Below are 54,595 nucleotides of genomic sequence, written 5' to 3'. Positions count from 1 at the left end.
ACAAACTCCGTCTTCTGATCGCTCACGGTAACAGCACTCCAAGGCATGGAACTCTCCCGGGCATCTAGTCCGGAAAAGTGTCACCCATGTCCTCGTACACCTGTTACCTATCTGTCCGGTCCATACAAAAGCGCCCCCTCGGGGGGCAGCAAGCCGAAGGCGCAGCGTGGGGGCCCGCCCGCCGCCGAGCCGCCTCAAGGCGGGCGCGCCCCCTCGGGGGGCAGCAAGCCGAAGGCGCAGCGTGGGGGCATTTTTTGACATTAATTTGACGGCTTGCCGGTATGCTTGCGCGTCCCTGAAACGGGCGCTGGTATCGGCCGCTTGAGCCACCCCCCATCGGCGCCACTCCCGGAGCCGCTTTTGCGCCGTCTTACCGTTCGCTTTGTCATCTCCGTGCTGGTCATGCTCACCCTGAGCCGGCTGGCGCTGTCGTTCTGGCTTTGGGAGCGTGTGCAGGACGCCGGCGGACTCTGGCCCATCCTCATGGGGGGCTGGCGTATCGACCTCTGCCTGATCGCCATGGTGATCGGGCTGCCGGCGGCGCTGTCGCCGTGGTTCGGTCATCGCCCGCTCGCCGCCCGGCTGACGGCCTGGTGGTATCGCATCTGGTGGATGCTGTTCGTGCTGCTCGAGGTGTCCACGCCCCAGTTCATCTCCGAGTACGACACGCGGCCGAACCGGCTCTACTTCGAGTACCTGGTGCATCCGCGCGAAGTGGCGGCCATGCTTTGGGAGGGCTACAAGGGCGTGCTGTTCGCCTCGGCGGTCTTGCTGCTGGCGGCGGCGTGGCTGGGGTTCCGGCTTTTCCCGGTGGGCCGCGCCGATGGCTTCATGCGCTGGTGGAAACGACCCTTGGTCACGCTGGCCGTCATTGCCGTCTGCGTGCTGGCCGGGCGCGGCACGCTGCAGCACCGGCCGATCAATCCGTCGGTGGTCGCGTTCTCCAGCGACGCCATGGTCAACACGCTGCCGCTGAACTCGCTCTATAACGTCTTCGATGCGGCCTACCGCATGCGCGACGAACGCTCATCGGCCGCGCTGTATCCGCTGATGGAGACCGACCGCATGAACGCGCTGGTGCGCGAGGCCGCCGGCCTCACCGGCCCGGCGCTGGATCCGGCCTATCCGAGCGAACACGTGCAGCGTGCCACGGTACGCCGCGACAAGCCGCTCAATCTGGTGATCATCCTGCAGGAGAGCCTCGGCGCCCAATACGTGGGCAGCCTGGGCGGACGCGACCTGACGCCGAATATCGACGCGCTCGGTCAGCAGGGCTGGATGTTCGGCCGCGCCTATGCCACCGGCACGCGCTCGGTGCGGGGCATCGAGGCCGTGACGGCGGGCTTCCTGCCCACGGTCGCCGAAGCGGTGGTGAAGCTGCCGCGCTCGCAGAGCAACTTCTTCACGCTGGCTGGCGTGCTGGGCGCGCATGGCTACCGTTCCCGCTTCGTGTACGGCGGCGAATCGCACTTCGACAACATGCGCGGATTTTTCCTGGGCAACGGCTTCAACGAGATCGTCGATCGCAAGGCGTTTGTCGATCCGGTGTTCGTGGGCTCGTGGGGCGCCTCCGACGAAGACATGTTCAATCAGGTCGACCGGCTGCTGCGCGCCGATGGCGACAAGCCCGTGTTCACGCTGGCGTTTTCGGTGACCAATCACTCGCCGTGGGAGTACCCGGCGGGCCGGATCGAACCGCAGGGCGATCCCGCCACGGTCGAGAACACCGTGCGCTACGCGGACTGGGCGTTGGGCAAGTTCTTCGAGCGCGCCCGCCAGGCGCCGTACTGGGACAACACGGTGTTCCTGGTGATCGCCGACCATGATTCGCGCGTGTATGGCGCAAACCTCGTGCCGGTGCGGCATTTCCAGATCCCGGCGCTGATCCTGGGGGGCAGCATCGCGCCGCGCCGCGATGACCGCATCGTGAGCCAGATCGACATGGCGCCCACGCTGCTCTCGCTCATGGGCCTGGACAACGTCAATCCGCTGCTGGGCGCCGACCTGACGCAGCGCGATCCGAACCGCGCCATCATGCAGTACGGCGACAACTTCGCTTATCTCAAGGGCGACACGCTGGCCGTGATCGAGCCGCGCAAGCCGGTCCATATCTACAACTACCGCCGCGCGCCGCTCTCGGACGAAGAAGGCTACGACGAGCTGCCGGCCAATCCGGCGCTGGCCGACGAGGCGCTGGCGCATGCGCTGTGGCCGAGCTGGGCCTATCGCGAGGAACGCTATCGCCTGCCGCCTCAGGACGCCGCGCGGCGCTGAGCCCAGGCGAGGACCGAGAGTAAAGCCCCCACGCCGCGCCTTCGGCTTGCTGCCCCCCGGGGGGGCTTTTTTGTCTTGGGGCGGCCCAAGACAAAAAAGCCCCTGGCGACGCGCCTTCGCAAGGCGCGCCACCCGGGGCTTTGTCATGCCTGACCGGTCGGGATCAGATGCGTGCCGGCAACACCGTGCCCGCGGCCTGCCCGAAGGCGATGCGCGGGTAGCCGGGTTTTTCGCAGTGCGCGCGGATGATGATCTCGTCGCCGTCCTGCAGGAAGGTGCGCGACTCGCCCCAGGGCAGCGCGACCGCGGTCTTGCCGCCGTTGCTCAATTCCATCAGCGAGCCGGCCTCGTCGGGCTGCGGACCCGACAGCGTGCCGGTGCCGAGCAGGTCGCCGGGTTGCAGATTGCAGCCGTTGACCGTGTGATGCGCGACCAGCTGCGCGACGTTCCAGTAGGCATCGCGGAAGTTGCTCGACGACAGCTTGGCCGGCGCCTGCTTCGCGCCACGCGATTGCTCGGTGGTGAGCAGCACTTCCATCTGCACGTCGATGGCGCCCTCGGCGCGGTTCGCGTCGGAGCTCAGGTAGGGCAGCGGCTGCGGATCGGCGGCGTCGCGGCTGTAGGCGACGCGGAAGGGCGCGAGCGCCTCGAGCGTGACGATCCAGGGCGAAATGGTCGAGGCGAAGTTCTTCGACAGGAAGGGGCCGAGCGGCTGGTATTCCCAGGCCTGCAGATCGCGGGCCGACCAGTCGTTCAGAATGCACATGCCGAACACATGCGACTCCGCCTGATCCAGCGGCACACGCTCGCCCAGCGGGTTGGCGCTGCCGAGGAACACGCCGAGCTCGAGCTCGTAGTCCAGGCGCTTGCACGGACCGAACTGCGGCGCCTCGCCTTCGGCGGCCGGGCGTTGCTGGCCCACCGGACGCGGGAATTGCTGGTTCACGCCGATGCTGGAGGCCCGGCCGTGGTAGCCGATCGGCACCCACTTGTAGTTGGGCAGCAGCGGATTGTCGGGCCGGAACTGCCTGCCGATCGCGGTAGCGTGGTGCACCGAGATATAGAAGTCGGTGTAGTCGCCGATCTGGGCGGGCGTGGTGAACTCGGCGTCGGCCTGCGGCACCAGCAGCGGCTCGATCAGGCCCTGCAGCGGCGAACCGGTGCGCAGCGCGCGCGAGAGCGCCAGGCGCAGCGCCTGCCAGGCCGGCTGGCCCAGCGCCATCAGCGCATTGACGCGCGTTTCGCGACCGGCCTGCAGCGCGGCCCGGGCGTCGCCATCGAACGGTGCGCCCGGATTCGCGTCCGCCAGCGCGGCCAGATCGACGATGGCGTCGCCGATCGCGACACCGACGCGGAAGGCTTCCTGCGTGCCCTTGCGGCGGAACGCGGCGTAGGGCAGGTTCTGCAGCGGAAAGCCGTTGGCCGGGGTGTTGGCGCTGCTGACCCAGCTGGTCAGGGCGGGATCGTGGGTTTCGTTCAGGGTAGTCATGGGTCGCGGTGTCTCGGTTCCAGGAGGAGGGAGGGGGTCGTGCGCGCTGCCAATGACAACGCGGCAATGGCGCACCATTGCCGCGCAGCCATCGGGCGCGGGCCGGCGGCGAGGCCGGCGCTTATGCCCGTTCGGGATTGAAATGCTTCTTCAGGCCTTGCCAGCACTGGTAGTAGTCGCCCTGCAACTGCGGCGATGCCAGCGCGTGCGCGGTCGGGCGGATCACCCGGCGCGTCTCGAACATGAAGGCCATGGTATCGCGGATGTAATGCGGCTTGCTGGTGTCGGCCACGCTCGCCTTCTCGAAGGTGTCGGCGTCGGGACCATGGCCGCTCATGCAGTTGTGCAGGCTGGCGCCACCCGGCGCGAAGCCCTCGGCCTTGGCGTCGTACACGCCCTGCACCAGGCCCATGAATTCGCTGGCCACGTTGCGGTGGAACCAGGGCGGACGGAAGGTGTTTTCCATGGCGAGGATGCGCGGCGGGAAAATCGCGAAATCCAGATTGGCCGTGCCCGGGGTGTCCGACGGCGAGGTCAGCACCGTGAAGATCGAGGGATCCGGGTGGTCGTAGCTGATCGAGCCCACCGTGTTGAACAGGCGCAGATCATACTTGTAGGGGGCGTGCGTGCCGTGCCAGGCCACGACGTTCAGCGGCGAATGCGTGAGCGGCGCGCGCCAGAAGCCACCGGTGAATTTGGCGATGAGTTCGAAGTCGCCTTCGATGTCTTCGTACCAGGCGACCGGCGCCAGGAAGTCGCGTGCGTTGGCCAAGCCGTTGGAGCCGATCGGGCCCAGTTCCGGCAGGCGCAGCGGCGCGCCGAAGTTTTCGAGCAGATATCCGCGCGCCTGGCCGTCGAGCAGCTCCACGCGCAGGCGCACGCCGCGCGGGATCACGGCGATCTCGCAGGGCTCGAGCTCGATCAGGCCGAGCTCGGTGGCCAGGCGCAGGCGGCCGAGCTGCGGCACGATCAGCATCTCGGCATCGGCGTTATAGAAGAAGCGGCCGTCCATCGAGCGATTGGCGGCATACAGATGAATGCCCACGCCCGCCTGTTCGTCGGGGCTGCCGTTGCCGCCCCAGGTCTGCACGCCGGCCACGAAATCGGTCGGCGCGTCGGGGATCGGCAACGGGCTCCAGCGCAGCTGATTGGGCGTGACGGGGCCTTCGCCGAACGTCGAGCGCCACTGCGGCGCGCCCTCGAACGGCGCGAAGGGCTTGTGCACCACGCCCGGACGGATGCGATACAGCCAGGAGCGGCGATTCTCGGCGCGCGGCGCGGTGAAGGCCGAGCCCGACAACTGTTCGGCGTAAAGGCCGTAAGGACACTGCTGTGGCGAGTTGCGGCCGTGCGGCAGCGCGCCGGGCAGCGCCTCGGTGGCGCAGGCATTGCCGAAGCCGGACTGGTATTGCAGGGGCATGGTTGTCTCCTGGCGGCGCCGCGCGAGGGGGGCGGGCCGGGGTTGTTATGAGGTGGCCGGACGTGGCGCCGGACCATGCGTCATTCTGCGCAAATTCCCCATCGTTGGATACGGGAATGTATAAATACAGATTATTCACATCATGAATAGTGGCCCCGTGACCGACCTGCGCGCGCTCGATCTCAATCTGCTCGTGATCCTGCAGCATCTGCTGCAGGAGCGCAGCATCTCCGCCGTGGCGCGCCGCCTCGATCTGTCGCAGCCCGCCGTGAGCAACGCGCTGCGGCGTTTGCGCACGGCTTTCGGCGACGAGCTCTTCGTGCGTACCGGACAGGGCATGCAGCCCACCCCGCGCGCCGAACGCATGGCGGGACCGGTGAGTGAGGCGCTCGATCTGCTCTCGCATATGGTCGACGAGTCCGACGAGGCTTTCGATCCCGCGCACAGCACGCGGCGCTTTCGCATCGCCATGACCGACGTGGGCGAGATTCATTTCATGCCCTCGCTGATGGAAGCGTGCGCGCGCGTCGCGCCGGAGGTCCGCATCGACTCGCTGCGGCTGCAGGGCGCGGATCTGCAGCGCGAACTCGACGCGGGGCGCGTCGATCTGGCCGTGGGGGCCTTCGCGGAGCTGGCGGGCGGCGTGGTGCAACGCATGCTGTTCCGTCAGGGCTACGCGACCCTGTTCCGTGCTGGTCATCCGAGCGCGCGCGCCGGCATGAGCCTGAAGGCCTTTCGCGCCGAGCGCCATCTGGTGGTGTCGCGGGCCGCGCCCTACGGGCAGGTGAATCAGTCGCTCGAGCGCGCAGGCGTGCGGCTCGAGGCGCACTTCAGCGTGCCGCACTTCGCGGCGGTGCCCTACATCGTCAGCACCACCGATCTGCTCGCCACCGTGCCGCAGAAGCTGGCCGCCAGCGCGGCGCCACACTTCGGCTTGCAGATCCTGACGCCGCCGATCCGCGTGCCGGCGCTACAGACCAATCTGTACTGGCACCGCCGCTTTCAGCGCGACGGCGGCAATCAATGGCTGCGCGGATTGATCGTCGAGACCTTCGCCGATCGAGTCTGAATGGTGGCCGGCGGCTGGGCCGCGCATCGGCGCCCGACGCATCGGCGCCCGACGCATCGGCCGACGCGACGGCGCCCGGCGCCGCCGCGCCCGGCATTCATTTCGACGTCGCGGCCAGGCTGGCTGGCGCCGCGGCATGCCCGACGGTCACGGCAAGGTCCGGGGTGTAGACCATCAGGCCGCGCGCCTGCCGCAGTTCGAGATACTGACGCAACACATGACGCCAGCGCGGCTCGGCGACCACGTCGCGCCACACGGCATCCAGTTCACGCGGGTCGGCGTCGAGCCCGGCATCGAGCCGCTGGGCGTAAGCCACCGTCGCGGGCGCCGACAGCAATTGCATGCGGCTCGCCGCCGTCAGCAGCCGCACCGCCGGCTCGGGCGGCGAGTCGCAGCAGTACAGAATGGGCGGCGCGGGGCTGTCGGTCTGCGCCGACAGCGCGGCCAGCGACGCGCCGCTCAGGCGCACGGGGCCGTCGGCACTCTGGAACGCATAGTCGAGGCTCGTATCGGCCGCGGCGAGCAGATTCAGGCCGCGCAGCAGCCGAAAGAGGTCGGTGGCCGCCGCGTCGGGCGAGGCCTTGACCTCCACCACCAGGCATACCTCCCATGCGGTATCCGGGCCGGCGTCCGCGGCTTGCCGCAGCACCAGCACGTCCCACTCGCCCTTGGCGCGATCGGTGCTGGCCACCAGCGAGCCGGGCATGCGTGCCGATCGCACGGTGCGATACACGTGCGTGGCGGTGGCCGCGGTCAGACCGCGCGCGAGCGTGGCGAGCGCGTCGGCGGCGGCGGCTTCGGCCACATTGCCACGGCGGCGCGATGCGGCGCCCTGTGCATAGGCGTCGGCGCTGCCGGATTGCGGACCGTGTTGGGCGCACAGCGCCAGATAGGCCTGAACCCGCGGATGGGCGGCCAGCGCGGCGTAGCGGCGCAAGCGGGCAAACGCGGCGTCTTGCGGCAGGTTTTGCAGCGCGGTCAACGCCGGCGCGCTCGCTTCGCTGGCCGGCATCGCGAGCACGGCCGCCAGCGCGTGATGCAGCGCGGGCCAGTCTTCTGCGCTGGCTGCCGCGTGCAGGCGGGAGAGCGCCGCGCGGCCCGCGTCGTCGGCCATGCGCTGCAGCCGCGCCGGATGGGCCGCGGCGTTCACGATGGCTCGCACGGTGCGCCGGTCCTGTTTGACGCCACCCGCGAGGCTCACGTATTCGGCCACTTCCGCGGAACGCTGTCGCAACAGAAGCGCCTGGAACACCGAGTCCTGTTGCCATGCCTCGTCCACGACGCGGGCCAGCGCGCCGACGAAGGCGCGTTCTTCTTCCGGCCCCGGTGCCATGCCCGCGTCGACGCAGGCCCGCGTGCGCTCCAGCGCCAGGGCGAGCGCCGTCTCGGCGGTGTCGTCGTCCGCCAGTGCGGCCGGGGTGGCTGGCACCGCATAAGGGCGTGGCACACCGCGCAGCAGATCGTGCAGCAGGGGGCAGGAACTCATGCGCCCCATTGTAGGGGCGCATGTCCGCTTTTGGTCCGCCGGGCGACGGGCCCGGCGGGGCAGCGCGGTCGTCTCAGGCGGAAGCCGACCCGGTGGCGACCGAGGCGCGTGCGTGGGCCAGGGCTTCGGCAATCACGCTCATGTCGCCGATGTGATTGGCCAGCAGCAGGATCAGCGCGGCGTTGAGTTCGCGGCTCTGCGCATCGCTGAGGTCGCGGTGGGTCTCGATCAGGGCCTCGTAGAAACCGTCGGCCGAAGGCAGGTTGGGCGTGGTGATGAGCGGCATGGCGGTCCTCAGTGCGTGCAGGTGGCGCGTGCCAGCGCCTGGTCGAGCGCGGCGTCGAGCGTGGCGGCATCGTGGCCACGCCAGCGCGCGGCGATGTGCTGGTCGGGGCGGATCAGGTAGCAGGTGCCCGGTTGCGCGTCGTAGCGGCGGGCCAGCAATCCCTCGGTGTCCTCCACGCGCAGCACGCCGGGTGGCGCCGTCCACGTCGCGCCCGCCGGGGCGACCACGATCGCGCGCACCGGCACGGGCCGGTCGGTCTGGCGTTGCAAGGTCTGCACGAGCTCGGAAGAGGGCGCCTCGGCGCCGCCGAACAGCACCACATTGAACGCGGTATCGAGCTGACCCAGCCACCAGGGCTGGCCATTGCCGCCCGCGACCGGCGCATCGGCGGCAACGGCGCCGGGCGCCATCGTGCCGGCGAACGCGTCGGCGTCCGGCGTGTTGAGCGGCGAGTCGCGATAGGTGGCCGGCAAGGACAGACGGCCGCTGTTGACGAGCGTGCGCGCGAAGGCGTGATCGCGCGCCAGATTCAGCACCGCGTTGCGGAACGTCCGGCTCACCTCGCTCTTGGGCGTGATGAAGTCGGTAGAGCGCGACGAGTTGAGAATGTTCTCGTCGGCGGCGTACTCGCGTTCGGTCGCATAGGTGTCGAGCAGGGCCTCGGGCGCATGCCCGGCCAGCACGAGTCGCAGCTTCCAGGCGAGGTTTTCGGCATCCTGCACGCCGCTGTTGGCGCCGCGGGCGCCGAACGGCGAGACACGGTGCGCCGCGTCGCCGGCGAACAGCACGCGGCCGTGGCGGAACGTGTCCATGCGTTCGCAGGCAAACGTGTACACGCTGACCCATTCCAGCTCGAATTCGGTATCGGCGCCGAGCAGCGCGCGGATGCGCGGCAGCACGTTCTCGGGCTTGACCGCCTCCACGGGGTCGGCATTCCAGCCCAGCTGGAAATCGATGCGCCAGACATTGTCGGGCTGCATGTGCAGCAGCACCGATTGGTTGGGATGAAACGGCGGATCGAACCAGAACCAGCGTTCGGCCGGGAAGGGCGCGCTCATCTTCACGTCCGCGATCAGGAAGCGGTCTTTGAAGATGCGGCCATGGGCCTCCTGGCCCAGCAGCTTGCGCACCGGCGAGCGGGCGCCGTCGCACGCGATCACCCATTGCGCCGCCAGCGTATAGGGACCATCCGGCGTTTCGACGGTGACGAGCGTGTGGTCGTCCTGGGGCTCGATGCCGGTCACGCGGTTTTTCCAGCGCAGCTCGATGTTGGGCTCGGCGCAGGCCTGCTCGTGCAGATAGCCTTCGGCGTAATACTGCTGCAGATTGATGAAGGCCGGGCGGCGATGCCCCGACTCGGGCAGCAGATCGAAGCGCCACACTTCCTGGTCGCGGAAGAACACCTTGCCCACGTTCCACGACACGCCCTTGTCGACCATGCGCTGGCCGATGCCCAGGCGGTCCCAGATTTCGAGGGTGCGTTTGGCAAAACAGATCGCGCGCGAACCGGTCGACAGCCGGAAGTCGTCGTCGAGCACCAGCACGGGTACGCCCTGGCGCGCCAGGTCGATCGCGGTGGTCAGCCCGACAGGGCCCGCGCCCACGATGACCACGGGGTGCGTGGCCGGCGCGGTATCACGGACGTGCGCATGGTAGGCGAACTCCAGCGCCTGGTAATCGATGTCTCCCACGAGTGTCTCCTGCGTGGTGTGTTTGTCTTGGGCCGGAGCTGGCGCATCGCGCGCGGCCGCGGCCGGACGGCAGTCATCCCGGCGCGCCCGGTGGGGCCGCCTGCGGACTGCTCATATAGGTATCGGTCAAACAAGACGCCGCGCAGAGCGCGGCGCCAGCATGCATCAGCCTTCGAGCTGCTTCCACATTTCGATGTCGCGCTTGTCGGTCCAGATGCGCGGATCGTCGTGGCCGGTGGCCTCGTCGTAGGCGCGCGACACGTTGAACGGCATGCAGTGATCGAAGATCACCCAGTCGCTGTAGCGCGGCTTCATGAAGTCGTAGGCCTGGCGATAGATGGTCTTGAGGTCGAGGCCTTCGGCCACGCCGCGGTTGACCACGGCGTACAGGTCGGTCAGAAACGCGCGCGTACCGGCCAGACCCTGGCGCACTTCGGTGGCGCTCTTGAGCGCCGGACCCCGGCCCGGCACCATCTTCTCGGCGCCGAAGGCGGCCAGCGCGTCGAGCGTGACCGGCCATTGACGGAAGTAGGCGTCGCCGCAATACGGCGTGGACTGGTACTCGACCAGATCGCCCGCGAACAGGATCTTCTGCTCGGGCAGCCAGGCGATGGTGTCGCCCTTGGTGTGGCCGCGGCCGATCTGCAGCAGCTTGACCTCGAGGTTGCCGAGGTTGACCGTCATCTCGCCCTTGAAGGTCATGGTCGGCCAGACCAGGCCGGCCGGAATCGACTCGGCGTTGCGGAACAGGCGGGGGAAGCGGCCGATCTCGCTGGCCTTGTCCTGCTCGCCGCGCTCGGCGATCAGGTCATAGGTGTCGCGGCTGGCGAGGATTTCCTGGGCGTTGTAGGCCGAGGCGCCGAACACGCGCACGGCGTGATAGTGCGACAGCAGGATGTACTTGATCGGCTTGTCGGTCACTTCGCGCACGCGAGCGATCACGTCTTGCGCCATGACCGGCGTGGCCTGGGTGTCGACCACCATCACGGCGTCGTCGCCGATGATGATGCCGGTGTTGGGATCGCCTTCGGCCGTATAGGCATAGGCGTTGTCGGACAGCTTTTCGAACGAAACGACTTTGTCCTGCAGGTCGCCGTGCGACGCGAATTGCTTGCTCATGGAGTCTCCTGCCACATTGTTCTGGGTGTGGAGGCAATATATCCCGGCGTTAGTCTTTGTGCAATACGTTCGCTATAAACGAATTCCCTAGGGTTCCGACCCCTCACCGCTTCTGACAACGCGGGCAGAAATAGGTGGCCCGCTGCCCCTGGACGATGCGGCGGATCGGCGTGCCGCACAGGCGGCAGGGCAGCCCGGCCCGCTCATAGACGGCCGCGTGAATGGTGAAGTAGGCGCCCGGCTCGCCGCTCGCACCCACGTAGTCGCGCAGGGTGCTGCCGCCCGAGTCGAGGGCGTCGGTCAGGGTGAGGCGGATGGCCGCCGCGAGCTTGTCGCAGCGCGGGCGGGACACTTTGCCGGCCGCCAGGCGCGGGTCGATGCCGGCCCGGAACAGGCTCTCGGAGGCGTAGATATTGCCCACGCCCACCACGGCGCTGCCGGCCAGCAGGGCCTGCTTGACCGCCATGGCCCGGCCGCGGAACTGGTCATGCAGCCACTTGCCGTCGAAACGCGGATCGAACGGTTCGATGCCGAGCGTGGTCAAAAGCGGATGGGTGTCGATCGGGCCTGCCTCGGCGGGATGCCACAGCACCGCACCAAAACGGCGCGGATCGTGCAGGCGCAGGATGGCGTGGTCGAACACCCAGTCGACGTGATCGTGCTTGCGCGGCGCTTCGTCTTGAGGCACCCGGCGCAGCGATCCGGACATGCCGAGATGCACCAGTTGCACACCGTGCTCGAAACGCAGCAGCAGATATTTGCCCCGGCGGGCGCATTCGAGCACCACGCGGTCGGTGAGCAGGGCGGGGAGGTCGGGCGGAACAGGCCAGCGCATGCGGGGTTCGCGGACCACGAGGCGGCGCAGCGTCTGGCCGGTGATGACCGCGTCGATTCCCCGACGCGTGGTTTCTACTTCAGGCAGTTCCGGCATGAGCCAGTGTAAGATGATCAATTACGTGTACGAAGATTGTGCCACCAACCGGACGGGCCGCGTGAAGTTGTCGCTCAAACACATTAATCTCCGATTGGCCTCGCTGGCCTTGGTGCTGGCAGGTATCCAGGCGGTCCCCGCCCTCGCCGCCGAAGTGCGTCCCAAAGACGCCACCGGGCCGCGCCTCGTACCCCAGCAGCGTGCGCCCGAAACCGAAGTGATCCACCTGCGGCCGGGCCAACTGCCGCTGGTGAGCCTCACCGGTGACATTTTCTATCGCGTGCTGGCCGCCGAAATCGCCGCGCAGCGTGGCATGTACGGCAGCGCCGCCACCACGCTCGTCAATCTGTCGCGCGAAACCAGCGATCCGCGCCTGGCGCGCCGCGGGCTCGAGTTCCAGCTCGCCGGCGGCAACCTGCCGGGCGCGCTCGAGGCGGCCCGCACCTGGTCGCGCCTCGCCCCGAACGACATCGAAGCCAGCTCCACCGAGCTGGCCCTGGCCGCGGCCAATGGTCAGACCAAGGGTCTGGCCGAGGCCCTGCGCAAGCGTATCGACGCCACGCCCGACAAGGCCGGCGCCATTGCCCAGGCCATGGGCGTGCTCAGCCGCCTGAACGACCGTCGTCTCGCGCTGCGCATCCTCGACGAAGCCCTCTCCGACAGCGTGCGCAAGCAGCCGGTCGCGCGTCTGGCCCTGGCCGACGTGGCCCAGGCGGCCGGCGACTATGGCCGCGCCTTCACCGAAGCGCGCGCCGCGCTCGCCGCCGACCCGCGTTCCGAGCCGGCTGCCCAGCGTGTGCTCGAGTATGGCGAAAAGGTCGACCCGCAGCGCGCCGAAGAGCAGGCCCGCGCCTATATCGCCCGCAATCCCAACGCCCGCAAGGTGCGTCTGATGCTGGCCGGCCAATTGGCCGAGCGCGGCGATTACGACGCGGCCCAGGCCGAGTTGCAGGCCATGTCGCGCCGCTCGCCCGAAGATTTCGATCTGCTGTTCATGCAGGCGCAGCTCGCCTACAAGGCAGGCCACCTGGATCAGGCGCGCACGCTGCTGCAGCAGTATCTGGACGTGCAGAACCAGCGCCAGCAGGCCACCGTGCCGGGCGCCACCGATGCGGGCGCCGCCGCGGCCGATGCGCGCGTGATGCTCTCTCGCATCGCCGAGGATCAAGGCCGCTTCGACGACGCGATCGCCGAGCTCGGCCGTATCGACGACCCCTCCATGCGGTTCTCGGCGCACATGCGCCAGGCCTCGCTGCGGGCGCGTCAGGGCCGTGTCGACGACGCGCTGGCCTTGATCAACGCCGCCGGTCCGCAAGACGAAGAAGAGCAGGTGCTGGGCATCCTCACCAAGGCGCAGATCCTGCGCGACGCCGATCGCGTCGATCAGGCCATCGCGATGCTGGCCAAGGCCGATCAGCAGATGCCCGATACCGTCGAGATCAAATACGAGCTCGCGATGCTGTACGAGCGCGTCGGCAAGATCGATCAGCTCGAACGCCTGCTGCGTCAGGTGATCGCGCTCGATCCCGAGCATGCCCACGCCTACAACGCGCTGGGTTATACGCTCGCCGATCGCGGCCAGCGCCTGCCCGAAGCGCTCGATCTGATCACGCAGGCGCTCGACCTCGCGCCCGATGATCCCTTCATTCTCGACAGCATGGGCTGGGTCAAGTACCGCATGGGCGAGCTGCCCGCGGCGGCCGAGTACCTCAAGCGCGCCTACGCGCAGCGGCCCGAGGCCGACATCGCGGCCCACCTGGCCGAGGTGCTCTGGAAGCAGGGTCAGCGCGAGCGCGCCATGGAGCTGCTGCGCACGGGCTACAAAAAAGATCCCAAAAACCGCACGGTCCTCGAAACCTTCGAGCGCCTCGGAGTCCAGCCGTGATGGCGGTGTTCGCGCGCATGCGCGGTGCCGTCGCCGTCCTGGCCCTGGGCGTGATCGCAGGGTGTACCTCGCTGCCCGAAGTCAAAGCCCCGGCGGGCGATGCCTTCTCGCGCAATGGCCGCTTTGCGATCACCGCCACCGAGTCCGACGGCAAGCAACAGGCCGTGCAGGGCGGGTTTACATGGCGTGATACGGGTCGTGAGTACGTGCTCGACCTGACCAATCCGCTGGGCTCCATCGAGGCGCGTGTCGAGGGCGGCCCCGGCGTCGCCACGCTCACGCGCGCCAACGGCACCACGCTGCAGGCGCCCAATCCGGATGCGCTGGCCGAAGACGCCCTCGGCAGCCCCGTGCCGGTGTCCGGTCTGCGCAGTTGGCTGCGCGGCCAGCTCGCCAGCGATACCGACACCGCCCAAAACGTCCAGCGCGACGATCTCGGCCGTCCGGCCTCGTTCGAGCAAAACGGCTGGAACGCGCGGCTCTCGCGCTACGACACGCTCGGCCCGCAATTGCTGGTGCTCGAGCGCCAGGAGCCGGGCCGCCGCATCATCGTGCGGCTGGTGGTCAATCAGCCCTGATACGCTCGTGACGCTCTACGACGTACCGGCGCCCGCCAAGATCAATCTGTTCCTGCACGTCGTCGGCCGTCGCGCCGACGGCTATCACCTGCTCCAGACGGCGTTCCGCTTCATCGACATCGCCGACACGCTTCACTTCGAGGCGCGTCCGGATGGCGTGATCGAGCGCGCCTACGAGCTGCCGGGCGTGCCGCCCGAGCAAGACCTGATCGTGCGTGCGGCCCGCGCCTTGCAGCAGGCCACCGGCGCGCGGCAGGGCGCCCGCATCGGGCTCGAAAAGCGCATTCCGCAAGGGGGCGGGCTGGGCGGCGGCTCGAGTGATGCCGCCACCACGCTGATCGCGCTCAATCGTCTCTGGAACACCGGTCTGTCGCGTGAAGCCCTGATGGCATTGGCCTTGCCGCTGGGCGCCGACGTGCCGGTGTTCGTGTTCGGCCAGTCGGCATTCGCCGAGGGCGTGGGCGAGGCCTTGCGCCCGATCAGCCTGCCGCCGGCGAGCTATCTGATCGCCCAACCCGACGCGAGCGTGCCCACTCCCGCAATTTTTTCGGCACCCGATTTGACAAGGGATTCCGAACACGTCACAATAACGGACTTTCTTGCTTCGCCTACTTCTTTCTTCGGAAAGAACGATCTGGAGCCGGTGGTCTTTCGGCAGTTTCCTCAGGTTTTCGAGGCTGTCCGATGGCTGGCAAACCTGGGAATCCGGGTTCGCATGTCAGGGTCTGGTGCGTGTCTTTACGCCGAATACCCAGGTCCCGGTACCGAATCAGAAGCTGTCGAATCGGTAAACGAATCGGCGATTTTGGCAGAAAAGAAAATTACCGCTACAATGCGCGGCGCTGATAAAACAATCAGCCAAACGCATCCCGGGTTTCGGTTGGTGAAGGCTTCGGCCGGATTAACAGAGCACCCGTTGCGGCACTGGATTGAAAGCTAGTTGGGGAGTCGCCAAGCTGGTTAAGGCACCGGATTTTGATTCCGGCATGCGAAGGTTCGAATCCTTCCTCCCCAGCCAAACCAATACATAAAAAAGCTGTTGAACGTGAGCCCGTCAGACACCGGCACCAGTTCAGCGGCTTTTTTGTTTTTCGGGGTCTGCGCAAGCGGGACGGGCGAATGCCACCCCTGGCCTTGTGCCTCGTTGTTTCAAAACGACCATCACCTGCATCATGGCAAACGATAGCTTCATGATTTTCACGGGCACGGCGAACACCCGCCTGGCCGTGGACGTAGTCAACCATCTCGATATGTCGCTCGGCAAGATGACCGTCGGCCGCTTCTCGGATGGTGAGGTGATGGTCGAGATCAACGAAAACGTCCGCGGCAAAGACGTCTTCGTGCTCCAGCCCACGTGCGCGCCGACCAACGACAACCTGATGGAAATCATGGTGATGGTCGATGCCCTGCGCCGTGCCTCGGCTGGCCGCATCACCGCCGCGATTCCGTATTTCGGCTACGCCCGCCAGGATCGCCGCCCGCGCTCGGCGCGCGTGTCGATCTCGGCCAAGGTCGTGGCCAACATGCTGCAAGTGGCCGGCGTCGATCGCGTCCTCACGATGGACCTCCACGCCGACCAGATCCAGGGTTTCTTCGACATCCCGGTCGACAACATCTACGCAGGTCCGATCTTGCTGGGCGACATCTGGCGCCGCAATTTCTCGAACCTGGTCGTGGTGTCGCCCGACATCGGTGGCGTGGTTCGCGCCCGTGCGCTGGCCAAGCAGCTCGAAGCCGACCTGGCCATCATCGACAAGCGCCGCCCGCGCGCCAACGTCTCCGAAGTGATGAACATCATCGGTGAGGTCGACGGACGCACCTGTATCATCATGGACGACATGGTGGATACGGCAGGCACGCTGTGCAAGGCGGCCCAGGCCCTCAAGGAACGCGGCGCCGGCGCCGTGTACGCCTACTGCACGCACCCCGTGCTGTCGGGTGGTGCCATCGAACGCATCGAAGCTTCGTCGCTCGACGAGCTCGTGGTGACCGACACGATTCCGCTCTCGTCCGAGGGCCAGGCTTGCGGCAAGATCCGCCAGCTGTCGTGCGCGGCGCTGCTGGGCGAGACCATTCTGCGTATTTCCAACGCCGAGTCGGTCAGCTCGCTGTTTGCCGACTGAGGCAGACACCCCCAGGCCGGCGTGCCTCGCTGAGCGGATCGCCTGATCCGATCGCGGTCTCCGGCCTCATTACCCCATTTGCCTGTTGCTGGTCGCGGCAGCAGGCGGATCACACGCCGCGCATGTTGCGCGGCGTGAAATCGACCGGCGGATTTTTTTCGCCAGATTGTTTGGAGTTTTTCCATGAAATTCAATGCCACTTCGCGTAGCGTCCAGGGTACGAGTGCGAGCCGCCGCCTGCGCCGCGCGGGCCGCGTTCCCGCCATCGTTTACGGCGGTACGGCTGCCCCCCTGAACATCGAGCTCGACCACAACGAAATCTTCCACGCCCTGCGCAAGGAAGAGTTCCACGCTTCGATCCTGACCATGGCGATCGAAGGCGGCAAGAACGAACAAGTTCTGCTGCGCTCGGTTCAATGGCACGCCTACAAGCAACAAGTCCTGCACATCGACTTCCAGCGCGTGGATGCCAACCAGGCTCTGCACACCAAGGTGCCCCTGCACTACATCAACGCTGAAGGTTCGCCGGCTGTGAAGCTGTCGGGCAACATCATTTCGCACATCGTGACCGAAGTCGAAGTGACCTGCCTGCCGAAGAACCTGCCCCAGTTCATCGAAGTGGATCTGAAGGATCTGCTGGGTGGCGGCGTGGTGCACCTGTCGGAAGTCAAGCTGCCGCTGGGCGTGACCTTCGCTGTGCACGGTTCGGATGACCCCGTCATCGCTTCGGCTGTCGCTCCCAAGGGCGCTGCTGCCGACGAAGGCGACGCCGAGGCGCCGGCCGCCTAAGGCTCTCCCGGACTCGTTCCAGGCACGCGGGGTCGCGCCCCGCACAGACCCTGCGCCTGCGTTTGCATGCGCAGGGTTTTTTGTGTTCTAAACACACGCATCATGTCCGCACCCATACGTTTGATCGTCGGGCTGGGAAATCCTGGCCCCGAGTACGAAGCCACCCGTCACAACGCCGGATTCTGGCTGGCCGACCATCTGGCCGACGACCTGCGCGCCACCTTCAATCTCGAGAAAGGTTTCTCCGGATTCGTGGCGAAGGCGCGCGTTGACGGCGAGAACGTGCTGCTGCTCAAACCCATCACCTACATGAACCGCTCCGGCCAGGCCGTGGGCGCGCTCGCGCGTTTCTACAAGGTCACGCCCGAAGAAGTGCTGGTGCTGCATGACGAGCTCGATTTGCTGCCGGGCCAGGCCAAGCTCAAGCAGGGCGGCGGACACGCGGGGCATAACGGCCTCAAAGACATTCAGGCCGCGCTGGGCAGCCCCAATTTCTGGCGGCTGCGCATCGGCATCGGCCATCCGCGCACGCTCAACCTGCAGCAGCAGGTCGCGGATTTCGTGCTGCATCCGCCGCGCCGCGAAGAGCAGGGCGGCATCGACGACGTCATCACCCGTTCGCGTGCGGTCGTGCCCGCGATGTTGCGCGGCGATTTTGCGCAGGCCACGCGCCAGCTGCACGGCGGTAATCCGGCGTGACGCGCCGCGCGCCGCTGCCGGCTCCCGGCCCGCTCACGCTGCGTGAGGAGATCGCCGACTGGTGGCGCTTCCTGCGTGCGCCCACCCTGCGTGGCCGCATCGGTCCGCGCAGCCAGGGCAGTGGTCTCGAGCGCGACATCTGGCCGAGCGTGCGGCCCGGCCGCGTGCTGGCCTGGGCGGCGCTGCTGTGGGTCATCAATCTGTTCGTGCTGGGGCCGATCGCGGTCGCGGCTGCCGGGGCGGGCGGCGCGATGCACCGCCTCGATCCGAGCAATCTACCGTGGCTCGCCGCGGTGGTCTGGGCTCCGCTGGTCGAAGAGATGCTGTTCCGCTACGGCCTGCGGCGTCCGCTGCAGGCGCTGTGGCTCGTGCCGCTGATGGTGGCGGTGGTGATCAACGGTCCCAAGACCTGGGTGATCGCCACGGCGACCGCGCTGGTGTTGCTTGCCGGCTGGGGCCTGCGCGACGCGCCGGCTCGTCTGCGTGGCTGGAACACGCGCTGGCGCCGTTTCTATATCCGGCATTTTTTCTGGGTGTTCCACATCAGCGCGCTGAGTTTCGCCGCGGTACACCTGAGCAATTTCAAGTTCAGCGCCATGCCCTGGTGGCTGATGCCCGCGCTGGTCTTGCCGCAGTATCTGACCGGCCTGGTGCTGGGCTGGATGCGCGTGCGCCGCGGCATCGGCGCGGCGGTCTTGCTGCACGCCATGTTCAATGCCGGCCCGATCCTGCTGATCTGGGCCCTGATGCGCTGGCTGCCCGAGGCAGCCACCTGATTTGCCCGCCGCTGGCCGGGCAGGCCGCGCCGGTTCGACCGGCCGGCCGGCGGATGCCGCCACGCCACCACGACCCGGGTACAGGCGGTAAACTGCACCCTGAATCGCGCAACAGCGCGCAAATATCGTACTGACACAGGATTTCCATGGCTCTGCAATGCGGCATCGTTGGCCTGCCCAACGTGGGCAAATCGACGCTCTTCAACGCTCTGACCCGCGCCGGTATCGCGGCCGAGAACTACCCGTTCTGCACCATCGAGCCCAACGTGGGCGTGGTCGAGGTGCCGGATCCGCGCCTGGCCAAGCTGGCCGAGATCGTGAAGCCCGAGCGCATCCTGCCGGCCACGGTCGAGTTCGTCGACATCGCCGGTCTGGTGGCGGGCGCGAGCCAGGGCGAAGGCCTGGGTAACCAGTTCCTCTCGCACATCCGCGAAACCAACGCCATCGTGAACGTGGTGCGCTGCTTCGAAGATCCCAACGTGATCCACGTGGCCGGCAAGGTCGACCCGATCGCCGACATCGAAGTGATCGAGACCGAGCTCGCGCTGGCCGATCTGCAAACGGCCGAGAAGGCCCTGCACCGCCACAACAAGACCGCGCGCTCCGGCGACAAGGAAGCGCAACGTCTGGTCGGCGTGCTCGAGACCTGCATCGCGCACCTGAACCAGGCCAAGCCGATCCGTTCGCTGGGCCTGTCGCCCGAAGACCTCGCCGTGATCCAGCAGCTGTGCTTCATCACCGCCAAGCCCGCGATGTACGTGGGCAACGTGAGCGACGACGGCTTCACCGACAACCCGCTGCTCGACCGCCTGACCGCATTCGCCAACGAGCGCGGCGCCCCGGTCGTGGCCATCTGCGCCTCGATCGAATCCGAGATCGTCGATCTGCCCGACGAAGACCGCCAGGCCTTCCTGGCCGACATGGGCATGGAAGAGCCGGGCCTGAACCGCCTGATCCGCGCCGCCTTCAAGCTGCTGGGTCTGCAGACCTACTTCACGGCAGGCGTGAAGGAAGTCCGCGCCTGGACCATCCCGATCGGCGCCACCGGCCCGCAAGCCGCCGGCGTGATCCACACCGACTTCGAACGCGGCTTCATCCGCGCGCAAACGATCTCCTACGACGACTACATCGCCTGCAAGGGCGAGCAGGGCGCCAAGGAAGCCGGCAAGATGCGCGCCGAAGGCAAGGAATACGTCGTGCAGGATGGCGACGTGATGAACTTCCTGTTCAACGTCTGACGCAACGCAGCCGCCCGATCACCGGGCGGCTGCGCACAAGATCGAAGGCCTGGTTCCGGTACCGCACCGGACCCAGGCCTTCGTCATTCAACGCACGCCATCACGCGCGAGCGGAATTTCTGCTTCGTCGGACGCAGCACGATTTCGTCGATGTCCGCGTGGGCGGGCTGTTGGATCGACGTGCTAGGCGGGGTTCAGCAGATCGGTGCCGTACGAATTGTCGACGGTGCAGCGCCACTGTCCGTCCGGATCATGACGGAACACATAGGTCGCGCGCCGCGTGATCTGCTGCATGGTGTCGCCGGCGGGAATGTCCAGGTGCGTTTCCATGATGACCAACGCGGTGCCGGCCCCTTCGATCACCTGCATCTCACCCTGCGTGACCACGAGCTTGTGGTCGAAGTGGGCGGCGATCGCGGCGAAGGCCTGGCGGATGCGGTCCTTGCCGCGCACGATCTGGCCGGGCCGGATGACGAGCGCGGCGTCGTCGGCGTAGTGGTGCATCAGGCTGTCGTAGTCCCGCGCGGTGATGGCGCGGTCGCAGGCTTCGATGATGTGACGCAGGGGGTGATCGGTCATGCTGGCTCCAGGTGAAAACAGCCAGAAGCACGAATGAAAAACCCGCCTTCTGGCGGGTTGGTCTTGCACACGCACCCACCACTCAGAGAATGGTGCGAATAATTCGGGCGGTGTGACGTGGCGTGCGCATGCCCACACTATACGCGTGGGCGGCGGCGCGCCACAACGCCTCGTTCAATCCCAAACCGGCGCCAGCCCTTCCGGGTTGGCCTGGCGTTCGCCCCGATCGAGCGCGGCGATGGCGGCCATGTCGTCCTCGTCCAGCTTCAGGTCGACCGCCTTCAGATTGCTGGCGAGGTTCTCGCGCTTGGTGGACGACGGGATGACGGCGTAGCCGAGCTGCAGTGCCCAGGCCAGTGCCACCTGTGCCGGCGTGGCGCCGTGTTTGCGTGCGATCTCCACGAGAACCGGGTCGGCCAACACCTTGCCGTACGCCAGCGTCATGTAAGAGGTCAGGTGCAGGCCCGTCTCGCGGGCGTACGCGGCCAGCTTGCGGTTCTGCAGGTAGGGGCTGATCTCGACCTGGTTGGTGGCGATTGCGTCGCCACCGGCAAGCTCGCGGGCCTGACGGCTCAGCGCGATCGTGAAGTTCGAAATCCCGATCGCGCGCGTCAGCCCCTGTTGGCGGGCTTCGGCCAGGGCTTGCAGGCTTTCGGCGAGCGGCACGGCGCCGCCGGGCGAGGGCCAGTGGATCAGCGTGAGGTCGACGTGATCGGTGCGCAGGCGCGTCAGGCTGTCTTTCAAGCTGTCGATAAGCTTGTCGCCGGCGAGGTTGTCGGTCCAGATTTTGGTCGTGAGCGTGAGTTCGCCGCGTGCGATTCCGCTGGCGCCGATGGCCTCGCCGATGTCGGCTTCGTTGCCGTAGATCTGCGCGGTGTCAATCGCGCGGTAGCCGACGTCGAGCGCGTTGCGCACCGAGTCGATGACGGGTTGGCCCTGCAGTCGGAAGGTGCCCAGGCCGATGGCGGGAAGATTCATGAAACGCTCCTTGATTCGATTGGCGGCCAGTATGCGGGCTTTACATTTGCGGAAACAGTCGTCTATAAGCCAAATACATTTGCCACGGAGTCAACAATGAAGACCACGCTGGACGAACTCATGACGTTCATCGCCGTGGTGGACGCGGGGTCGATCTCGAAAGCGGCCGAGCAGCTGGGCCAGACCGTCTCGGGTGCGAGCCGCACGCTGTCGCGTCTCGAAGAGAAGCTGCGCACCACGCTGCTGCGGCGGACCACGCGCCGTCTCGAGCTCACGGGCGAGGGCGCGGCCTTTCTGGAGCAGGCGCGCGAAATCGTGAACCTGGTGGAAGGGGCGGAAGAACAGATGGCGGCGCGCCGCGAGCGACCCGCCGGTCGGTTGCGGGTGGACGCGGCCTCTCCGTTCATGCTGCATGTGGTGGCGCCGCTCGTGAACGGCTACCGCGAGCGCCACCCGGAAGTCGAACTGGAGCTGGTCAGCAGCGAAGGGGTGATCGATCTCATCGAACGGCGCACCGACGTGGCCATCCGTATCGGCCGCCTCAAGGATTCCACGCTGCACGCGCGTTTGATCAGCGGCAGCCGCATCCGCGTGCTGGCCAGCCCTGCCTATCTCGAGCGCGCCGGCAAGCCTCGTCGTGTCGAGGAGCTGGCGGGCCACAACCTGCTGGGCTTCACGCAGCCCGAATCCCTGAACGAATGGCCGTTGCGCGACGCGGATGCCGGGCAGCTGCACATCAAGCCCACCATCCGCGCATCCAGCGGCGAGACCCTGCGCCACCTCGCGCTCGAGGGCGCGGGCATCGTCTGTCTGTCAGATTTCATGACACGGGCGGACCGTCAATCGGGGCGTCTGGTGCCCATCCTGACGCGCCAGACGCTCGATGTGCGGCAGCCGATCAACGCGGTCTACTATCGCAACACGGCCCTCTCGTCGCGGATTGCGTCGTTTGTGGACTATCTGGCCGAACAGATCGGCCCCGGCGCTTTCGATGAGTGACGATGCCGCGCTCGCGCTGGCCTTCGCAACGTTCGTGATGCATGCTGTTGCGACTCATACGCCAATCGGGGCACACCGGGCGCCTTCGATTGCCACTGATTTGTTACGATAGCGCTATCTCGGGCCGGTTTGCCCGGTTCGTCAATGCACGGACGCTCCCAACTTTTATTCGCAACGCTGGCGCCAGGGCTTGCGGCCTTCGTCGGCAAGGCAGCCTCGCGCCGCCCGCGTAGCGTCTCGGTGTTCAGCGCCGATCCCGCCTGCCAGGCGCCGCCGGCAGGGTTTATAGGTTCTATCCAAGTCGAGGTATCGACGGGGCAGCAATGAAGACGTGGTTCAAGCGCATATTGATCGGCTTGGTGGTACTGGTGGTGGCGGCTGTCGTCGGCCTGGCCATCTTCCTGCTGACGTTCGACCCCAACGCCTACAAGTACAAGCTTGAGGAGATCGTTCAGGAGCGCTACCAGCGCACGCTGAGCATCGACGGTGAAATCGAGCTGTCGCTCTTTCCTCGCATCGGTCTGGCCGTGCAGGGCGTGTCGCTGTCCGAGCCGGACAGCACCGACGTCTTTGCCTCCATCGACAGCATGCGGCTGGCCGTCGCGGTCTGGCCGTTGCTGTCCAACAGCTTCGTGGTCGATCACGTCACGATCAATGGCTTCAAGGCGCGCGTGATGCGCCACAAAGACGGCCATTTCAACTTCGAAGACCTCGTGGGCGGCTCGGTGCAGAGCACCGCGGTGCCCGCCAACGCGGCAGAAGCCGGTGCGGGCGCCATCGCCGGCGCGGCCCAGGCCCTGGTCAGCGGCACGCCCAACACGCCGCGCAACATGCAGATCGACATCGCCGGGCTCGACCTGAAAGACGGCGAGCTGCAGATGCAGGATGCGATGACGGGTATGGCGGTCACCGTGAGCCGCCTCAACGCCAATACCGGCCGCGTCACGTTCGATCAGCCGTTCGACGTCAGCATGTCGGCGCGGGTCGAAGGCGGCAATCCGCGCTTCGACGCGGGGCTGACCGGGCAGGGCCTGTTGCGCCTGAACCCCTCGGCCAAGCGCTATTCGGCCCAGAAGCTCGATCTGCGCATGGAAGGCCAGATCCCCGGCGCGCAGGCCAAGGTGCTCACCGCCCGCGGCAACGTCGCCTTCAATGGCGCGACCTCGTCGCTCGACGTGGCCGGCCTGGAAATGTTCTTCCAGGGCGACGTCACCGAGCCTTCGAAGATGAGCGGCGTGGAGGCCAGCTTGCTGGTGCCGCGTCTGTCCATCGATCCGCACAAGACCCAGCTCCAGCTCGAGAAGGCCGCCGTGCGCGCCAAGGGCGCGCTGCCCGACGGCCCGTTCGAGCTCGCGCTCGACGCCCCCGGCCTGGCGATCTCGCCGTCCGCGGCGAGCGGCGACGGCCTCACGGGCCGCGTGCGCGCCCAGGGTATCGACGCCAGCTTCGGCCTGAACGGCATCGGCGGCAACGCCTACGAGCTCGACGCCAAAGAAGCCAAGTTCGACGGCACCTTCAAACAGGGCGAGCGCGTCGTCAAGACCGTGTTCGCCTCGCCGGTGGCACTCAATCTGATCCAGCGCAGCGCCGGCCTCTCGGCGCTCAAGGGCGACGTCAACATCACCGATCCGGCGCTGCCCAAGGGCAGCCTGGCCATTCCGGTGATCGGCAGCCTCAACGCCAATCTGCTCAAGGATCAGGCCAGCGCCCGCATCAACGCGGTGCTCGAGGGCGGCAAGTTCGACCTCACCGCCGACATCACGCGTCTGATGGCCCAGCCCGAAATGAAGTTCGCGCTGGCGGTCGACATCCTCGATCTCGACAAGCTGGCGCCTGCCGTGGGCGCGACGGTGGCCAAGCCGCCGGCCGACGGCAAGCAGGACGAGTCCAAGCCGCCCGCCAAGCCTGCCACCCCGGCCAAGCCCGCCGATGACACGCTGAATCTGTCGGGTCTGCTGAACAAGTCCGCCAATGGCACGATCAAGATCGGCCAGCTCGTGGTGCGCGGCATGAAGGCCGAAGAAGTCGGCGCCAACGTCAAGCTCGCCAAGGGCAAGCTCGAGCTCGGCGGCCTGAGCGCGGCGCTCTACGGCGGCAAGCTGGGCGGTTCGTTCTCGGTCGATGCGGCCGAAAACAACGCCATGGTTGGCAAACTGAATCTCACGGGCATCGCCATCGAGCCGCTGCTGGCCGATGCGGCAAAGCAGCACACGCTGTCGGGCACCGGCAATCTCGCGCTTGACCTCAAGACAGTGGGCGCCAATACCTACGCGCTCAAGAACAACCTCGCGGGCACGGCGCAGGTGCGCCTGCGCGACGGGGCGATCAAGGGCATCAATATCGCGCAGATCCTGCGCGATCTGAAGGCCACCTTCAGCGGCGAGGCCAATGACGCGGTCGTGGCCTCGAGCCCCGAGCGCCAGACCGACTTCAGCTCGATGGAAGGCGATCTGCAGATTGCCAAGGGCATCGGCACGATCAAGCGTCTCGACATCGCCGCGCCGCTGCTGCGCATCAGCCAGGGCGACCCGGCCACGATCGACTTCACCAACAGCACTTTCAACGTGCTGGCCCGCGTGCGCGTGGTCAACACCAGCACGGGCCAGGACGGCAAAGACCTCGCCGACCTGCAGAACGTGACGGTGCCGGTGCTGGTCACGGGCGCGTTCGATGCGCCGGTGTACACGTTGCAGTGGCGCCAGGCCGTGACCGGCGCGCTGCGCAAGACGCTCGAAAACAAGCTCAAGGAAGCCATCGGCGTGAAGAGCGGCTCGGGCGTCGCGGCACCGATCGATCAAGCCATCAAGGGTATTCTCGGCCGATGAGCACGCCATATCAGCCCATTGCCGAATGCGGCGTCATCGACGATGCCCGCGCGGCCGATTATCACCGCCGCTGGCTCGTGGCCAACGACGCGGGTCAGTGGCTCACGCGCGAGCTCTCGCCGCGTCTGGCCGACGTGACGGTCGAGCTGCGGCTCGGCTATCTGGTCATCCGCGCGCCCGGCATGCTGCGGCTCGACGTGCCGCTGGATGTCATCGAAGACGACGACAGCGTGCGCTACCAGATGCTGGTCGGTGAGCAGACCGTCGACGTGGTCGACGAGGGCGAGCTGGCGGCGGCGTGGCTGTCCAACCACCTCGGCATTCCCGCGCGGCTGCTCAAGCTGCATCCCGACACGGCGCCGGTGCGATGGCCCGGGGCGAGTGCCTGACGGCCGGGTTTTCAGCGCCGTTAATGACGATGGCCATCCCTCGGGATGGCCATTTTGCTTTGGCGCCGTCGGCCTGCCCTCGATCGTGCCCCTCTGGGATGGCCTCGAGGTGATTCAGGCGCTTGCCGGGCGGCGGCGCCAGGTGACCACGGCGTGCACCGTGAGGCCCGCGAGCAGGCCCCAGAACGCCGATCCGATGCCAAAGAAGCTCATGCCCGAGGCGGTGGCGAGCAGCGTGACCAGCGCGGCCTCGCGGCGCTCGGCGTTGGCCATCGCGTTGGTCATGCCGCCCATGATCGGTGCGAGCAGTGCGAGGCCGGCGAGCGTGGCGATGAGCGGCGCGGGCAAGGCCTGGAAGAACACGGCCACGGCGCCTGCCACGACCGACAGCAGCACATAGACGATGCCGTAGGTGGCCGCGGCCACGTAGCGGCGCGCGGGGTCCGGGTGCGCTTCGGGCCCGGCGCAGATGGCCGCGATGATCGCGCCCAGCGTGATGCTATGCGCCCCGAACGGCGCGGCCAGCACGCCGACCACTCCCGTCAGGGTAATGAGGCGCGAGGCAGGCGGGCGATAGCCGGCGGCCTGCAGGATGGCCAGGCCGGGCAGATTCTGCGAGGCCATCGCCACGACGAAGATCGGGATGCCGAGGCTGATCGCGGCCTGCCAGGTGAAGTGCGGCGTCGTCCAGACAAACTCCGTGAAGCCCCACTGCACGCCGCGCAGATCGAGAAGGCCGAGCGCCGCGGCCAGCACCATGCCGGCTGCGAGCACCGCCAGCACCGCGTAGCGGGGCACCCAGCGCTTGCACAGCAGATACGCCACGCACATGCCCAGCACCAGGACCGGCTGCGCGCCGATGCTGCGGAACACGCCGAGGCCGAAATTGAGCAGCACGCCGGCCAGCATGGCCCCCGCGATCTCGGCCGGAATGCGGCGCACGATGGGATCGATCCAGCCGAACACGCCGCAGGCGATGGTGAGCAGCGCCGCCAGCACGAACGCGGCCACGGCCTGATCGAACGGCACGCCGATGAGCGCGGTGACCAGCAGTGCCGCGCCGGGCGTGGACCAGGCGAAAACGACCGGCACGCCGGTACGCAGGCTGACCAGCGCGCCGCCCGCGCCCAGTGCCAGGCAGATGGAACCGAGCCATGAACCGATATGCGCGGCGTCGAGCCCCGCGGCGTGGCCGGCCTGCACCATCAGTACCGCCGTGCCGCCGAAACTCACCAGGACGGCCACGAGGCCCGCTACCAGCGCGGAGACGGAGAAATCGCTGGCGCTGCGGCGGTGGTCGGACGTAAAAGCGGCGGGATCCCCGCCGCTCATGCCGCACCCGTGAGGCGGCGATACTTGGCCATCAGGGACTCCTGCCCCTCTTGCCACTGTGGGTGCAACTCGATGCACTCGACCGGGCAGACCACCTTGCACTGCGGCTCTTCGTGGTGGCCCACGCATTCGGTGCACAGGTCGGGATCGATGACGTAAAACTCCGCGCCCATGGAAATGGCCTCGTTCGGGCACTGGGGCTCGCAAACGTCACAGTTGATGCATTCGTCGGTGATTCGGAGGGCCATGGGAGAGGCGGGCGCGGACGCCAAATGGAAAACGGCCTGCCCAGCATGGGCAAGCCGTCAGATTGTAGCGCCGTCGGCCGCGGGGCCGCCGTGACGGCCAGGCGGCTCGAGACGAGCCCGCGCGTGGCGCGTTCAGACGCCCGAGGGCCAGCTCTGCTCGCGGCGCTCTTTGGCCTTTTCGTGCAGCCAGCGCTCGACCGACGGAAAGACGAACTTGCTGACGTCGCCGCCCAGCTGAGCGATCTCGCGCACGATGGTGCCCGAGATGAACTGGTACTGGTCCGAAGGCGTCATGAAGAGCGTTTCGACGTCGGGCAGCAGATGGCGGTTCATGCCGGCCATCTGGAATTCGTATTCGAAGTCGGAGACCGCGCGCAGACCGCGCACGATCACGCGGCCGTTCTGCTCGCGCACGAAATCCTTGAGCAGGCCGCCGAAACTCTGCACTTCGACGTTGGGGTAGTGTCCCAGCACCTCACGCGCGATCTCGACGCGCTCTTCGATGCTGAAGAAGGGCTTTTTGTTGCGGCTGTATGCGATGCCCACCACCACTTTGTCGAAGAGGGCGGCGGCGCGCCGCACCAGGTCTTCGTGACCGCGGGTGAGCGGGTCGAATGTGCCAGGGTATACAGCGATGATCATGCGAGCTCCGAACCGTTGTTATATGGTTTAACACCATCCTCCGAAACCGGATTATTGATCTAATTGCGCAATGCAGCAAATTGCACGAGGCCGTAGTGCACGGCGCCTGCCTTGTCCTCGCGCACGATCTCGTATTCGGGGGGCGGCGCGAGCGCGCTTTCCGACTCGATGTAGATCAGGGCATCCGGGGCCAGCACGGGCGGCAGCAAGGGCCACAGGCGCTCCAGCCAGCCCTGGCCGAAGGGCGGATCGAGCAACACCAGCTCGAAGCGCGACGCGTCCATGCGCGACAGCGCGTGCAGCGCGTCCCCCGAATGAATGCGGACGGCGTCGGCTTTGAGCTTGTCTCGCAGCGTCCGCAGCGCGGACACGGCGCCCCGGTCCTGCTCCACCATCTGCACCAGACCGGCGCCGCGCGAGGCGGCTTCGAGTCCCAGGGCGCCGCTGCCCGCGAACAGATCCAGGACGCGTTTGTCGGCGAACTCGTTGGCCCACAGATGATTGAGCCAGTTGAACAGGGTTTCGCGGACGCGGTCGGGGGTGGGGCGCAAACCGGCCACGTCGGGCACCACGATCGGCGTGCGGCGGAAGTCGCCGCCCACGATGCGGATGGTGCGCGAGCCCGAGGGCGCGGCTTTCGGGTTGGGTTTCATCGAGATCCAGGCAGAATTTTTGTAAGGCTGAACGAATAGTAGCGCCGTCGCCCGCCGGCTCGCAGGCGGGGGGCACCGGTGCCGAGTCGTGCTGTCGCGCGCCGGCTCGGAGGGGAGGCACCGGAGCCGAGTCGTGCCGTCGCGCGCCGGCTCGGTTGCGGAAGGCACCAGCACCGCGTCGCGCCGTCGCAGGCTGGCTCGCGGGTGGAAGGCGCCGACACTGCGTAGCACCGTCCTTTGCCGCCTCTGACAGGGACGGCGCCGGCGCCGCGCGGTTACGCGGCGTCATGAAACGGGTGGGCTCCGCCGGGGCGGGGCGCGGCGGTTCCGAATATACTTTCGACCATGTTCAGCTTCTTCAAGAAAAAATCCCCGCCGCCCGCGCCGAAACCGGCCGAGGTGCCCGTGGTCGCGCCAGAAGCGCCCGTGCAGGTGAGCGCCGGCCAGACCGCCGTTGCCGACCCTGCCGTGCCGCCGCTGCCGCTCGAAGGCGCGCATCCGGTGCCGGAAGTCCGGCCCCAGGAAGTGGCGGGCGTGCACGTCACGCCGCTGCCTGCCGCCGCGCCTGCGCCGACCGCCTTCGCGCCGACGCCCGCGCCTGTGCCGGCGGCACCTGCGCCGGCTGCGCCCATCGCCTTCGCGCCGACACCCGCGCCTGTGCAGGCCGCACCTGCGCCGGCTGCGCCCGCCGCCGTCGCGCCGACGCCCGCACCTGTGCCGGCCGCGCCCGCCCCCGCGCCCGCCGCGCCGGTGCAGGTGGCGCCGCCCATCGCGCCGGCGCCCGAGCCGGTGCCGGTCCCCACGCCCACGCCCACGCCTAAGCCCCCGCCCGCGCCGCCGGCGCCCGAGCCCGTGCCGCCGATCCCGGTGCCGCCGATGCCTGTGCCGACGCCGGCACCGGCGCTGGCCCCTGTCCCGGCCGCAGTCGCGCCGCAGCCCGAGCCCGTGGCGGAGCCCGCCGCGGCCCCCAAGAAGGCGTCGTGGCTGTCGCGCCTGAAGCAGGGCCTGTCGCGCACCGGCCAGAGCCTGGGCGGCCTGTTCGTCGGCGTGAAGGTCGACGAAAACCTGTTCGAAGAGCTCGAGTCGGCGTTGATCATGGCCGACGCGGGCATCGAGGCCACCGAAAAGCTGCTCACCGCGCTGCGCGCGCGGGTCAAGAAAGAGCGCATCGAAGACCCGGCCAAGGTCAAGGACGCGCTGCGCGATCTGCTGACCGAGCACCTGCGTCCGCTCGAGCGTGGTTTCGATCTCAAGCGCAAAACGCCGCTGGTGGTGATGATCGCGGGCGTGAACGGCGCCGGCAAAACCACCTCGATCGGCAAGCTGGCCAATGCCTTCCAGCGGCAGGGCGCCACCGTGCTGCTGGCCGCCGGCGACACCTTCCGCGCCGCCGCCCGCGAGCAATTGATGGAGTGGGGCAGCCGCAATAACGTCACCGTGATCGCGCAGGAGGGCGGTGACCCCGCCGCCGTGGCTTTCGACGCCGTCAATGCGGGCCGCGCGCGTGGCACGGGCGTGGTCATGGTCGACACGGCCGGCCGTCTGCCCACGCAGCTGCACCTGATGGAAGAGCTCAAGAAGATCCGCCGCGTGATCGGCAAGGCCGACGCCGAGGCGCCGCACGAGGTGATCCTCGTCGTCGACGGCAACACGGGGCAGAACGTGCTCACGCAGATTCGCGCATTCGACGCCGCGATCAATGTCACCGGCCTGGTCGTGACCAAGCTCGACGGCACCGCCAAGGGCGGCACGCTGGCCGCGGTGGCCGCCGGCAGCCAGGGCGTGCGCCCCGTGCCGGTCTACTGGATCGGCGTGGGCGAAGGCCTCGAAGACCTGCAGCCGTTCGTCGCGTCCGAGTTCGCCGCCGCCTTGCTGGCCGACTGACCCCGCGCGTACCGATCAAGCAAAACAGGCCGTCAATGCAGATTGACGGCCTGTTTTGCATTGGACGCCAGCGCGGCGCGCTGGCGTCCTGCTCACTTCCAGAACGGCTTGGCGTGGGCCAGCGCGTCGAACGAGGGCTGGGCCTGCGCCACCAGCGTTTCGAGGCGCGCCGCGATCCAGCCGAGCGCGAACCAGGCCTGCGGATGTGCGTCGGTCTGGGTGCGGTAATGCTCGGCAGCCACCGCCAGATCGTTGATCTCGCCCAGCAGCTCCTGCACATGGGCCAGCTGCTTGCGGTAGGTGCGCAGACGCGTGGCCGGCAACAGCGATTCGGCGAACGACAGGCTGTAGCGCAGGCGCTTGCCGCGCTTGCGCAGTTCGTGGCGGCTTTCGAGATCGAGTTCGCTGAAGCGCAGGCCATCCTTGGCGACCGACTTGTGCCAGCGGCGCAGACGCTTGGCGAGCAGCCGCGACAGCGCCGGCGCGGCGGGCGCCTCGGCCTCGGTGCTGCCCGCATTCAGGCGGATGATGGTGGGCACGATGCGCTCGCTGGCGCCGTGCTCGTCATCGGCCGGCACCGAGGCTGAGGGGGCTGCACCGTCGGCGGCCGCCGGCTGCGAGGCTTCACTTTCCGCCGCGGGGGGCGGCGGCGCGATATTCATGCTCCATTCGAACAACTCCAGCAGCCAGGCCTGGAAGGCGGGGCTTGCGGCCAGCGCATGGGCGTCGGCGCCGCGCGCGACAGGCTCGGCCGGGATCGGTGGCATGCCCGCGCGCTCGAGCAGCGGCACGACCGTATCGGCCAGCACGTCCTGGTCGCGGCTCGCGCCGAAGGCGCCGAAGTATTCGCGGATGCCGGCATCGAGCGTGGCGGCAGGCGGCGCGACCCACCCTTCGAACAGCTTCCAGGCGGAGCGCAGGCGTCGCATGCCCACGCGCAGCTGGTGCACGTGTTCGGGCGAACCGGCGGCGTACACGCCGGCGGTGTCGACCTCGGCCAGTGCCGCGGCGTTGCGCACGATCTGTTCGAGGCATTCGCCCGCGATCGTCGTGAGCGCCTGCACGGCGTCCTGCTCCGGGCGCAGCTTCACGCTGCGTGCTCCCCGCGGCGCCCAGAAGCGGCTCACGGCCTCTTTACGCGCCGCCTCGGCCTCGTCGCCGTCGGGCAGGTTGGCGAGCGTCTGCGCCATTTCGGCCAGCGCGTCGCCGCGTTCGGATTTGCTGCGCACGTCGAGGACCAGGCCATGGCGCTTCTGCCATTGCCGGCCCACGGCGAAGATCGCTTCGGGGCGGCCCGAGACCAGCTCGAATTCGATTTCGGAGATCGGCAGTTCCAGCGCGCCCGCGCGCAGCAGGCCGGTATCGAGCGCGACTTCGACCGTGCCGTAGCGGCTGCGAAGCTTACAGAGCTGGCGCGACACATCGGTTTCGTAGCGCACGCCGAGTTCGCCCTGGATGCGGGCCAGCGCGTCGCCGACTTCGGTGCCGGCGTACAGCGACAGGTCCAGCACCGGGCCGGGGCGAGGGTGATTGAGCTCGATGCGCGTGATGGCGTTGGCGCCCGGCATCTTGACCGTCTGCACCCATTGGCGGCCTTCCTGGCGCAGCCGCAGCGCGATGCGTGCGTGGACCAGTTCGCGTTCGGGCGTGTCGAAGTACAAGGCCCGTAGCCGGATGCGGCTGGATTGGCGTTGACCGAGCTCACGGCGTATCGCCGCGGTGGCCGAGGCCGGGACGTGTAGCTTCAACTCTTGTTCTGACATGACGGCACTGCCCACAGACAAAACCAGGGATAGTAATGGTGCCATGCCAGATCAGTGATGACCTGTCATAAATCCGAAATACGGGTCGCGGGCCTTGCGCGCGCTTAAATCGCCGCAAAAAACAAGGCCGCCCCAGAGGGCGGCCTTGTCGTCCGGACGATATCGCGATTTGGTTACAAGATGCGTCGGCGAGCCTGGGTGATGACGATCTCGGCGACCACCACCACGGCGAAGATCGCCGCGAGCACCAGTGCGACACGATCCCACTGGAACAGGTTCAGCGCCGTATCGAGCGCCATGCCTATACCCCCTGCGCCCACGAGACCCAGCACCGCGGACTCGCGCACGTTGATATCCCAGCGCAGCAGCACGATGGACCAGAACGCCGGCCGGATCTGCGGCCAGTAGCCATACCAGATCACCGCGCCCTTGCTGGCGCCCGTGGCCGTGAGCGCTTCGATCGGGCCGCGCGAGGCGCCCTCGATCGCTTCACCCACCAGCTTGCCCACGAAGCCGATCGACCGGAACGCGATGGCGAGCGTGCCCGCCAGCGCGCCGGGTCCGAAGATGGCGATGAAGAGCAGCGCCCACACCAGCGAGTTGACCGACCGGCTCGACACCAGGATCAGGCGCGCGAGCTGGTTGATGGTGCGGCTGGGCGTGAGGTTGTGCGCGGCGAGCAGGCCCACCGGCACGGCCAGCACGATCGACAGCAGCGTACCGAGCGTGGCGATGTGCAGGGTTTCGACCAGCGGCGCGTGCACGCCTTCCCAGTAATAGCCCCAATCCACCGGCCACATGCGCGACAGCAGGTCGCCCATCTGTTCGGGGGCGTCGTACAGGAACTCGGGGATGATCTCCACCCCACGCGCGGCCTGCACCACGGCCACGACCAGCACCAGATACAGTGCGAATCGCAGCATGCGCTGACCGAACGTATAGCGTTCCCAGGTGCGCGGCGTGCCGGCCGCGGGCATTGCGGTGCTCGCGGTCATGGCTTGCCTCCGTTGCTGCTGCCGAGGCCGCGTGCGGCGGCCATGCGGCGTTGCAGGATGCGGTCGAAGCCCAGGTTGTCCAGCAGCACGGCGCGCACGACACCCGCCAGGATTTCACCCAGCATGATGATGGCGATCAGCGTGAGCAGGATGGCCGACACGAAGTCGTAGTCGAATCGCTGGAACGCCGAGAACAGCGTGCCGCCCACACCGCCCGCGCCCACGATCCCCACCATGGTGGAGTTGCGCAGGTTCGAGTCGAACTGATAGGTGGCGAAGCCGACGAAGCGCGCGAACACCTGCGGCAGCACGCCGAACGTGATCACGTTGACGAACGAGGCGCCGGTGGCGCGCACGGCCTCGACCTGCTTGAGCGAGATTTCTTCGATCGATTCGGTGAAGAGCTTGCCGATGAAGCCGATCGACGCGACGGTGAGCGCGAGAATGCCGGCCAGCGCGCCAAAGCCCACGGCCTTGACGAACAGGATGGCCACGATCACCGGATGCAGCGAGCGGCACAGTGCGACGATGGCGCGGGCCGGCCACGACACCCAGGCGGGCATCAGGTTGCGCGCGCCCAGCAGGCCCACGGGCAGGGCCAGGAAGATGCCCAGCACCGAGGCCAGCACGGCGATCTCGAGGCTCTCTACGATGCCTTTGATCAGCGTGTCGGGCTTTTCGAAGTTTGGCGGGAACATCCGCGCGAGGAACGTGCCGGCATGATCGAGGCCGGCGCGAACGCGCGCGGGACTGACATCGAGCTGCAGCGCGGCATACACCGCATACAGAAAGACCAGCAGCGCGATCGTGCGCGTTTGCCACGACAGCGCGAACGGCCGGCGGGCGCCGGCCGGTATCACTGCAGCCATGACTCGCCTCCGTAGATGGACTTGAGCATGTTGGCGTCCAGCCCTTGTCCATCGCCGTCGTACACCACGCGGCCGCCCGACATGCCGATGATGCGCGTGGCATAGCGGCGTGCGAGTTCGACGTCGTGGATGTTGACCAGCACCGGAATGCCGTTGGCGCTGCCCTGTGCGGTGAGCAGCTCCATGATCTCGACGGAGGTCTTGGGATCGAGCGACGAGGTGGGCTCGTCAGCCAGCAGCAGCTGCGGACCTTGCATCAGGGCGCGGGCGATGCCCACGCGCTGGCGCTGGCCGCCCGACAGGGCGTCGGCGCGCTGATCGGCAAAGCCGGCCAGACCCACGGTGTCGAGCAACTGGTAGGCGCGCTCGATGTCGGCGGCCTCGAAGCGGCGCATCCAGGCGCTGAGCGCCGAGGTGTAGCCGAGCCGGCCGGTGAGCAGGTTTTCCATCACGGTCAGGCGTTCGACCAGGTTGTATTCCTGGAACACCATGCCGATGCGGCGACGCGCACGGCGCAGCGCCTGGCCGCGCACGCGGGCCAGGTCGACGGTGCCGTCGGCGCCTTCCAGCACGATCTCACCGCGGGTGGGTTCGATCAGGCGGTTAACGCAGCGCAGCAGCGTGCTCTTGCCGGTGCCCGAAGGCCCGATGATCGCGGTCAGGCCCTGGCCCGCCACATGAATATCGATGCCATTGAGCACCGGCGTGCCGGCCCGGTATTCCTTAACCAGGCCGGAAATGCGAAGAGACGTTGCCATGCTTACTGCTTGCCCTTGCTCTTGGCGGACTCACGATCGTAGGCCGCGCGGTTGAACTTCTCGCCGCCGGATTCGGCGACTTCGCGCACGATGGCCCAGTCCTTTTGGTAGGTGACCGGGTAGAAACGGTCGGCGCCATCGAACGCCTTCTTCATTTCATCGGGGAAGCGGTAGTCGTAGAAGCACTTGAGCATCTGGTCGCGGAACTTCGGCTCCAGGTCGTGCGCGTAGGCGAACGACGAGGTGGGGAATTTCTCGCTGGTGTAGATGATGCGGAAATCTTCTTCCTTGATCTGGCCACGCGACGCCATGCGGTGGAACACGTCCGATGCCACGGCGGCGGCGTCGTAGTCGCCGGAGTTCACGCCCATGACCGATTGATCGTGCTTGCCCGAGAACAGCACCTTGTAGTCCTTGTCGGGCGTGAGGCCTTCACGCGGGAACAGGGCGACCGGCGCCATGTGACCCGAGTTCGACGAAGGCGCCGTGTGCGCGAGCTTCTTGCCCTTCAGGTCGGTGAGCTTCTGGTAGGGGCTGTCTTTCTTGACGATGACGATCAGGTTGTAGCCCTGGAAGCCATCGGCGTAGCCCTTGACCGCGAACGGCACCGCGCCGGCAATGTTCACCGCGAAAGCGGTGGGGCCGGTGGAGAAGCCGCCGACATGCAGACGACCCGAGCGCATGGCTTCGATTTCAGCCGCGTTGCTTTGCACTTGATAGAACACCACGCGCTTGCCCGTGCACTGCGCCAGATGCTTGGTGAAGGGCTTGAAGATGTCTTCGTAGACCGCCGGGTCTTCGACCGGGGTGTAGGTGAACACCAGCGTCGACGGCGTCTTGAGCTTGGAGGCGTCCGTGGGGGGATCGGCGACCAGATCGTTGTTGGCATCGCAGAACATCGTGTCCAGATCGCCGCGGTTGCTGCACGTGTCGGCGGCGAACGCGGAGTGCGCGCCCAGGGCGAACGTGGTGAATGCGGCGGCTGCGAGCAGGCGCTTGGCTTGCATGGGTAGTCTCCTGTGTCTCTTTGGTGACAAGTATTTGATGTTTGCTTGCTATTCAAACACAAAAAAACGCGCAATAAACCTGGGAAATCCCCTGTGTTTATTTTCGCGTTTTGTTCGAAATGTTCGTTTTGTGTTCGTTTTCAGGTGCGAGACAGGTTCGGGTGAACAGAAAAGGTGAGGTTTCGGCCGATCTCGGCATTCGCCTGTGCTCGCGTGGCGCTCGTCAGGTGGGACGCGTGCGAAGTGCCATGCGGATACCGCATCACTTCCAACTGATGGCTCTGGAGGCAGTGGCGTGTCCTCGGTCGCGGCCGTCGAGCAACGCGCGGCGGCATGACGGCTACGCGCCGCGATCCTCTTTCAGCGTTGGGCCGCCGTCGTGCAGGGCATCCCGGCCCTCCAGCCCGAGCAGCGGTTCGCCGGAGAAATAAATGGCGCGTCCGAGCAGATGGCCCGCGACCGGCACCGTGAAGATCAGGAACAGCACGGTCAGTGCCGCGATCGCGATGGCCAGCCCGTTGCCGCTGCCCAGCGCCACGCCGGCCACGGTCAGCCCCGCGCCGATGGTTCCTGCCTTGGTGGACGCATGCATGCGCTGCAGCGGATCGCTGAAGCGCAGCAAGCCCACCGCGGCCGCGATCAGGAATATGAAGCCCGCGATCTGCAAAAGCATCCCGGCCAGTTTCATGACCAGCTCTAGCATGCCTGTTTCCCCCTGCGTTCGATGAATGCGGCAAGTGCGCATGTGCCCAGGAAGCCGAACACCGCCAGTCCCAGGGCCACATCCAGGTACTCGCGGTAGCCCAGCGCGCCCATGGCCAGCGCCGCGCCGGTGACGGCCACGCCTGTCAGCATGTCCAGCGCCACGAAGCGGTCGGCGTGACTGGGGCCAGAGAGCAGCCGGTAGAGCGTCAGGCCCAACGGAATGCAGAGCAGAATCAGCAACGCCTGCGACATCCATTGGCGAGCGTGATCCAGCTGATCGAGCAGGTCCATCATCGTTCGATCTCCAGAATGGTGTTCTCGAAAGCCTTGCGTATGCCCTCGATGATCTCGTCGGGCGAGGCGGCATCCAGGCAGTGAATAAAGAGGCCCGTGCGGTCCCCGCTCACTTGCAGGGAGGTCGTGCCGGGCGTGAGCGAGATCAGGTTCGCGAGCGTCGCGATGCCGAGATCGGAACGCACGCGCAGCGGATAGCGGATGACGGCCGGTTGCAGGCGCTGCTCCTTGGCGAAGGCAGCGCGCGCGACGGACCAGGAGGACAGCAGCAACTCCCGGATGAAGATGCCGGACAGCTTCAGGCAGGCCAGCATTCGACGAGGCAGGTTCGACATCAAAGCGCGCCTCCTGGATTGGACAGACTCATCGACGCGCCCGCGAGCGTCGCGTCGATGTAGCCGGCAGGGTTCATCAAGGCATCGGCGGCGCGCTGCGAGAACGCGATCAAGGGCTCGGGCATCAGCCCGATCGTCAGCGTGATGAGCGCCAGCGCCGAGATGGCGCAGATCATGGCCGTCGGCACACGTCGCTCGCGCGTTCGCTCGATGGGCGCGTTCTTCCAGAAGGCTTCGGTCCAGATCTTGCTCATCGAGAAGATGGTGAGCAGGCCGACGAACAGGCCCGTCGCGGCAAGCCATCCGGAACTGGCTTCGAATGCCGCGTCGATGACCAGAAACTTGGCCCAGAACCCCGACAGCGGAGGGATGCCGGCCAGCGACAGCGCCGGAATGGCGAACAGCAGCGCGAGCAACGGAAACCGCCGCTGCAGGCTGCCAGAGCGGCGGAGATCGTAGGTGCCCGACACACGATGCATGGCGCCAGCGATCAGGAACAGGTTCGCCTTGACGATGATGTGGTGGATTACGTAGAAGATCGCACCGGCCATGGCGGCCGCGGTGCCGAGCGCCAGCCCCAGCAGGATGTAGCCGATCTGGCTGATGATGTGAAACGACAGAATGCGTCGCACATCCCATTGCACGGCGGCGCCGAAAACGCCGAACAGCATGGTGCCGGCCGCCATGATCGCGATGATTTCACGCATGGCCTCGCCGCCGGCGAAGAGCAGCGTGAAGACCCGGAAACAGGCATACACGCCGACTTTGGTCAGCAGGCCGGCAAAGATGGCCAGGATGCCGATCGACATCGTGTGATACGACGCGGGCAGCCAGAAGAACATCGGAAAGTAGCCGGCCTTGATGCCGAAGCCCACCAGGAACAAGGCCGAGGACGCGGCCAGGGCAAGGCTGTTGTCCGTGTTCGGCAGCACGCGCGCGAGGTCCGCCATGTTCAGCGTGCCCGTCACGCCGTACAGGATGGCGATCGCCAGCAGAAACAGCAGCGTGCTCAGCAGATTCAGCGCGGCGTATTTGAGCGCGCCGTCCAGCTGTGCACGGCTCTTGTCGATCACGAGCAGCCCCATCGCCGTGATCAGCATGATCTCAAACCAGACGTACAGGTTGAAGATGTCGCCCGTCAGGAAGGCGCCATTGACGGCGGTGAGCAGGCCCAGCAACAAGGGATAGACGCCGTTGTGCACGTGCCTGCGGTGAGTGGCCGCCATGCCGAAGACGCCGACCGCGACCGCGAGAATGCCCGTCACGGTGACCATCGCCGCGCCTAGCCGGTCGGCGACGAAGCTGATGCCGAACGGCGCGTCCCAGCCGCCGAAGGTGAGCGCGATGACACCCTCGGCCATGACGGCGCGCAGCAACGCGAGCGACGCCAGCAGCATGAGGGCCAGCGCAATGAGCTGGACGAGGCGCTGCGCAGCCGGCCTGCGCCAGAGCATCATGCAGAGCGCCGCGCCGATGAGCGGAATGAAGACCGGCCAGAGAACGGGGTGATTGAACAGCATGTCTTTCACGCGTCGGCCCCCCGCGCGCGTCGGTGCGCGGGCGTGCGCTCGGTGGCGGCGCTGCCGAGCGCTTCGGCGGCGGTCAGCGCCCGGCCGTCCAGCGTGCCGAAGCGGCGGTGGATGCGCAGCGCCAGCGCGATCGCGAACGACACGAGCGAAAACCCGATGACGATGGCGGTCAGCACGAGCGCTTGCGGCAGCGGATTCGCCGACGCGTCGCCCAATGCGGTCTGGTCGAGCGCCATCACGGGCGGCGCGAGTTCACCGATCCGGCCCGCCAGGAATATCACGAGGTTCACGGCGGCGGAGATCAGCATGACACCGTAGATCACGCGCACGACGTTGCGAGACAGCATGAGGTAGAGGCCGATCGCCATGATGGCGGCGACGCCACCGGCATAGATGAGATTCATTGTTTCCCCTTATTCGTCATAGAGGCGCAGGACCAGGCACAGCATGCCGCCCATCACTGTGCAATACACCCCGATGTCGAAAAGCAGCGTGGTGCCGAGCTTGAAGCCGTTGTCGAAGATGAGCCACTGATGCGTCAGGAATCCGGCGCCCGCCGCGATGCCGGGCAAGCCGCTCAATACGGCCATGAAGACGCCCGCGCCCGCCAGCACGGCGGGATGCACCCGCAGCCGTCTGCGGGCGGCGGCTGCGCCATCCGAGAGCGCAACCAGCGAGACCGCCATCGCGGCGACCAGGCCGCCCACGAATCCGCCGCCGGGCTCGTTGTGGCCACGCCAGAGAATGACGACCGACGCCGTCAACATTGCCCAGAACAGCAGCCGGGCGGTCGCGGAAAAAATCAAAGACTTCATTTCTGCGGGCCTCCGTGGCTACGGGACGCACTGGCGGGCTTGCGATTGATTCCCCGCAACAGGCCCCACACGCCGAGTGTGGCGAAGCCCACGACGGCGATCTCGCCCAAGGTATCCAGCGCCCGGTAGTCGACGATGATGACGTTTACGACATTGCGTCCATGGGCCTCGAGCAGGCTCGTGGCGCCGAAGAAGTCGGAGAGGCGCGTGTCGAAGGGCAGGGACAGCATGCTGAACAGCGCCACGAACACCACCACGCCGAAGACGATGGCGAGGACAGCGTCCGTGCGTCGCTCGCGGGGTTCGCGGCGGCCTTCCGCCCGCTCGGGCAGGCGCACCATCACCGCCATCAGCACGATCAGGACGAGGGTCTCGACCGCAAACTGCGTGAGTGCGAGGTCCGGCGCGCCGTGCAGCAGGAAGAAAAGCGCCGAGCCATAGCCGACGATGCCGACGCCGACCAGCCCCACGAGAATCTTCTGCGTCCGGGCCGCCACGAGGCCGCCAACCACGCCGAACAGCAGCAGCGCGGTCGGTAGCACCAGCACGGTGCCGGCAGGCGACAGCGTCCAGGCACCGCCGGAACGCGCCATCGCCCACGCCATGATGCCGAGCAGCGCGATGACGGTGATCAGCGTGTACCGGCGCATGTCGCCGTTCTGCAGTTGCGCCGTCGAGGCCCGGGCGACCGAGAGGATGCCGTCGACGGTGCGCTGGTAGGTCTTGCCGGCGTTGAACCGGCCGAACAGCGGCGAGCGCTCGAGCGCGTGGTGCAGGCGGTCCCAGTGCCAGGCGAGCAGCGCGCCCAGCGTGATGACCAGCCCGCTCAGTGCCAGCATGGGCGTGAGGCCGTGCCAGAGAGAGAAGGGTAGCGTGGTGGCCGCGCCGTGCAAGGCCGACGCGGCGGGGTTGAGCACGTAGTAAGAGAAGAACCCCGGCGCCAGACCGGCGCAGATGCCCAGCACGCCCAGCGTGAGCGGGCCCGCCAGGAGCCCCGGCGTTTCGCCGTGGTGGATCGACTTCGGCCGATTACGCGACAGGAAGAACGGGCGCAGCGACACGACCGCGGCGGTCGCCACCATGACGCTGTTGACGATCACGGCAACGATCACCGGAATCGCGTTCCAGTCGCTGCCCAGCTGCGCCTCGAACAAATACTCCTTGGAGATGAAGCCGACGAACGGGGGAAAGCCCGCCATCGACATGCTGGCCAGCACGACCGCGCAGGCCGTGTAGGGCAGGAACCGCGCCAGGCCGCCCAGCTTGCGCAGCTCGCTGATGTGCGTGGCGTGAATGGCCGTGCCCGCACAGAAGAACAGCGCTGCCTTGTAGAAGGCGTGCGCGATGATGAAGCCGCAGACGGCCATGGCGGGCACCGGACCGCGCAAGCCGATCAGCATCACCAGAATGCCGAGCGAGGCCACCGTGGACTGCGCCAGCACCGCCTTGTATCCGGTGGCCCGCACGGCATGCAGCGCGGCAACCAGCATGGTCGCCATGCCGACGACCGTCAGCGTGTCGCCATACCAATGCACGCTCTGGAGCAGGCTGTCGAAGCGGGCGAGCAGATACACGCCCAGCTTCACCATCGTGGCCGAATGCAGGTATGCCGACGCAGGCGTGGGCGCGGCCATGGCCTGCGGCAGCCAGAAATGGAACGGAAACTGCGCCGACTTGGTGAAGCAGCCGAGCATGACCAGCACGATCGCGGGCACCAGCAGCGGACCGGCCACCAGTGTCTCGATGCGCTCGGCGATCAGCGACAGCGAGTACGTGTCGACCGCCAGGCCGATGAGCAGGATCCCGCCGAACAGCGCCAGGCCGCCCGCGCCTGTCACGAGCAGCGATTGCAGGGCCGCCTTGCGTGCGTCGGCCCGATGGCGCTCGAAGCCGATGAGCATGAACGACAGCAGGCTCGTGGCTTCCCAGAACACGAACATGACGATCAAGTTGTCGGACAGCACGGTGCCCAGCATCGCCGCCATGAACGCGAGGATGAGAAACATGAACCGCGCGTTCTCACGCCGCGGCGCGTCGGAAAAATAGGCGGTTGCGTAGATCGACACCAGCGTGCCGATGCCCGTGATGAGCAGCGCGAACAGCAGGGAGAACCCGTCCAGTCTGAGCGCGAGGTCGACGTCGAGCGCGGGCACCCACGCCCAGGTTTCGTGGACGACGGCGCCAGCCGCGATGCCGGGCGCATGCTGGGCGAAATGCACGAACAGGAGGAACGGCAGAAGGGCGGGAAGGTAGCGGGTGACGGCGCCTGACAGCGTGGCGGCGCGCCAGCCCACCAGTGCGCCCGCCCATGCGAGGAGCAGTGCGGCGGCTAGATGCAAAGGAACTCTCCGAAGCGCACGCAGCGCGCGCGCGTGGGTCGTTCAGACGACACGGCGCGACGCCCGGCCAATCCCTGAGCGATCAGGATGGCGGCGTTGCTGGCGAAATGACAGAAGGGGGAACGGGAGAAATGCGACGCGCTTCCGGATCGTCGATCGCGGGAAGGCATGCGGAGGGCAAAAGGAGTAACAGCCGGCAGACGCCGGAGGCATCGAAGGTTCATGGGTCGTCAACAGCCCACATTGGCGGCCCGACCAACGCTAAGAACCTCCCGGCCTCAACATGAGACCGAAACCCAGGCAAAAGTCTAACGGATTCTGCAGTAGCTGACTACCGGCTGAAACCATAGGGTGCAGACCGGAGGGCTTGGTGTCGTCGTGAAGGTTGTGTCTGATGCTTCAGACTGCAACCGCCGCGCGCCCAGGCGCGCGCTATGCATGCTAAGTTAGCCCCGCGCTGGCGCCGGGTCATGGCGCCGGCATGGCGGACTGCCTCAGTGAGCTCCGATGGCGGTGCCTTTTCCCCTCTCTTTTTTACTCATCATGCAAAAGAATCCACATCGCGCGTTAGCTCGACCCGGAAAGACGTGGACGGCAGGCCTTCAGGCGCTGGCCCTCGGCATTGCCCTGACGGCGACGGGCACGGTCTCGGCCCAGGCCGATCTGCCGCCGCGTGGCGGCGCGGGTACCGCGGCGCCGGCCAGCGCGCCGAGTCCCGATCGGCTGCCCTCGCGTGCCCCGACGCAGAGCTCGGGCCAGGCCCCTGCACAAGGCCAACCCCAAGCCCAACCCCAGGCCCAACCGCGAACCCAGGCGCCCGCCGGTCAGTCGGGCCAGCGCACGGTGGTCAAGGACGACGCGGCCTACGAGCGCCTGCTGAACAACAGCGGCATCGGCCTGCAATGGTTCTGGACGGATGCGCGCGGCAAGCTCAACGCGGTGGATGACAATGGCGTGGTCCGTCTGGATGGCGGCTACGCCACCGACAAGGGCTCGCTCAAGCTCAAGGGCGAAGTGCTGTCGATCTCGGCGGACCGCTTCACCTTCCGCGGCACGATCCTGATCGTGGACGTGCCTGACAAGGGCCGTCGCTGCGAGCGCACCGGAGACTATGAGTTCCGTGCCACCGGCAAGCGCAAGTACTGGCGCCTGCAGCAGATGACCGAATGCGATCGTCTGACCGACTACGTCGATATCTACTATTGATCGTCGAGTGTCGCGGGGGTGGCCGTCGATCGGATCGGCGGCTCGCCCGCCTGCTCGCCGGGCGCGCGTGATGCCGCTTGCGGCATACAGAACCTGGCCCGCATGTCGCGCGAGTACACGACATACAGCGTGATCACGATGGCCTGAACCAGCATGTGCGCGCTTGCCGATGCCATGTCGCCCTCGAAAATGCCGGTCCAGGGTTGGCCCAGGTGCCCCAGCAGGAACAGTTGCAGCGTCGCCGTCAGAAGCGGCCCGCCCAGCCAGGCCGCGGCCAGGATCACGCGGCGCGTGACGGGCTTGCGCCACACGATCATCATCACACCAGCCCCGACGCTCAGTCCGGCGGCAAGTACTGCGAGCGCCATCGCGACACTGCTCACCGTCGCGGCATCGGGCGTGATCGCGATCAGCGCCCGGGCGGTCTGGAGCCCGAAGGCCAGGCCGAAGAAGGGCTGAATCAGCAACAGGCTGACGATCGCCAGGATCATCATGCTGGTCAGCGCGCCGGCGTCGGTGCGAGCGCGGGGCGTGTCGGTGGGCGGCTGTTGCGGCAAGGACTGCATGCGATTCTCGGGCACTCGAGGCGGTCTGCACCGCCAGAAAAACCCAGTGTAGGAGCGCGCCCGCGGGGTCAATCCGCCGAATAACGGCATGTGCCCCGGGGCGTGACTCCCGACTGCCGCGCACCTCGCCGCGCGGCTTACTCCTTCACGGCAAATTTCTCGAGCAAAGGCCGCCACGTCGTGAGCGTGTCGTCGAGGTAGGCGCCGAACGCCTTGGCGTCGCGGTAGTCCACCTTCAGGCCGAACTGATCCGCACAGTTCTCGAACGCCGGCGTCTGCGTGGCGAGCCTGAACGCATTCTGCAGCTGGGTGACGACGGCCGGCTCCATATTCTTGGGCCCGGCGATGCCGAGAATGCTGGGTGCGACCAGATCATGGCCGAGCTCCTTGAGCGTGGGCGCGTCGAATCCCTTCATGCGATCTTCGGTATAAACCGCCAGCAGTCTCAGGCGGCCGTCGCGCACATAGGGCACCCACTCGGCCGTCTGCGCCATGAATTCCACGTCGCCCCGCATCAGCGCCGTGATGGCCTCCGGACCGCTCTTGTAAGGCACGTGCGTCCATTGCGTGCCGATCTCCTGCGCCAGCCGCTCCGAGGTGAGGTGCTGCGGCGTGCCGATACCGGCCGTGCTGTAGCTCAGACCACGCTTGCGCTTGGACGCGGCCACCAGATCCGCGAAGGACTTGTGCGGCGAGTCGGCGCGCACCAGCAGACCGACCTGATACTGCGCCACCAGGGCAATGGGCGTGAGATCCGTGGTCACGTCGTACTTGAGGCTGGGCGTCAGGACCTGATTCAACAGTCCGCCCGTCGAGAGCGAGGCGATGCTGTAGCCGTCGGGGCGCTGGCGAATGATGTAGCTCACCGAGAGTGAGGATCCCGCGCCGGGTCGGTTCTCGATCACGAGAGGCTGGCCGACGTGCTTGGCCACGTCCATGGCGAGCGTGCGGTTGCAGACGTCGGTGCCGCCGCCCGCGCCGTAGCCTACCACCAGCGAGATCGGATGCTGCGGGTAGTCGGCGGCCACCGCCGGGGTCAGGACATGGGCGGCGCTCAACAACGCGGCCAGGCGCCATACGGATGCCAGTTTCATGAGTTTGTCTCCTAGGTTTTTCATCGCCGGGGCCGGCGTTGCGATGCAAAGCCGGCCCGACGCGGACCTTTTCCGGTCGGAGCCACTGTGTCACGGGCAATAGTTCATATATATAGATGTTTGTACTAATGGTCGCGGCGCGGCGCGCGGCTTACGCTCGCCGTCATGGCCTTCCCGTAGAAAAGGCCGAGGAGACACGATGAAAGAGCAACGACGGGTACTGGTCACCGGCGCCAGCAAAGGCATCGGGCGCGCCATCTGCGAACGCCTGTCGGGCGATGGCTATGCCGTGGTGGGCGTGGCCCGCACGCGGCCCGACGATCTGCCGCCCGGGATCGAATTCATTACGGCCGACCTGGCCGACAACAGCGCGATCGAGCGCGCGCTGAGCGCGTTGAGCGACCAGCCGTTCTATGGGCTGGTCAACAACGTCGGCATCGTCCCGATCGCCAATCTCGAAGACATCAGCCTTGCCGACCTGCACGAGGCCGTGCAGCTCAACGTGGAGACCGCCATTCGCTTCACCCAGGCCCTGGCGCCGGGAATGCGGGCGGCGCGGGCAGGGCGCGTGATCAACATCGCCTCGCGCGCGGCGCTGGGCAAGCGTGGCCGCTCGGTCTACAGCATGACCAAGGCAGGGCTGATCGGCATGACGCGGACGTGGGCGCTGGAGCTGGCCGAGCACGGCATCACCGTCAATGCGATCGCGCCGGGCCCGATTCAGACCGAGTTTTTCGCGGGCGTGAACGATCCCTCGGACGTCCACACCCAGACCCTGCTTGCCGGCATTCCCTTGCGCAGAGTGGGCCGGCCCGACGAGGTGGCGCACGCGGCCGCCTATTTCATGGACCCCCGCTGCGGCTTCGTGACCGGGCAGACGCACTATGTGTGCGGCGGTCTTTCCATCGGGGCCGCGTAGTCCCGCTATCCCCGCAAAACACGAGACAGAGAGACACGCGATGAAACGTTGGACGAAGCGGCCCGAAGGGTCGACCTGGGGCGATTTCGGTGAGAACGATCAGCTCGGCCGCATCAATCTGCTGGGGCCCGAACAGGTGCTCAAGGGTGTGCAGGAGGTGAAGCAGGGGCGTGCATTCTGCCTCTCGCTGCCGCTGGACCTGCCCGGCGGCATGGCGCTGAATCCGCGCCGCAAGCCGCCGCGCCTGTCCGGCACCGAGCGAGACGGGGTGCCGTATATGAACTTCCCGATGGAGCAGCTGGATCCGTCGTCGATCGATATCCTGAGCGACGACCAGGTGGTGATGTCGCTGCAGTACTCCACTCAATGGGATGCGCTGGCGCATGTGGGCGCGATGTTCGATGTGGACGGCGCAGGCGAGCCGCGCAAGGTCTACTACAACGGCTTTGCGGCGGGCACGGACATTCTGGATGCCGGGCAGGGCGCCGAGCACGAGGACTGCTGCGGCGGCGGGCACGCCATGGGCGCGCTCAAGCTCGGCATCGAGAACTTCGCGGTGAACGGCATGCAGGGCCGCGGCGTGCTGGTCGACTTCACGCGTTACTACGGCCGCGAGCGCAAGCTGATCGGCTATGCCGAGCTGGCACATATCCTGACGCAGGAGGGCATCACCATCGAGCGTGGCGACATGCTCGTGCTGCGCACGGGCTTCGCCGAGCTCATTACCGAGATGGGCGGGCAACCCGACGCCGAGCGGCTGCATCAGGCGTGCTGCGTCCTGGACGGCGCCGACGAGAAACTGCTGAACTGGATCACCGAGAGCGGCATCGCCGCCATCTGCGCCGACAACTACGCCGTCGAGGCCTATCCCGCGCGCGAACGTCCGGGCAAGAAATCCCTGCTGCCGCTGCACCACCATTGCCTCTTCAAGCTCGGATTGCCGCTAGCCGAACTCTGGTACCTGAAGGACCTGGCGCAGGCGCTCCATGCAGACGAGCGGCACCGCTTCCTGCTGACCGCGCCACCGCTGCGTCTGCCGGGTGCGGTCGGCTCGCCCGTCACGCCGGTGGCCACGATCTGAGGAGATACGCGTGGACTTCTACTCGCTGCTTTCACGTCATGCCGAGTCGGCGCCCGGGCGTGTCGCCTTCCGCGATCCCGAGCAAACGATCGATTACGCCGGCTTGCGGCGCGAGGTCGATCGCGTGGCTGCCTTGATGGCCTCGCAAGGCGCGGTGCGCGGCGATCGCCTGGCGCTGTGGATGCCCAACTGCCTTGCCTGGCTGGTGACGTTCCTCGCTTGCGCCCGGCTGGGCATCATCGTGGTGGCCGTCAACACGCGCTTCAAGGAGCATGAGGTCGGCCAATTGCTCACGCGCGGGCAATGCCGGTGGCTCGCGTTCTGGCCGGCGTTCAAGGGCCTGCCCTTCGTCGACATCCTGAAGCGCGTAGATCCCGCGGCGATCTCCCGCCTGTCCGGCGTGTTCGTGGCGGGCCAGGCGCCGGATCTGGAGCCGCTGCGCGCCGAGTGGCCCGGCCTGTGCCTGACGGCGCTGTGCAACGAGGATGTCGTGCCGGGCGGCGCGGCGATCCCGGATCCTGGCCAGGGCGACGACGGAGCACTGGTGTACACGACGTCGGGCACCACCTCGGCACCCAAGCTGGTGCTGCATCGGCAGCGCGGGCTCACGCAGCACGGCAGGATTGCGGCCGAGGCCTATGGCACCTCGGCCGACAGCGTGGTGCTGCTGGCTGCCCCTCTGTGCGGCGCGTTCGGGTTCTCCACCATGCTGGCCGGTCTGGTGCCGGGCGCCACGCTGGTGTCGCTGGCAGTGTTCGATGCGCACACAACCGTTCGGCAGATCCGCGAGTATGGCGTCACGCACACCTTCGCCAACAACGAGCTCATCGGCCTGCTGCTGCAAGCCGCGCCCGCTGAGCAGCGCCCGTTTCCGTCGCTGCGCTATGTGGGCTACGCCAGCTTTTCGCCTTCGATGGACGATCTGCCCGAGCGCGCGCTGCAGGCGGGGATGCCGATTACCGGGCTGTATGGCTCGAGCGAGCTCCAGGCGCTGGTGGCCGGCCAGCGGCTGGACGCGGACTGGCAGTATCGCCGGGTCGCGGGGGGCACGCTGGCCGCAGGCGACGCCCGCGTGCGTGCGGTCGACCCGGACTCGGGGGCGGTGCTGCCGCACGGCGCCATCGGGCAAATCGAGATCAAGGCGCCCAGTCTCATGAGCGAGTATCTGGACGACCCCGACGCCACCCGCAAGGCGATACGGGCGGACGGCTATTTCCGTACCGGCGACCTCGGTTTTACCTTGTCGGAGCACGCATTCATCTTCCAGGGGCGCGATGGCGAGCACCTGCGCCTGGCGGGGTTCCTGGTCAATCCGATGGAGATCGAGGCGTTCATCCGATCGATCGCGGGCGTGCAGGCGGTGCAGGTCGTGGGCGCGCAGCTCGGGGGCAAGACGGTGCCGGTGGCCTTCGTCATCCCGCAGCCCGATGCGACGCTGCACGAAGCGGAGATCATCCAGACCTGCCGTGCCGCGATGGCCAAATTCAAGGTGCCGGAGCGGGTCGTTCTGGTGGCGCAGTTCCCGATGGTGCAGAGTGCCAATTCCAACAAGGTGCAGAAGCACGCCTTGCGAGAGAAAGCGCAGGCCCTGCTCGACGAGGCGGCGCGCGCCAGGCCGTAGAATCCCGCACATGCCCAATCGCCCGAAATCCCCGGCCCTGCCCAAGGCCCACGCCTCCGAGGTGCTGTCACGCAGCAAGCAGCCCATCTATCTGCAGCTGGTGGCCGAGTTCCGCAGCAATATCGCACAAGGAAAATGGGCGCCGGGCGCGCAGATCCCCTCGCTGGAGGAGCTGATGGCCCAGTATCGCGTGGCGCGCATGACCATCCGCAACGCGATCGGCATCCTCGAAGACGAAGGCTACATCCGGCGCGGGCGCGGCATCGGCACCTTCGTGCAGGCCAAGATTCCCACCGTGGCCGAGCTGCAGATCCCGTCCAACTGGGACGAGACGGTGGCGCTCAGCGATGTGCTGGGCACCGAGAGCATCTTCGAACGCGCCGATGCCCTGGCCGAGCTGCCCGAGCTGGGCATGCACTACGACGGCGCCTTCGCTCGCGCATATCGTCATATGTGCCGCCTGCATGTGAAGGACGGCGTGCCGGTCTGCTATAGCGACGTGTTCGTGGCCGAGGATTTGTTCAAGGCTCACCGATCGGCATTTCTGAAGTCGGCGGCCGCCTCGGTGATCGCGCGGATTCCGGATCTCGCCCTGCACGCGGCGCGGCAGAAGATCACGATCGCCGGCGCGGGTATCGCGTCGGCGCGGGCCCTCAACATGACTGTCGGTGACAGCGTTGCGGAAGTGCGCCGCTATGCCTGCGACGCGTCGCGGCTGATCTACTTCGCGCGGCTGGAGTTTCCCACCAAGTTCGTGAAGCTGGAGTTCGACCTGCTGCGTTGAGCGCGGTGCGGGCCTGGCCTGGCCTGGCCTGGCCCGACCGGGCCGCGCGTGTCTACAGCGCCTTGTCGAGCCGGTGCGCCGCGTCGAGCTTGGGCGTATCCAGGAGGCGCGCCTTCACGTCGAGCAAGGCATCGTCAGGCACATCGAAGCGCTGAATCCAGGCTTCGCCCTTCAGACCGGTGAGGCGCGGTTCGCCCGCTGCGCTGGCCGCCAGATGCAGCCAGAAGTCTTCGCTGCGCACGGCCTTCAGCGCCGCGTTGGTCAGCGCGTACTGCGGCGGTTGCCCGTCCAGCGCCACGGCGGCGATGTCGGGTTCGTTGCCCGCCTGGATCACGATGCCGGTGCCGTAGTCGTAAAACGCATACCAGTCGGGCGGGAGTTCCGAGCGCAGCGCGGTCAGTCCGCCCGCTTCGGTCAGCATGTCGAGATTGATCGCGGTGAGCCACGACACGGTCTTGAAGCGATTGGGCTTGAGGCGCGCCGCCGAGAACGCGGGCGAGCCGACGTCCACGCCGCGCGCCTGCTCCGACACGAAGGCCTCGGTCGGCTGATCGCTATTCCACTCTGACGGCGACAGCACGAAGCCGAAGCCGCCCTGACCGTGATGGGCGTCGAGCCGGTCGGCGCACATGACGAACAGCGCCTGGAATGCCTTGGGATGCTCGATCACGTCGGCGAGCGGCAGCGAGAAACGCATCACGTCGAGCTGCAGGCCCTTCTTGGCCATCCAGTCGGGCGCGGCGTTCACATAAAACGAATACGGGCCCGCGTCGGGACGCTTCACGCCGCTGCTGTAGTGCAGATCGATGGCCTCGTCGCTATCGAGCGCCTTGAGCAGATCGCGCACCGCCGGGGCCTTGGCATAGGGCATGCACGGCGGGCCCGAAGGCGGCTCGCTGCGCCACAGCCAGGTGAGCTTATCGGTCGCGAGCTTCAGGTACGCGTCGAAACACTGCGCGATGGCCTCGCGGCGCTCCTTGGTATGGCCACCGCTGAAGAACAGCGTGCCCGTGATGGCGATGACGGCGCCGACGTAATCGCGCGGGCCCTTGGACATCAGCATCGCGCCCGGAAACTGCTGCGCCCGCGCGTTCCCGCGCAGCGCGGCGGCATAGGCTTCGGGACTCATGTTGGGATCGAATTCGGTCATGGCGTCGGGCTCAAGGGGTGGCAGGCACCGGGGCAGGGCTGGGGCCGCGGCGTCCGGGCAGCGGCGGGACACGGCCACGCGTGTACATCCTCAGCATTTCATAGAGGGCTTCGGCGATAGGCGCAGCATACTTGGTCTTTTCCGCGGCCTCCGCTTCGCGCCGTTCGACTTCGCCGCAGTCGCACTCCGATGACTCGAGCAGCACCACTTTTTCGGGGTTGCCGGCAATACGGGTGTACGCGGCCATCTGGCCTTCGCCGGGCGTGTCGTTCGGAAACTTGATCTCCACCACCATGCGGATGTTGTCCTGCGTGGGTGGCGCCTTCGGATCGTTCACGATCACCACGTCCGGACGCCGGATCATGCCGCGGTTGGGCTTGAAGGGCGGCCGCTCTTTCTCGGGGTCGTCCCAATACTTGCGGATCCAGCCGGGCAGCCAGTTGTGCGCACGCGAGGGATCGGTGGCGTCCATGATGGGCTCGGGCGGCTCCTGCGACATGTCGTAGTTCACCTCGGGCTTGTACGGGCTCGTGCCATACAGCGTCTCGTCGAGCAGCTTGAGCCGGCCCGAGCAGCAGACCTGATTGAGACTGCGGCCATCCTTGCCGATACCCGGCGCGGCCTGACATTTGCAAATGGCACTGCACAGCACCGATTGATCGGTGGGCGATAGCTGGCTCAGTCCGGTACCCGCGGGCGTGGTCGTGCCGGGTCCGCCCGAGGTCCCGCCACTGGCGTTGGGTGCGCCGTCACTCATGCTTCATCTTCCTTCGGCGGGGGCAGCAATGTCAGCGAGAGCATGTCCGGCGAGTCGCCCGCCACCCAGCTCGTATGGCCGTTGGCATCTGTCTCGCCCTCGACCGTGGCGCCGTTCATTGAGTTGATTCGATACGCGCGGCCAGCCACCGGCTCGCGGCTGCTGTCGTCGATCACCTGAAAGCGCCCGCGGTAGGGGGCGGTCCCGTCTTCGCCGGCTTGGTACTCGGTACCCGGCCCCGCGTTCGACGCGCCGGCGCCCGCACCCGCGGAGGGCGCCTCGGTCCAGAAGTGCTGGCTCGCGATGAGGGTGGCGCCGCAGGCGGTGCGCATGCCCTCGAGCGCGAGCCATTGCGCGCTGCCCGTGGACTGCGTGCCCTCGACGATGGGGTAAGAGCCTTTGCATTTGGGGCACGACGTCATGTCGCCCTTGCGCGCGGCCAGCTGGCCAAAAACGTTGAGCGTCGGGTCGCCGGTCACGACCGTGCCGCCATGGCTTGTCTTGTCGCCGACCCTGATCACGGCTTTTTGCACGGCTCGCGCCCTCTTTGGCTACAGGCTGAAAAAAGTGGCCGTAGTGTATCCGCGGGTCGACGCGCCGCAATCACAAGGTCGTGAGCGTTTTTTACCAAAGCGGACAAGCTGTGCAGCATGGCGCGCCGGTTTGTATCGGGTGGGGCGTGGGCGAGGCAGGGCGGCAGATGACGATAAGATGTCGGCTGTCCCGGCCGCAGCCCAGGCGCCCCGGTCTTGCGAGACCCGACGCGCGCAGTCTCCGGGGCGACACGCCCGTCCCTCTGCCAGTCCACAAGGAACGAACGATGCCGCTTACCTCCGCGCTGATGCGCGTTTGCCTGATCAGCCTTTGTGTCCATGGCGCCGTGCATGCCCAGACCGAGGCGCCAACCGAAGCTGAACAAAACAAGTCACGCGCCGAGCTATGGGATGAAGGTACGGAGCGCCAAAGGGCCTGGGCCGACGAGTTTCTGGGCGATACCCGCGAGATGGGCATGGCGTTGCTCGTGATCCCCACCATCAATCTTGATGCGCAAGGGCCACGCAACTTCGATGATCCTTCCGTGCGCGCGGACTTTGTGCGCCAGCGCAGCATGAAGATGCGCTGGCTTCATCACGTGAACGAGCACAATGCCATCTCGGTCGGCTACGGCAAGCACAAACGCGAAGCCTGGGATACCGGCCCGCTGTTCCAGATGACCGACGGCGCCATTACCTACCAAATGATCGCCGTGCAGCCGGGCCGATATCGGCTCGCGCGCATCACGTACATCCAGCCCGGGATGCGAGAGCCCGCGCCTCAGAACAAGCCGGCCAGGCTCTCGGTCGATAAGGCGGGCGTTGCCGCGCTCAATGAGTTCGACATGAAGGATTACCGCAAGACAGGCCACTGGTCTCAGGCCATGAAGCGCGATGACGGGATGGGGACCGGTTGCCCGCTGGTGCTCCGGGTGGGCGATGGATGCACGGAAGAAGCGCGCGAGTTTCGCTGGGGCATGAGCGCGCGCAGCGCCGTCAAGGACGGCGTGGCCGAGGTCATCGAGATTCCCGCCGTCGATGCGGAACTCTCATTCTCGCCCGTCGCGGAGATCACCCTGGCCGAAGGCGACGTGGTGCTGACCGACGGGTTTGTGCTCCCGGCCGATCAACCCAAACTCGCGGAAAACACATGCCAGGTCCTCGCGAATGACCTGATGTGTTCGCTGGACTCATTGACCGTCGAGCGCCTCCCGGCGAGCTTGCAGTCGTTTCGTCAGGCCACGGGGCTCAAGACCTTCGGCATGACGAAGACCGAAGCCGCGTTGCGCAATCTCGTTTATCGCGCGCCCAAGATCCACGCCAAGTCGGTCCCGGGCGCGTCGCCCAACCTGCTGCGGGTGGAGTAGGGCGCCGCTTGCTGTGTGGCGACGGTCCGGGCGCCTCGAGCATGCGGAAGACGTCGCATGTGCATGTGCTGGCGGCATTACACTGCGGCCCACCTGCTTACGCCAGCCCGCCTTCCGACGCCGCGCTCGCCGCCTTTCTTGAAGAGACCTTCATGTCGCAACCCATTCCTTCGACCAGCCTGGACCTGCTGCGCGAGTTGATCGCCTTTCCGTCTGTCTCGCTCACGCCGAACGCCGGTCTCATGGCGCGCGTGCAGGAGGTGTTGGCGGCCGCCGGCATCGCGTCGCGGCTCGTGCCGGATCCCCAGGACCCCAAGCGCTGCAATCTCTTCGCCAGTGTGGGGCCGGGCGATCAGCCGGGCATCATGCTGTCCGGCCACACCGACGTCGTACCTGTCGTGGGCCAGCCCTGGACCTCGCCCGCCTTCGAGGCGACCGAGCGCGATGGGCGGATCTATGGCCGTGGCGCGGCCGACATGAAGGGCTTCGTTGCCTGCGCCGTGATGGCTATGGTGCACGCCGCGCAGCAGCCGTTGAAGCGGCCGCTGCAGTTGGCGCTGTCGTTCGATGAAGAAATCGGCTGCGTGGGCGTGCGGCACCTGCTGCGCGCGCTCGAAGGCCTGAACCCCGCGCCGTCGCTCTGCGTGGTCGGCGAACCTACGCTGATGAAGATCGGCACCGGTCACAAGGGCAAGGCGGCCTATCGCGCACTGTGCTGCGGACAGGCAGGGCATTCAGGCCTCGCGCCCAACTTCGTGAACGCCATCCAGACCGCGGCCGACTTTGTCGCGGCCCTGCGCGATGTACAGCAAGACCTGGCCGCGCACGGCGCGCGCGAGGAGGGCTACGCGATTCCGTATTCCACGGTGCACGTGGGCACGATCCGCGGCGGCACGGCGCTCAACATCGTGCCCGCCGAATGCGAGCTCGACTTCGAGATCCGCAACGTCGCTCAGGACGAACCCGCGGAGATCCTGGCGCGGGTGCTGGAACGCACGCAGTCCCGCATGCGTGACGCAAACGCCTCGCCCGAGGCGGCGCTGCCGGAAGTGCAGGTGGTCAATACCTATCCGGGCCTGTCGACGCCCGACGACGCGCCGGCCGTGCAATTGCTCGCCTCGCTGCTGCCACCGGACACCACGCTGACCAAAGTTGCGTTCGGCACCGAGGGGGGCCTGTTTCGCCAACAATGGAACGAGACCGCCGTGCTGGTGTGCGGCCCGGGCAGCATCGAAGTGGCGCACAAGGCCGACGAGTACGTCGAGATATCCCAGATCGAGGCCTGCGATCGCCTGATGACGGGGCTGATCCAGCACCTCTGCGGTTGAGACATCGAGGCATAGCGATGCCCGCGCCGGTGGCGCGTGTCGCGGGAGGCCGCAACACGCGCCAGGCGATACGCTCGACGCACTTACTTGCGACTACGCACCGGCTGGAAGTTCAGCGCGTACGTGTTCGGCTGGGCGGTGGGCACGAGGGTGTAGCGCACCGTGAGCGCGTCGGTGCGCATCAGCGTTTGCTCATCCACCAGCGTCACGCTCGCTTCGCAGGTCAGCGTCGGTTTCGCGGCCTTCGCCTTGCTCTTGTTTTGGCCGTCGGCCGACTTGACGTCATGGAAACCCATGCGAATCGCGTTGTCGAGCGAGTTGGCCGACCGGATGGTGTTGGCAAGCATCTGCAGCACCGGTTGGTCTGCACATTGCGGCTGGTACATCGCCTCGGGCGT

Annotated in this window: 52 protein-coding genes and 1 tRNA gene; 22 read left to right on the top strand and 31 right to left on the bottom strand. The window is 67.1% G+C overall.

Annotation, left to right across the window (positions count from 1 at the left end):
- The first annotated feature begins 360 nt into the window (after positions 1-360).
- Entirely contained in the window at positions 361-2,274 is a 1,914-nt protein-coding gene (locus CAL25_RS22015; RefSeq protein WP_249279202.1) for an LTA synthase family protein, read from the top strand.
- Between the two features lie 163 nt (positions 2,275-2,437).
- On the opposite strand, the gene fahA is transcribed toward CAL25_RS22015, so the two are convergent.
- Together fahA and hmgA are read right to left on the bottom strand one after the other, a co-directional pair.
- Positions 2,438-3,763: a fumarylacetoacetase gene (gene fahA / locus CAL25_RS22010; protein WP_094804035.1), complete on the bottom strand. Its 1,326-nt coding sequence runs from the start codon at positions 3,761-3,763 to the stop codon at positions 2,438-2,440.
- A gap of 121 nt (positions 3,764-3,884) precedes the next feature.
- A complete protein-coding gene (gene hmgA, locus CAL25_RS22005) occupies positions 3,885-5,183 on the bottom strand; it encodes a homogentisate 1,2-dioxygenase (RefSeq protein ID WP_094804033.1) in 1,299 nt (432 codons plus the stop codon).
- 142 nt (positions 5,184-5,325) lie between these two features.
- Between hmgA and CAL25_RS22000 the strand changes: the two genes are divergently transcribed.
- Positions 5,326-6,252, top strand: coding sequence for a LysR family transcriptional regulator (locus CAL25_RS22000; RefSeq protein ID WP_432759261.1), 927 nt, complete (start codon positions 5,326-5,328; stop codon positions 6,250-6,252).
- Between the two features lie 97 nt (positions 6,253-6,349).
- On the opposite strand, the gene CAL25_RS21995 is transcribed toward CAL25_RS22000, so the two are convergent.
- From CAL25_RS21995 to mutM, 5 genes are all read right to left on the bottom strand, one after another.
- On the bottom strand, positions 6,350-7,738 hold the full coding sequence (locus CAL25_RS21995; protein ID WP_141217979.1) for a 3-deoxy-D-arabino-heptulosonate 7-phosphate synthase: 1,389 nt from the start codon (positions 7,736-7,738) through the stop codon (positions 6,350-6,352).
- 73 nt (positions 7,739-7,811) lie between these two features.
- Positions 7,812-8,024, bottom strand: a complete 213-nt coding sequence (locus tag CAL25_RS21990; protein WP_094804029.1) for a DUF2783 domain-containing protein — start codon at positions 8,022-8,024, stop codon at positions 7,812-7,814.
- A gap of 8 nt (positions 8,025-8,032) precedes the next feature.
- Positions 8,033-9,715 (bottom strand): FAD-dependent oxidoreductase, encoded by a 1,683-nt coding sequence (locus CAL25_RS21985; protein ID WP_094804027.1) that lies wholly within the window; start codon positions 9,713-9,715, stop codon positions 8,033-8,035.
- A gap of 165 nt (positions 9,716-9,880) precedes the next feature.
- On the bottom strand, positions 9,881-10,834 hold the full coding sequence (locus CAL25_RS21980) for an MBL fold metallo-hydrolase (protein ID WP_094804025.1): 954 nt from the start codon (positions 10,832-10,834) through the stop codon (positions 9,881-9,883).
- Between the two features lie 103 nt (positions 10,835-10,937).
- Positions 10,938-11,765: a bifunctional DNA-formamidopyrimidine glycosylase/DNA-(apurinic or apyrimidinic site) lyase gene (gene mutM / locus CAL25_RS21975; RefSeq protein ID WP_094804023.1), complete on the bottom strand. Its 828-nt coding sequence runs from the start codon at positions 11,763-11,765 to the stop codon at positions 10,938-10,940.
- On the opposite strand from mutM, the gene CAL25_RS21970 reads away from it, so the two are divergent.
- The 9 genes from CAL25_RS21970 to ychF all read left to right on the top strand — a co-directional run bounded on the left by CAL25_RS21970 (position 11,764) and on the right by ychF (position 19,853).
- Positions 11,764-13,650 carry a tetratricopeptide repeat protein gene (locus CAL25_RS21970; RefSeq protein WP_094804021.1) on the top strand — a complete coding sequence of 629 codons (1,887 nt, stop codon included), beginning with the start codon at positions 11,764-11,766 and terminating at the stop codon, positions 13,648-13,650. The two genes, mutM and CAL25_RS21970, sit on opposite strands and share 2 nt — an antisense overlap.
- Positions 13,650-14,228 carry a lipoprotein insertase outer membrane protein LolB gene (lolB, locus tag CAL25_RS21965; protein WP_094804019.1) on the top strand — a complete coding sequence of 193 codons (579 nt, stop codon included), beginning with the start codon at positions 13,650-13,652 and terminating at the stop codon, positions 14,226-14,228. The genes CAL25_RS21970 and lolB overlap by 1 nt, the downstream gene beginning before the upstream one ends.
- A gap of 7 nt (positions 14,229-14,235) precedes the next feature.
- Positions 14,236-15,168, top strand: coding sequence for a 4-(cytidine 5'-diphospho)-2-C-methyl-D-erythritol kinase (ispE, locus tag CAL25_RS21960; RefSeq protein WP_094804017.1), 933 nt, complete (start codon positions 14,236-14,238; stop codon positions 15,166-15,168).
- A gap of 1 nt (position 15,169) precedes the next feature.
- Positions 15,170-15,246 (top strand) — tRNA-Gln (locus CAL25_RS21955).
- A gap of 154 nt (positions 15,247-15,400) precedes the next feature.
- Complete coding sequence (locus CAL25_RS21950; RefSeq protein WP_170948573.1) at positions 15,401-16,351, top strand: ribose-phosphate pyrophosphokinase; 951 nt, start codon at positions 15,401-15,403, stop codon at positions 16,349-16,351.
- 183 nt (positions 16,352-16,534) lie between these two features.
- A complete protein-coding gene (locus CAL25_RS21945) occupies positions 16,535-17,140 on the top strand; it encodes a 50S ribosomal protein L25/general stress protein Ctc (protein WP_094804014.1) in 606 nt (201 codons plus the stop codon).
- A 102-nt stretch (positions 17,141-17,242) separates the two neighbouring features.
- Positions 17,243-17,839, top strand: a complete 597-nt coding sequence (pth, locus tag CAL25_RS21940) for an aminoacyl-tRNA hydrolase (RefSeq protein WP_170948572.1) — start codon at positions 17,243-17,245, stop codon at positions 17,837-17,839.
- Positions 17,836-18,615 (top strand): CPBP family glutamic-type intramembrane protease, encoded by a 780-nt coding sequence (locus CAL25_RS21935; RefSeq protein ID WP_094804010.1) that lies wholly within the window; start codon positions 17,836-17,838, stop codon positions 18,613-18,615. The genes pth and CAL25_RS21935 overlap by 4 nt, the downstream gene beginning before the upstream one ends.
- Before the next feature lie 146 nt (positions 18,616-18,761).
- A complete protein-coding gene (gene ychF, locus CAL25_RS21930) occupies positions 18,762-19,853 on the top strand; it encodes a redox-regulated ATPase YchF (protein ID WP_094804008.1) in 1,092 nt (363 codons plus the stop codon).
- 183 nt (positions 19,854-20,036) lie between these two features.
- Here the strand turns inward: ychF and CAL25_RS21925 are convergent, their stop codons facing one another.
- Entirely contained in the window at positions 20,037-20,432 is a 396-nt protein-coding gene (locus CAL25_RS21925) for a YybH family protein (protein WP_094804006.1), read from the bottom strand.
- Between the two features lie 174 nt (positions 20,433-20,606).
- The gene (gene dkgB / locus CAL25_RS21920; RefSeq protein ID WP_094804004.1) at positions 20,607-21,410 is read right to left on the bottom strand and encodes a 2,5-didehydrogluconate reductase DkgB; all 804 of its coding nucleotides are present in this window, start codon (positions 21,408-21,410) and stop codon (positions 20,607-20,609) included.
- Between the two features lie 96 nt (positions 21,411-21,506).
- Between dkgB and CAL25_RS21915 the strand changes: the two genes are divergently transcribed.
- The 3 genes from CAL25_RS21915 (at position 21,507) to CAL25_RS21905 (ending at position 25,623) form a co-directional block, all read left to right on the top strand.
- Complete coding sequence (locus tag CAL25_RS21915) at positions 21,507-22,409, top strand: LysR family transcriptional regulator (RefSeq protein WP_094804002.1); 903 nt, start codon at positions 21,507-21,509, stop codon at positions 22,407-22,409.
- A 323-nt stretch (positions 22,410-22,732) separates the two neighbouring features.
- Entirely contained in the window at positions 22,733-25,234 is a 2,502-nt protein-coding gene (locus CAL25_RS21910) for an AsmA family protein (RefSeq protein ID WP_094804000.1), read from the top strand.
- Complete coding sequence (locus tag CAL25_RS21905) at positions 25,231-25,623, top strand: MOSC N-terminal beta barrel domain-containing protein (protein ID WP_094803998.1); 393 nt, start codon at positions 25,231-25,233, stop codon at positions 25,621-25,623. The genes CAL25_RS21910 and CAL25_RS21905 overlap by 4 nt, the downstream gene beginning before the upstream one ends.
- A gap of 114 nt (positions 25,624-25,737) precedes the next feature.
- On the opposite strand, the gene CAL25_RS21900 is transcribed toward CAL25_RS21905, so the two are convergent.
- From CAL25_RS21900 to rsmD, 4 genes are all read right to left on the bottom strand, one after another.
- Positions 25,738-26,955, bottom strand: a complete 1,218-nt coding sequence (locus tag CAL25_RS21900) for a benzoate/H(+) symporter BenE family transporter (protein ID WP_094803996.1) — start codon at positions 26,953-26,955, stop codon at positions 25,738-25,740.
- A complete protein-coding gene (locus CAL25_RS21895) occupies positions 26,952-27,203 on the bottom strand; it encodes a YfhL family 4Fe-4S dicluster ferredoxin (protein WP_094803994.1) in 252 nt (83 codons plus the stop codon). The genes CAL25_RS21900 and CAL25_RS21895 overlap by 4 nt, the downstream gene beginning before the upstream one ends.
- Positions 27,204-27,335: 132 nt before the next feature.
- Positions 27,336-27,845 carry a pantetheine-phosphate adenylyltransferase gene (coaD, locus tag CAL25_RS21890; protein WP_094803992.1) on the bottom strand — a complete coding sequence of 170 codons (510 nt, stop codon included), beginning with the start codon at positions 27,843-27,845 and terminating at the stop codon, positions 27,336-27,338.
- 59 nt (positions 27,846-27,904) lie between these two features.
- Positions 27,905-28,498 carry a 16S rRNA (guanine(966)-N(2))-methyltransferase RsmD gene (gene rsmD, locus CAL25_RS21885; RefSeq protein ID WP_094803990.1) on the bottom strand — a complete coding sequence of 198 codons (594 nt, stop codon included), beginning with the start codon at positions 28,496-28,498 and terminating at the stop codon, positions 27,905-27,907.
- 789 nt (positions 28,499-29,287) lie between these two features.
- On the opposite strand from rsmD, the gene ftsY reads away from it, so the two are divergent.
- The gene (gene ftsY, locus CAL25_RS21880) at positions 29,288-30,382 is read left to right on the top strand and encodes a signal recognition particle-docking protein FtsY (RefSeq protein ID WP_432759262.1); all 1,095 of its coding nucleotides are present in this window, start codon (positions 29,288-29,290) and stop codon (positions 30,380-30,382) included.
- Between the two features lie 92 nt (positions 30,383-30,474).
- Here the strand turns inward: ftsY and CAL25_RS21875 are convergent, their stop codons facing one another.
- The 12 genes from CAL25_RS21875 to mbhE form a co-directional block, all read right to left on the bottom strand.
- A complete protein-coding gene (locus CAL25_RS21875) occupies positions 30,475-32,145 on the bottom strand; it encodes a CYTH and CHAD domain-containing protein (protein WP_094803988.1) in 1,671 nt (556 codons plus the stop codon).
- Positions 32,146-32,318: 173 nt separating this feature from the next.
- The gene (phnE, locus tag CAL25_RS21870) at positions 32,319-33,140 is read right to left on the bottom strand and encodes a phosphonate ABC transporter, permease protein PhnE (protein WP_094803986.1); all 822 of its coding nucleotides are present in this window, start codon (positions 33,138-33,140) and stop codon (positions 32,319-32,321) included.
- Positions 33,137-34,009 carry a phosphonate ABC transporter, permease protein PhnE gene (gene phnE, locus CAL25_RS21865; protein WP_094803984.1) on the bottom strand — a complete coding sequence of 291 codons (873 nt, stop codon included), beginning with the start codon at positions 34,007-34,009 and terminating at the stop codon, positions 33,137-33,139. Before phnE (CAL25_RS21865) ends, phnE (CAL25_RS21870) begins: the two co-directional genes overlap by 4 nt.
- A complete protein-coding gene (phnC, locus tag CAL25_RS21860; RefSeq protein ID WP_094803982.1) occupies positions 33,997-34,767 on the bottom strand; it encodes a phosphonate ABC transporter ATP-binding protein in 771 nt (256 codons plus the stop codon). Before phnC ends, phnE (CAL25_RS21865) begins: the two co-directional genes overlap by 13 nt.
- A gap of 2 nt (positions 34,768-34,769) precedes the next feature.
- Positions 34,770-35,774, bottom strand: coding sequence for a phosphate/phosphite/phosphonate ABC transporter substrate-binding protein (phnD, locus tag CAL25_RS21855; RefSeq protein WP_094803980.1), 1,005 nt, complete (start codon positions 35,772-35,774; stop codon positions 34,770-34,772).
- A 340-nt stretch (positions 35,775-36,114) separates the two neighbouring features.
- Positions 36,115-36,477, bottom strand: a complete 363-nt coding sequence (locus CAL25_RS21850) for a cation:proton antiporter (RefSeq protein ID WP_212590929.1) — start codon at positions 36,475-36,477, stop codon at positions 36,115-36,117.
- Positions 36,471-36,773, bottom strand: a complete 303-nt coding sequence (locus CAL25_RS21845; RefSeq protein WP_249279200.1) for a monovalent cation/H+ antiporter complex subunit F — start codon at positions 36,771-36,773, stop codon at positions 36,471-36,473. Before CAL25_RS21845 ends, CAL25_RS21850 begins: the two co-directional genes overlap by 7 nt.
- Complete coding sequence (locus CAL25_RS21840; RefSeq protein WP_094803978.1) at positions 36,770-37,108, bottom strand: Na+/H+ antiporter subunit E; 339 nt, start codon at positions 37,106-37,108, stop codon at positions 36,770-36,772. Before CAL25_RS21840 ends, CAL25_RS21845 begins: the two co-directional genes overlap by 4 nt.
- Complete coding sequence (locus CAL25_RS21835) at positions 37,108-38,628, bottom strand: proton-conducting transporter membrane subunit (protein WP_094803976.1); 1,521 nt, start codon at positions 38,626-38,628, stop codon at positions 37,108-37,110. Before CAL25_RS21835 ends, CAL25_RS21840 begins: the two co-directional genes overlap by 1 nt.
- Positions 38,629-38,633: 5 nt before the next feature.
- A complete protein-coding gene (locus tag CAL25_RS21830; RefSeq protein WP_094803974.1) occupies positions 38,634-39,041 on the bottom strand; it encodes a sodium:proton antiporter in 408 nt (135 codons plus the stop codon).
- 9 nt (positions 39,042-39,050) lie between these two features.
- Positions 39,051-39,452: an MnhB domain-containing protein gene (locus CAL25_RS21825; RefSeq protein ID WP_094803972.1), complete on the bottom strand. Its 402-nt coding sequence runs from the start codon at positions 39,450-39,452 to the stop codon at positions 39,051-39,053.
- On the bottom strand, positions 39,449-41,791 hold the full coding sequence (gene mbhE / locus CAL25_RS21820) for a hydrogen gas-evolving membrane-bound hydrogenase subunit E (RefSeq protein WP_094803970.1): 2,343 nt from the start codon (positions 41,789-41,791) through the stop codon (positions 39,449-39,451). The genes CAL25_RS21825 and mbhE overlap by 4 nt, the downstream gene beginning before the upstream one ends.
- Positions 41,792-42,334: 543 nt before the next feature.
- Here mbhE and CAL25_RS21815 point away from each other — a divergent pair.
- Positions 42,335-42,997, top strand: a complete 663-nt coding sequence (locus CAL25_RS21815; RefSeq protein ID WP_094804037.1) for a hypothetical protein — start codon at positions 42,335-42,337, stop codon at positions 42,995-42,997.
- Here CAL25_RS21815 and CAL25_RS21810 read toward each other — a convergent pair.
- A complete protein-coding gene (locus CAL25_RS21810) occupies positions 42,991-43,563 on the bottom strand; it encodes a hypothetical protein (RefSeq protein WP_094803968.1) in 573 nt (190 codons plus the stop codon). The genes CAL25_RS21815 and CAL25_RS21810 overlap by 7 nt on opposite strands.
- Before the next feature lie 137 nt (positions 43,564-43,700).
- Positions 43,701-44,657: a Bug family tripartite tricarboxylate transporter substrate binding protein gene (locus CAL25_RS21805; protein ID WP_094803966.1), complete on the bottom strand. Its 957-nt coding sequence runs from the start codon at positions 44,655-44,657 to the stop codon at positions 43,701-43,703.
- A 199-nt stretch (positions 44,658-44,856) separates the two neighbouring features.
- Between CAL25_RS21805 and CAL25_RS21800 the strand changes: the two genes are divergently transcribed.
- From CAL25_RS21800 to CAL25_RS21785, 4 genes are read left to right on the top strand one after another with little or no spacing between them, the layout of a single operon-like run.
- Complete coding sequence (locus tag CAL25_RS21800; protein WP_094803964.1) at positions 44,857-45,576, top strand: SDR family oxidoreductase; 720 nt, start codon at positions 44,857-44,859, stop codon at positions 45,574-45,576.
- Positions 45,577-45,616: 40 nt separating this feature from the next.
- Positions 45,617-46,657, top strand: a complete 1,041-nt coding sequence (locus CAL25_RS21795; RefSeq protein WP_094803962.1) for a cyclase family protein — start codon at positions 45,617-45,619, stop codon at positions 46,655-46,657.
- Positions 46,658-46,667: 10 nt separating this feature from the next.
- On the top strand, positions 46,668-48,278 hold the full coding sequence (locus CAL25_RS21790) for an AMP-binding protein (protein WP_094803960.1): 1,611 nt from the start codon (positions 46,668-46,670) through the stop codon (positions 48,276-48,278).
- Positions 48,279-48,288: 10 nt separating this feature from the next.
- Positions 48,289-49,062, top strand: a complete 774-nt coding sequence (locus CAL25_RS21785) for a GntR family transcriptional regulator (protein WP_094803959.1) — start codon at positions 48,289-48,291, stop codon at positions 49,060-49,062.
- A 52-nt stretch (positions 49,063-49,114) separates the two neighbouring features.
- Here CAL25_RS21785 and CAL25_RS21780 read toward each other — a convergent pair whose 3' ends face one another.
- Genes CAL25_RS21780 through CAL25_RS21770 form a run of 3 tightly spaced genes read right to left on the bottom strand, consistent with a single transcriptional unit; the run spans position 49,115 to position 51,502 of the window.
- On the bottom strand, positions 49,115-50,212 hold the full coding sequence (locus CAL25_RS21780) for a type VI immunity family protein (protein WP_094803957.1): 1,098 nt from the start codon (positions 50,210-50,212) through the stop codon (positions 49,115-49,117).
- 10 nt (positions 50,213-50,222) lie between these two features.
- Positions 50,223-50,969: a VRR-NUC domain-containing protein gene (locus CAL25_RS21775; protein WP_094803955.1), complete on the bottom strand. Its 747-nt coding sequence runs from the start codon at positions 50,967-50,969 to the stop codon at positions 50,223-50,225.
- On the bottom strand, positions 50,966-51,502 hold the full coding sequence (locus CAL25_RS21770; protein ID WP_094803953.1) for a PAAR domain-containing protein: 537 nt from the start codon (positions 51,500-51,502) through the stop codon (positions 50,966-50,968). Before CAL25_RS21770 ends, CAL25_RS21775 begins: the two co-directional genes overlap by 4 nt.
- Positions 51,503-51,789: 287 nt before the next feature.
- Here CAL25_RS21770 and CAL25_RS21765 point away from each other — a divergent pair, with 287 nt between their 5' ends.
- Positions 51,790-52,869, top strand: coding sequence for a hypothetical protein (locus tag CAL25_RS21765; protein ID WP_094803951.1), 1,080 nt, complete (start codon positions 51,790-51,792; stop codon positions 52,867-52,869).
- 152 nt (positions 52,870-53,021) lie between these two features.
- Positions 53,022-54,197 (top strand): acetylornithine deacetylase, encoded by a 1,176-nt coding sequence (gene argE / locus CAL25_RS21760; protein ID WP_094803949.1) that lies wholly within the window; start codon positions 53,022-53,024, stop codon positions 54,195-54,197.
- 83 nt (positions 54,198-54,280) lie between these two features.
- On the opposite strand, the gene CAL25_RS24290 is transcribed toward argE, so the two are convergent.
- A partial coding sequence (locus CAL25_RS24290; RefSeq protein WP_170948571.1) for a hypothetical protein occupies positions 54,281-54,595 on the bottom strand: 315 nt, incomplete at its 5' end.

It is taken from the genome of Bordetella genomosp. 5 (assembly GCF_002261315.1).
GTDB lineage: Bacteria > Pseudomonadota > Gammaproteobacteria > Burkholderiales > Burkholderiaceae_B > Bordetella.
This window is presented reverse-complemented; position numbering and strand designations above follow the sequence as displayed.

What these genes read in the sequence shown, in the direction of transcription:
- fahA (WP_094804035.1), bottom strand. Translation starts at nt 3,763, where the DNA reads ATGACTACCCTGAACGAAACCCACGATCCCGCCCTGACCAGCTGGGTC.
- hmgA (WP_094804033.1), bottom strand. Translation starts at nt 5,183, where the DNA reads ATGCCCCTGCAATACCAGTCCGGCTTCGGCAATGCCTGCGCCACCGAG.
- CAL25_RS22000 (WP_432759261.1), top strand. Translation starts at nt 5,326, where the DNA reads ATGAATAGTGGCCCCGTGACCGACCTGCGCGCGCTCGATCTCAATCTG.
- CAL25_RS21995 (WP_141217979.1), bottom strand. Translation starts at nt 7,738, where the DNA reads ATGAGTTCCTGCCCCCTGCTGCACGATCTGCTGCGCGGTGTGCCACGC.
- CAL25_RS21990 (WP_094804029.1), bottom strand. Translation starts at nt 8,024, where the DNA reads ATGCCGCTCATCACCACGCCCAACCTGCCTTCGGCCGACGGTTTCTAC.
- CAL25_RS21980 (WP_094804025.1), bottom strand. Translation starts at nt 10,834, where the DNA reads ATGAGCAAGCAATTCGCGTCGCACGGCGACCTGCAGGACAAAGTCGTT.
- CAL25_RS21970 (WP_094804021.1), top strand. Translation starts at nt 11,764, where the DNA reads ATGAGCCAGTGTAAGATGATCAATTACGTGTACGAAGATTGTGCCACC.
- mutM (WP_094804023.1), bottom strand. Translation starts at nt 11,765, where the DNA reads ATGCCGGAACTGCCTGAAGTAGAAACCACGCGTCGGGGAATCGACGCG.
- lolB (WP_094804019.1), top strand. Translation starts at nt 13,650, where the DNA reads ATGGCGGTGTTCGCGCGCATGCGCGGTGCCGTCGCCGTCCTGGCCCTG.
- CAL25_RS21950 (WP_170948573.1), top strand. Translation starts at nt 15,401, where the DNA reads ATGGCAAACGATAGCTTCATGATTTTCACGGGCACGGCGAACACCCGC.
- CAL25_RS21945 (WP_094804014.1), top strand. Translation starts at nt 16,535, where the DNA reads ATGAAATTCAATGCCACTTCGCGTAGCGTCCAGGGTACGAGTGCGAGC.
- pth (WP_170948572.1), top strand. Translation starts at nt 17,243, where the DNA reads ATGTCCGCACCCATACGTTTGATCGTCGGGCTGGGAAATCCTGGCCCC.
- ychF (WP_094804008.1), top strand. Translation starts at nt 18,762, where the DNA reads ATGGCTCTGCAATGCGGCATCGTTGGCCTGCCCAACGTGGGCAAATCG.
- CAL25_RS21925 (WP_094804006.1), bottom strand. Translation starts at nt 20,432, where the DNA reads ATGACCGATCACCCCCTGCGTCACATCATCGAAGCCTGCGACCGCGCC.
- dkgB (WP_094804004.1), bottom strand. Translation starts at nt 21,410, where the DNA reads ATGAATCTTCCCGCCATCGGCCTGGGCACCTTCCGACTGCAGGGCCAA.
- CAL25_RS21915 (WP_094804002.1), top strand. Translation starts at nt 21,507, where the DNA reads ATGAAGACCACGCTGGACGAACTCATGACGTTCATCGCCGTGGTGGAC.
- CAL25_RS21910 (WP_094804000.1), top strand. Translation starts at nt 22,733, where the DNA reads ATGAAGACGTGGTTCAAGCGCATATTGATCGGCTTGGTGGTACTGGTG.
- CAL25_RS21905 (WP_094803998.1), top strand. Translation starts at nt 25,231, where the DNA reads ATGAGCACGCCATATCAGCCCATTGCCGAATGCGGCGTCATCGACGAT.
- CAL25_RS21900 (WP_094803996.1), bottom strand. Translation starts at nt 26,955, where the DNA reads ATGAGCGGCGGGGATCCCGCCGCTTTTACGTCCGACCACCGCCGCAGC.
- CAL25_RS21895 (WP_094803994.1), bottom strand. Translation starts at nt 27,203, where the DNA reads ATGGCCCTCCGAATCACCGACGAATGCATCAACTGTGACGTTTGCGAG.
- coaD (WP_094803992.1), bottom strand. Translation starts at nt 27,845, where the DNA reads ATGATCATCGCTGTATACCCTGGCACATTCGACCCGCTCACCCGCGGT.
- rsmD (WP_094803990.1), bottom strand. Translation starts at nt 28,498, where the DNA reads ATGAAACCCAACCCGAAAGCCGCGCCCTCGGGCTCGCGCACCATCCGC.
- CAL25_RS21875 (WP_094803988.1), bottom strand. Translation starts at nt 32,145, where the DNA reads ATGTCAGAACAAGAGTTGAAGCTACACGTCCCGGCCTCGGCCACCGCG.
- phnE (WP_094803986.1), bottom strand. Translation starts at nt 33,140, where the DNA reads ATGACCGCGAGCACCGCAATGCCCGCGGCCGGCACGCCGCGCACCTGG.
- phnE (WP_094803984.1), bottom strand. Translation starts at nt 34,009, where the DNA reads ATGGCTGCAGTGATACCGGCCGGCGCCCGCCGGCCGTTCGCGCTGTCG.
- phnC (WP_094803982.1), bottom strand. Translation starts at nt 34,767, where the DNA reads ATGGCAACGTCTCTTCGCATTTCCGGCCTGGTTAAGGAATACCGGGCC.
- phnD (WP_094803980.1), bottom strand. Translation starts at nt 35,774, where the DNA reads ATGCAAGCCAAGCGCCTGCTCGCAGCCGCCGCATTCACCACGTTCGCC.
- CAL25_RS21850 (WP_212590929.1), bottom strand. Translation starts at nt 36,477, where the DNA reads ATGCTAGAGCTGGTCATGAAACTGGCCGGGATGCTTTTGCAGATCGCG.
- CAL25_RS21845 (WP_249279200.1), bottom strand. Translation starts at nt 36,773, where the DNA reads ATGATGGACCTGCTCGATCAGCTGGATCACGCTCGCCAATGGATGTCG.
- CAL25_RS21840 (WP_094803978.1), bottom strand. Translation starts at nt 37,108, where the DNA reads ATGTCGAACCTGCCTCGTCGAATGCTGGCCTGCCTGAAGCTGTCCGGC.
- CAL25_RS21835 (WP_094803976.1), bottom strand. Translation starts at nt 38,628, where the DNA reads ATGCTGTTCAATCACCCCGTTCTCTGGCCGGTCTTCATTCCGCTCATC.
- CAL25_RS21830 (WP_094803974.1), bottom strand. Translation starts at nt 39,041, where the DNA reads ATGAATCTCATCTATGCCGGTGGCGTCGCCGCCATCATGGCGATCGGC.
- CAL25_RS21825 (WP_094803972.1), bottom strand. Translation starts at nt 39,452, where the DNA reads ATGAAGTCTTTGATTTTTTCCGCGACCGCCCGGCTGCTGTTCTGGGCA.
- CAL25_RS21815 (WP_094804037.1), top strand. Translation starts at nt 42,335, where the DNA reads ATGCAAAAGAATCCACATCGCGCGTTAGCTCGACCCGGAAAGACGTGG.
- CAL25_RS21810 (WP_094803968.1), bottom strand. Translation starts at nt 43,563, where the DNA reads ATGCAGTCCTTGCCGCAACAGCCGCCCACCGACACGCCCCGCGCTCGC.
- CAL25_RS21805 (WP_094803966.1), bottom strand. Translation starts at nt 44,657, where the DNA reads ATGAAACTGGCATCCGTATGGCGCCTGGCCGCGTTGTTGAGCGCCGCC.
- CAL25_RS21800 (WP_094803964.1), top strand. Translation starts at nt 44,857, where the DNA reads ATGAAAGAGCAACGACGGGTACTGGTCACCGGCGCCAGCAAAGGCATC.
- CAL25_RS21795 (WP_094803962.1), top strand. Translation starts at nt 45,617, where the DNA reads ATGAAACGTTGGACGAAGCGGCCCGAAGGGTCGACCTGGGGCGATTTC.
- CAL25_RS21785 (WP_094803959.1), top strand. Translation starts at nt 48,289, where the DNA reads ATGCCCAATCGCCCGAAATCCCCGGCCCTGCCCAAGGCCCACGCCTCC.
- CAL25_RS21780 (WP_094803957.1), bottom strand. Translation starts at nt 50,212, where the DNA reads ATGACCGAATTCGATCCCAACATGAGTCCCGAAGCCTATGCCGCCGCG.
- CAL25_RS21775 (WP_094803955.1), bottom strand. Translation starts at nt 50,969, where the DNA reads ATGAGTGACGGCGCACCCAACGCCAGTGGCGGGACCTCGGGCGGACCC.
- CAL25_RS21765 (WP_094803951.1), top strand. Translation starts at nt 51,790, where the DNA reads ATGCCGCTTACCTCCGCGCTGATGCGCGTTTGCCTGATCAGCCTTTGT.
- argE (WP_094803949.1), top strand. Translation starts at nt 53,022, where the DNA reads ATGTCGCAACCCATTCCTTCGACCAGCCTGGACCTGCTGCGCGAGTTG.